The sequence below is a fragment of the Aliirhizobium sp. YIM B11859 genome (genome assembly GCF_057163345.1).
Genome location: NZ_JBXHAY010000001.1, coordinates 1,081,991 through 1,138,000 on the forward strand (window position 1 = coordinate 1,081,991; position 56,010 = coordinate 1,138,000).

General features: G+C 60.5%; 54 protein-coding genes and 1 tRNA gene (2 of these 55 only partly in view). 39 read left to right on the forward strand and 16 right to left on the reverse strand.

Annotated elements, in window-relative coordinates:
- The 11 genes from AC2GXZ_RS05010 to AC2GXZ_RS05060 all read left to right on the forward strand — a co-directional run.
- Positions 1 to 1,522 carry the 3' portion of an SPOR domain-containing protein gene (locus AC2GXZ_RS05010; protein ID WP_483758003.1) on the forward strand. 1,451 nt of this gene lie to the left of the window's left edge, so only the last 1,522 of its 2,973 coding nucleotides appear in the window; the start codon falls outside the window, past its left edge; it ends in the stop codon at positions 1,520 to 1,522.
- Positions 1,523 to 1,599: 77 nt separating this feature from the next.
- Positions 1,600 to 2,616, forward strand: a complete 1,017-nt coding sequence (gene nagZ / locus AC2GXZ_RS05015) for a beta-N-acetylhexosaminidase (RefSeq protein ID WP_483758004.1) — start codon at positions 1,600 to 1,602, stop codon at positions 2,614 to 2,616.
- A 57-nt stretch (positions 2,617 to 2,673) separates the two neighbouring features.
- Positions 2,674 to 3,486, forward strand: coding sequence for a segregation and condensation protein A (locus AC2GXZ_RS05020; protein ID WP_483758271.1), 813 nt, complete (start codon positions 2,674 to 2,676; stop codon positions 3,484 to 3,486).
- A gap of 65 nt (positions 3,487 to 3,551) precedes the next feature.
- The gene (scpB, locus tag AC2GXZ_RS05025) at positions 3,552 to 4,211 is read left to right on the forward strand and encodes an SMC-Scp complex subunit ScpB (RefSeq protein WP_483758272.1); all 660 of its coding nucleotides are present in this window, start codon (positions 3,552 to 3,554) and stop codon (positions 4,209 to 4,211) included.
- A gap of 154 nt (positions 4,212 to 4,365) precedes the next feature.
- A complete protein-coding gene (locus AC2GXZ_RS05030) occupies positions 4,366 to 4,578 on the forward strand; it encodes a twin-arginine translocase TatA/TatE family subunit (RefSeq protein ID WP_483758005.1) in 213 nt (70 codons plus the stop codon).
- A 33-nt stretch (positions 4,579 to 4,611) separates the two neighbouring features.
- Entirely contained in the window at positions 4,612 to 5,400 is a 789-nt protein-coding gene (tatB, locus tag AC2GXZ_RS05035) for a Sec-independent protein translocase protein TatB (RefSeq protein WP_483758006.1), read from the forward strand.
- On the forward strand, positions 5,397 to 6,227 hold the full coding sequence (gene tatC / locus AC2GXZ_RS05040) for a twin-arginine translocase subunit TatC (RefSeq protein WP_483758007.1): 831 nt from the start codon (positions 5,397 to 5,399) through the stop codon (positions 6,225 to 6,227). Before tatB ends, tatC begins: the two co-directional genes overlap by 4 nt.
- A 50-nt stretch (positions 6,228 to 6,277) precedes the next feature.
- Positions 6,278 to 7,558, forward strand: a complete 1,281-nt coding sequence (serS, locus tag AC2GXZ_RS05045; RefSeq protein ID WP_483758008.1) for a serine--tRNA ligase — start codon at positions 6,278 to 6,280, stop codon at positions 7,556 to 7,558.
- A 14-nt stretch (positions 7,559 to 7,572) separates the two neighbouring features.
- Complete coding sequence (gene surE, locus AC2GXZ_RS05050; RefSeq protein ID WP_483758009.1) at positions 7,573 to 8,343, forward strand: 5'/3'-nucleotidase SurE; 771 nt, start codon at positions 7,573 to 7,575, stop codon at positions 8,341 to 8,343.
- Positions 8,340 to 8,993, forward strand: coding sequence for a protein-L-isoaspartate(D-aspartate) O-methyltransferase (locus AC2GXZ_RS05055; RefSeq protein ID WP_483758010.1), 654 nt, complete (start codon positions 8,340 to 8,342; stop codon positions 8,991 to 8,993). Before surE ends, AC2GXZ_RS05055 begins: the two co-directional genes overlap by 4 nt.
- A 124-nt stretch (positions 8,994 to 9,117) precedes the next feature.
- Complete coding sequence (locus AC2GXZ_RS05060; protein ID WP_483758011.1) at positions 9,118 to 10,683, forward strand: peptidoglycan DD-metalloendopeptidase family protein; 1,566 nt, start codon at positions 9,118 to 9,120, stop codon at positions 10,681 to 10,683.
- A gap of 75 nt (positions 10,684 to 10,758) precedes the next feature.
- Here AC2GXZ_RS05060 and AC2GXZ_RS05065 read toward each other — a convergent pair whose 3' ends face one another.
- Positions 10,759 to 11,631 (reverse strand): ATP-binding protein, encoded by an 873-nt coding sequence (locus tag AC2GXZ_RS05065; RefSeq protein WP_483758012.1) that lies wholly within the window; start codon positions 11,629 to 11,631, stop codon positions 10,759 to 10,761.
- Between the two features lie 187 nt (positions 11,632 to 11,818).
- Here AC2GXZ_RS05065 and yajC point away from each other — a divergent pair, with 187 nt between their 5' ends.
- The 4 genes from yajC to AC2GXZ_RS05085 all read left to right on the forward strand — a co-directional run bounded on the left by yajC (position 11,819) and on the right by AC2GXZ_RS05085 (position 14,134).
- Positions 11,819 to 12,172, forward strand: coding sequence for a preprotein translocase subunit YajC (yajC, locus tag AC2GXZ_RS05070; RefSeq protein WP_483758013.1), 354 nt, complete (start codon positions 11,819 to 11,821; stop codon positions 12,170 to 12,172).
- Between the two features lie 113 nt (positions 12,173 to 12,285).
- Complete coding sequence (locus AC2GXZ_RS05075; RefSeq protein WP_483758014.1) at positions 12,286 to 12,672, forward strand: Mth938-like domain-containing protein; 387 nt, start codon at positions 12,286 to 12,288, stop codon at positions 12,670 to 12,672.
- Between the two features lies 1 nt (position 12,673).
- The gene (locus AC2GXZ_RS05080; protein WP_483758015.1) at positions 12,674 to 13,528 is read left to right on the forward strand and encodes a phytoene/squalene synthase family protein; all 855 of its coding nucleotides are present in this window, start codon (positions 12,674 to 12,676) and stop codon (positions 13,526 to 13,528) included.
- Positions 13,529 to 13,606: 78 nt separating this feature from the next.
- On the forward strand, positions 13,607 to 14,134 hold the full coding sequence (locus AC2GXZ_RS05085; protein WP_483758016.1) for a hypothetical protein: 528 nt from the start codon (positions 13,607 to 13,609) through the stop codon (positions 14,132 to 14,134).
- Here AC2GXZ_RS05085 and trmFO read toward each other — a convergent pair.
- The 4 genes from trmFO to AC2GXZ_RS05105 all read right to left on the reverse strand — a co-directional run bounded on the left by trmFO (position 14,112) and on the right by AC2GXZ_RS05105 (position 16,860).
- Positions 14,112 to 15,521 (reverse strand): methylenetetrahydrofolate--tRNA-(uracil(54)-C(5))-methyltransferase (FADH(2)-oxidizing) TrmFO, encoded by a 1,410-nt coding sequence (trmFO, locus tag AC2GXZ_RS05090; RefSeq protein WP_483758017.1) that lies wholly within the window; start codon positions 15,519 to 15,521, stop codon positions 14,112 to 14,114. The two genes, AC2GXZ_RS05085 and trmFO, sit on opposite strands and share 23 nt — an antisense overlap.
- A gap of 232 nt (positions 15,522 to 15,753) precedes the next feature.
- Positions 15,754 to 15,897 (reverse strand): DUF1127 domain-containing protein, encoded by a 144-nt coding sequence (locus AC2GXZ_RS05095; RefSeq protein ID WP_119940433.1) that lies wholly within the window; start codon positions 15,895 to 15,897, stop codon positions 15,754 to 15,756.
- A gap of 253 nt (positions 15,898 to 16,150) precedes the next feature.
- A complete protein-coding gene (locus AC2GXZ_RS05100) occupies positions 16,151 to 16,297 on the reverse strand; it encodes a DUF1127 domain-containing protein (protein WP_483758018.1) in 147 nt (48 codons plus the stop codon).
- Positions 16,298 to 16,674: 377 nt separating this feature from the next.
- The gene (locus AC2GXZ_RS05105; protein WP_483758019.1) at positions 16,675 to 16,860 is read right to left on the reverse strand and encodes a hypothetical protein; all 186 of its coding nucleotides are present in this window, start codon (positions 16,858 to 16,860) and stop codon (positions 16,675 to 16,677) included.
- A gap of 96 nt (positions 16,861 to 16,956) precedes the next feature.
- Between AC2GXZ_RS05105 and AC2GXZ_RS05110 the strand changes: the two genes are divergently transcribed.
- Together AC2GXZ_RS05110 and tig are read left to right on the forward strand one after the other, a co-directional pair.
- Positions 16,957 to 17,041, forward strand: a tRNA-Leu gene (locus tag AC2GXZ_RS05110).
- Positions 17,042 to 17,196: 155 nt separating this feature from the next.
- Positions 17,197 to 18,678, forward strand: coding sequence for a trigger factor (gene tig / locus AC2GXZ_RS05115; RefSeq protein ID WP_483758020.1), 1,482 nt, complete (start codon positions 17,197 to 17,199; stop codon positions 18,676 to 18,678).
- A gap of 597 nt (positions 18,679 to 19,275) precedes the next feature.
- Here tig and AC2GXZ_RS05120 read toward each other — a convergent pair.
- Positions 19,276 to 20,580, reverse strand: a complete 1,305-nt coding sequence (locus tag AC2GXZ_RS05120) for an MFS transporter (RefSeq protein ID WP_483758021.1) — start codon at positions 20,578 to 20,580, stop codon at positions 19,276 to 19,278.
- Positions 20,581 to 20,963: 383 nt separating this feature from the next.
- Between AC2GXZ_RS05120 and AC2GXZ_RS05125 the strand changes: the two genes are divergently transcribed.
- The 7 genes from AC2GXZ_RS05125 to recN all read left to right on the forward strand — a co-directional run bounded on the left by AC2GXZ_RS05125 (position 20,964) and on the right by recN (position 30,014).
- A complete protein-coding gene (locus AC2GXZ_RS05125) occupies positions 20,964 to 21,890 on the forward strand; it encodes a D-alanine--D-alanine ligase (RefSeq protein ID WP_483758273.1) in 927 nt (308 codons plus the stop codon).
- Complete coding sequence (locus tag AC2GXZ_RS05130) at positions 21,890 to 22,810, forward strand: cell division protein FtsQ/DivIB (protein ID WP_483758274.1); 921 nt, start codon at positions 21,890 to 21,892, stop codon at positions 22,808 to 22,810. Before AC2GXZ_RS05125 ends, AC2GXZ_RS05130 begins: the two co-directional genes overlap by 1 nt.
- Positions 22,807 to 24,138 carry a cell division protein FtsA gene (gene ftsA, locus AC2GXZ_RS05135; protein ID WP_483758022.1) on the forward strand — a complete coding sequence of 444 codons (1,332 nt, stop codon included), beginning with the start codon at positions 22,807 to 22,809 and terminating at the stop codon, positions 24,136 to 24,138. The genes AC2GXZ_RS05130 and ftsA overlap by 4 nt, the downstream gene beginning before the upstream one ends.
- An 88-nt stretch (positions 24,139 to 24,226) precedes the next feature.
- A complete protein-coding gene (gene ftsZ / locus AC2GXZ_RS05140) occupies positions 24,227 to 25,966 on the forward strand; it encodes a cell division protein FtsZ (protein ID WP_483758023.1) in 1,740 nt (579 codons plus the stop codon).
- Positions 25,967 to 26,292: 326 nt separating this feature from the next.
- Positions 26,293 to 27,252: a UDP-3-O-acyl-N-acetylglucosamine deacetylase gene (gene lpxC, locus AC2GXZ_RS05145; RefSeq protein WP_483758024.1), complete on the forward strand. Its 960-nt coding sequence runs from the start codon at positions 26,293 to 26,295 to the stop codon at positions 27,250 to 27,252.
- A 193-nt stretch (positions 27,253 to 27,445) separates the two neighbouring features.
- Entirely contained in the window at positions 27,446 to 28,312 is an 867-nt protein-coding gene (locus tag AC2GXZ_RS05150) for an outer membrane protein assembly factor BamD (RefSeq protein WP_483758025.1), read from the forward strand.
- Positions 28,313 to 28,340: 28 nt separating this feature from the next.
- Positions 28,341 to 30,014: a DNA repair protein RecN gene (recN, locus tag AC2GXZ_RS05155; RefSeq protein ID WP_483758026.1), complete on the forward strand. Its 1,674-nt coding sequence runs from the start codon at positions 28,341 to 28,343 to the stop codon at positions 30,012 to 30,014.
- Between the two features lie 13 nt (positions 30,015 to 30,027).
- Here recN and AC2GXZ_RS05160 read toward each other — a convergent pair whose 3' ends face one another.
- Positions 30,028 to 30,597, reverse strand: coding sequence for a cytochrome b (locus tag AC2GXZ_RS05160; protein ID WP_483758027.1), 570 nt, complete (start codon positions 30,595 to 30,597; stop codon positions 30,028 to 30,030).
- A gap of 193 nt (positions 30,598 to 30,790) precedes the next feature.
- Here AC2GXZ_RS05160 and ligA point away from each other — a divergent pair, with 193 nt between their 5' ends.
- Positions 30,791 to 32,953, forward strand: coding sequence for an NAD-dependent DNA ligase LigA (gene ligA / locus AC2GXZ_RS05165; RefSeq protein WP_483758028.1), 2,163 nt, complete (start codon positions 30,791 to 30,793; stop codon positions 32,951 to 32,953).
- Positions 32,954 to 33,063: 110 nt separating this feature from the next.
- Entirely contained in the window at positions 33,064 to 33,522 is a 459-nt protein-coding gene (locus tag AC2GXZ_RS05170; RefSeq protein WP_483758029.1) for a nuclear transport factor 2 family protein, read from the forward strand.
- A 77-nt stretch (positions 33,523 to 33,599) separates the two neighbouring features.
- Here the strand turns inward: AC2GXZ_RS05170 and AC2GXZ_RS05175 are convergent, their stop codons facing one another.
- Positions 33,600 to 34,151 carry a GNAT family N-acetyltransferase gene (locus tag AC2GXZ_RS05175; protein WP_483758030.1) on the reverse strand — a complete coding sequence of 184 codons (552 nt, stop codon included), beginning with the start codon at positions 34,149 to 34,151 and terminating at the stop codon, positions 33,600 to 33,602.
- Positions 34,152 to 34,425: 274 nt separating this feature from the next.
- On the opposite strand from AC2GXZ_RS05175, the gene AC2GXZ_RS05180 reads away from it, so the two are divergent.
- Positions 34,426 to 35,025 (forward strand): 3'-5' exonuclease, encoded by a 600-nt coding sequence (locus AC2GXZ_RS05180; protein ID WP_483758031.1) that lies wholly within the window; start codon positions 34,426 to 34,428, stop codon positions 35,023 to 35,025.
- Positions 35,026 to 35,111: 86 nt separating this feature from the next.
- On the forward strand, positions 35,112 to 35,618 hold the full coding sequence (locus tag AC2GXZ_RS05185; RefSeq protein WP_483758032.1) for a CreA family protein: 507 nt from the start codon (positions 35,112 to 35,114) through the stop codon (positions 35,616 to 35,618).
- A 79-nt stretch (positions 35,619 to 35,697) separates the two neighbouring features.
- Here the strand turns inward: AC2GXZ_RS05185 and AC2GXZ_RS05190 are convergent, their stop codons facing one another.
- Positions 35,698 to 36,165 carry a chemotaxis protein CheW gene (locus tag AC2GXZ_RS05190; RefSeq protein ID WP_145636504.1) on the reverse strand — a complete coding sequence of 156 codons (468 nt, stop codon included), beginning with the start codon at positions 36,163 to 36,165 and terminating at the stop codon, positions 35,698 to 35,700.
- 189 nt (positions 36,166 to 36,354) lie between these two features.
- Between AC2GXZ_RS05190 and AC2GXZ_RS05195 the strand changes: the two genes are divergently transcribed.
- The 3 genes from AC2GXZ_RS05195 to AC2GXZ_RS05205 all read left to right on the forward strand — a co-directional run bounded on the left by AC2GXZ_RS05195 (position 36,355) and on the right by AC2GXZ_RS05205 (position 38,165).
- Positions 36,355 to 36,513, forward strand: a complete 159-nt coding sequence (locus AC2GXZ_RS05195) for a hypothetical protein (RefSeq protein ID WP_483758033.1) — start codon at positions 36,355 to 36,357, stop codon at positions 36,511 to 36,513.
- A 94-nt stretch (positions 36,514 to 36,607) separates the two neighbouring features.
- Positions 36,608 to 37,207 carry an SCO family protein gene (locus AC2GXZ_RS05200; protein WP_483758034.1) on the forward strand — a complete coding sequence of 200 codons (600 nt, stop codon included), beginning with the start codon at positions 36,608 to 36,610 and terminating at the stop codon, positions 37,205 to 37,207.
- Positions 37,208 to 37,286: 79 nt separating this feature from the next.
- Positions 37,287 to 38,165, forward strand: a complete 879-nt coding sequence (locus AC2GXZ_RS05205) for a 50S ribosomal protein L11 methyltransferase (protein WP_483758035.1) — start codon at positions 37,287 to 37,289, stop codon at positions 38,163 to 38,165.
- Between the two features lie 187 nt (positions 38,166 to 38,352).
- On the opposite strand, the gene AC2GXZ_RS05210 is transcribed toward AC2GXZ_RS05205, so the two are convergent.
- On the reverse strand, positions 38,353 to 38,526 hold the full coding sequence (locus tag AC2GXZ_RS05210) for a hypothetical protein (protein WP_483758036.1): 174 nt from the start codon (positions 38,524 to 38,526) through the stop codon (positions 38,353 to 38,355).
- 242 nt (positions 38,527 to 38,768) lie between these two features.
- Between AC2GXZ_RS05210 and AC2GXZ_RS05215 the strand changes: the two genes are divergently transcribed.
- Positions 38,769 to 40,604, forward strand: a complete 1,836-nt coding sequence (locus AC2GXZ_RS05215) for an aminopeptidase P family protein (RefSeq protein ID WP_483758037.1) — start codon at positions 38,769 to 38,771, stop codon at positions 40,602 to 40,604.
- Between the two features lie 6 nt (positions 40,605 to 40,610).
- Here the strand turns inward: AC2GXZ_RS05215 and AC2GXZ_RS05220 are convergent, their stop codons facing one another.
- From AC2GXZ_RS05220 to pncA, 3 genes are all read right to left on the reverse strand, one after another.
- Entirely contained in the window at positions 40,611 to 40,946 is a 336-nt protein-coding gene (locus tag AC2GXZ_RS05220; protein ID WP_483758038.1) for an AzlD family protein, read from the reverse strand.
- A 1-nt stretch (position 40,947) separates the two neighbouring features.
- Positions 40,948 to 41,679: an AzlC family ABC transporter permease gene (locus tag AC2GXZ_RS05225; RefSeq protein WP_483758039.1), complete on the reverse strand. Its 732-nt coding sequence runs from the start codon at positions 41,677 to 41,679 to the stop codon at positions 40,948 to 40,950.
- 187 nt (positions 41,680 to 41,866) lie between these two features.
- Positions 41,867 to 42,493 carry a bifunctional nicotinamidase/pyrazinamidase gene (gene pncA, locus AC2GXZ_RS05230; protein WP_483758040.1) on the reverse strand — a complete coding sequence of 209 codons (627 nt, stop codon included), beginning with the start codon at positions 42,491 to 42,493 and terminating at the stop codon, positions 41,867 to 41,869.
- Between the two features lie 169 nt (positions 42,494 to 42,662).
- On the opposite strand from pncA, the gene AC2GXZ_RS05235 reads away from it, so the two are divergent.
- The 4 genes from AC2GXZ_RS05235 (at position 42,663) to AC2GXZ_RS05250 (ending at position 47,410) form a co-directional block, all read left to right on the forward strand.
- Positions 42,663 to 44,144 carry a hypothetical protein gene (locus AC2GXZ_RS05235; RefSeq protein ID WP_483758041.1) on the forward strand — a complete coding sequence of 494 codons (1,482 nt, stop codon included), beginning with the start codon at positions 42,663 to 42,665 and terminating at the stop codon, positions 44,142 to 44,144.
- 231 nt (positions 44,145 to 44,375) lie between these two features.
- Positions 44,376 to 45,599 (forward strand): YeeE/YedE family protein, encoded by a 1,224-nt coding sequence (locus AC2GXZ_RS05240; RefSeq protein WP_483758042.1) that lies wholly within the window; start codon positions 44,376 to 44,378, stop codon positions 45,597 to 45,599.
- A gap of 231 nt (positions 45,600 to 45,830) precedes the next feature.
- A complete protein-coding gene (locus AC2GXZ_RS05245) occupies positions 45,831 to 46,016 on the forward strand; it encodes a hypothetical protein (protein WP_483758043.1) in 186 nt (61 codons plus the stop codon).
- Positions 46,016 to 47,410, forward strand: coding sequence for a DUF2778 domain-containing protein (locus AC2GXZ_RS05250; protein ID WP_483758044.1), 1,395 nt, complete (start codon positions 46,016 to 46,018; stop codon positions 47,408 to 47,410). The genes AC2GXZ_RS05245 and AC2GXZ_RS05250 overlap by 1 nt, the downstream gene beginning before the upstream one ends.
- A gap of 47 nt (positions 47,411 to 47,457) precedes the next feature.
- Here the strand turns inward: AC2GXZ_RS05250 and AC2GXZ_RS05255 are convergent, their stop codons facing one another.
- Positions 47,458 to 48,603: an amidohydrolase gene (locus tag AC2GXZ_RS05255; protein ID WP_483758045.1), complete on the reverse strand. Its 1,146-nt coding sequence runs from the start codon at positions 48,601 to 48,603 to the stop codon at positions 47,458 to 47,460.
- 154 nt (positions 48,604 to 48,757) lie between these two features.
- On the opposite strand from AC2GXZ_RS05255, the gene AC2GXZ_RS05260 reads away from it, so the two are divergent.
- Positions 48,758 to 49,648, forward strand: a complete 891-nt coding sequence (locus AC2GXZ_RS05260; protein WP_483758046.1) for an alpha/beta hydrolase — start codon at positions 48,758 to 48,760, stop codon at positions 49,646 to 49,648.
- A gap of 54 nt (positions 49,649 to 49,702) precedes the next feature.
- Here the strand turns inward: AC2GXZ_RS05260 and AC2GXZ_RS05265 are convergent, their stop codons facing one another.
- Complete coding sequence (locus tag AC2GXZ_RS05265) at positions 49,703 to 51,148, reverse strand: pyridoxal phosphate-dependent decarboxylase family protein (protein ID WP_483758275.1); 1,446 nt, start codon at positions 51,146 to 51,148, stop codon at positions 49,703 to 49,705.
- A 191-nt stretch (positions 51,149 to 51,339) separates the two neighbouring features.
- Positions 51,340 to 53,892 (reverse strand): ATP-dependent helicase, encoded by a 2,553-nt coding sequence (locus AC2GXZ_RS05270; RefSeq protein WP_483758047.1) that lies wholly within the window; start codon positions 53,890 to 53,892, stop codon positions 51,340 to 51,342.
- A 308-nt stretch (positions 53,893 to 54,200) separates the two neighbouring features.
- Between AC2GXZ_RS05270 and AC2GXZ_RS05275 the strand changes: the two genes are divergently transcribed.
- Together AC2GXZ_RS05275 and AC2GXZ_RS05280 are read left to right on the forward strand one after the other, a co-directional pair.
- Positions 54,201 to 55,388, forward strand: coding sequence for an efflux RND transporter periplasmic adaptor subunit (locus AC2GXZ_RS05275; RefSeq protein WP_483758048.1), 1,188 nt, complete (start codon positions 54,201 to 54,203; stop codon positions 55,386 to 55,388).
- Positions 55,385 to 56,010, forward strand: partial view of an efflux RND transporter permease subunit gene (locus AC2GXZ_RS05280; protein WP_483758049.1) — the 5' portion only. It continues 2,569 nt past the right edge of the window; only the first 626 of its 3,195 coding nucleotides appear in the window; it begins with the start codon at positions 55,385 to 55,387; its stop codon lies beyond the right edge, outside the window. Before AC2GXZ_RS05275 ends, AC2GXZ_RS05280 begins: the two co-directional genes overlap by 4 nt.

Consider the following 56,010-nt stretch of genomic DNA (forward strand, 5'->3'; position numbering starts at 1 on the left):
TGAAACCGCCGCGGATCTCGATGACGACGTTCCATTCGATCCGGCGCTGATTGCGGAACCGGAAGAGCAGCCGGAAGTGATTGCCGAACTCGATGTCCCCGTGCTGACGGTCGAGGACAGGCCGGAGCCGGTCTATCGCAACGATTTCGATCTCGACATCGACGCGGAGCTTGCCTCACTGCTGGAGGCACCGGAAGCCGTTGCGCCCCAGCGCGCCGCTGCAGAAACGCAGCCGGCGGCAGCTGCAAAGCCAGCCGCAAGCCAGCCGCAGTCGGTCTATGCCGACCTCGATGATTTCGAACGGGCTCTGGAAGAAGATTTCCGCCGTAGCCTGACGGCGCCGATTGCTGCCGATGATCGTTATTCTGCCTCTGAAGAGATCGAGCAGAATGTCGATTATGATCAGGGCCGCTCCTCGTCCAGACGTTGGATCGCTCCGCTTGCGGCCGTTGGTGTTCTGGCGATCTGCGGAGCCGGCGCCTATGCCTGGTTCGGCAGTTCTGCAGGCAATATCAGTGGAAACGGAGAGCCGGTGGTGATTGCCGCCGACAGTGAACCGGTCAAGGTCGCGCCGGCCAATCCGGGCGGCAAGACCGTGCCGAACCAGGACAAGGCGGTTTATGATCGCGTTGCCGGTGCGGCAACCGAGGCTCCCAAGCAGCAGCAGCTTATTTCGAGCAGCGAAGAGCCGGTCGATGTCGTCCAGAAGACGCTGATGCCCGATACGCTTCCGCTTGAAGGCGAAGACGACAGCCAGGTTGCCGATACCGGCGAGGCGGATGATCCGCGTCTGTTGCCGCAGGATCAGCAGCAGGCCGTGACGGTGATGCCGCGCAAGGTCAAGACGATGATCGTTCGTGCCGACGGAACGCTGGTCGAGCAGGAAGTCGACGCCGGGCAGGCCGAAAAGGTCGCTTCGGCTGCCGCCAAGTCCGACCTGCCTGTTCAAGCCGCGTCTGGCCAGACTGCGGCGGCATTCCCGACCGCGGCGGCTCCCGCTGCCCATCCGGCGGGTGTCGTTCCGGTTTCCGCGCCTGTGGCGAATACGGCAGGTGACGCCTCCGCAATGCCGGCGACGGCCCAGGCTCCCGCCGCGATCGAACAGCTGGCAGATACTGCGCCTGCTGCAACCGTCCGCGCGCCGGTTCCGGTCACCCGTCCTTCGCAGCAGCCCGTCAATGTCGTTGCCAGCGTCAGCGGGCAGGGCAATGTGCGTGCGCCTGCTGCAGCGGCCGCTCCGGCTGCTGCCCAGAACACGCAGGTCGCTTCGCTCGGCGAAGGCGGTTACGTGATCCAGATCGCCTCCCTGCCATCCCAGGCGGATGCGCAGAAGTCCTACCAGAACCTGTCGACCAAATTCGGCAGCGTGATCGGCGGACGCGGCGTGGACATCAAGGCTGCCGAAGTCGCTGGCAAGGGAACCTTCTACCGCGTCCGTATCCCGGCCGGCAGCAAGGAGCAGGCCGTGGCGATGTGCGAAAAATACCGCGTCGCCGGCGGCAGCTGCCTCGTGGCACGCTGATCGTATTTTTCAGCCGAGACATACGGGGCGCGTTGCGCCCCGTTTTTCGTTCAGTTTCTCACTTTGGATAACTCGACATGACGGTATCGAAGGCCATGATCCTCGGCGCGAGCGGCGCGGCGCTGACGCAAGACGAGATTTCGCTGTATCGCGACGAGCGGCCCTGGGGTTTTATCCTCTTTGCCCGCAACTGCCTGGAGTTGGAGCAGATCAGCGACCTGACTGCAGCCATGCGGGATACTGTCGGCAGGCCCGACGCACCTGTTTTCATCGATCAGGAGGGCGGCCGTGTGCAGCGTATCCGGCCACCGATGATCGAGCGTTATCCGTCTGCAGCGGTACTTGGCGAAATTTACAGGCATGACCGGCAGAAGGGCTTGCGCGCCGCCTGGCTGATGTCGCGCCTGCATGCCTTTGATCTCCTCAGGCTCGGCGTCACCGTCGATTGCCTTCCGGTTCTCGATGTGCCGGTCGAAGGGGCAAGCAACGTCATCGGCGACCGTGCCTATGGTTTCGATCCGCACGTTGTTGCAGAGATGGGCAAGGCGGCGGCCGAAGGCCTGAAAGCCGGTGGCATGCTGCCGGTGATGAAGCATATGCCGGGCCATGGTCGAGGCATGGCCGATTCCCATCTCGAACTGCCGGTCGTCACAGCCTCCCGGGCCGAGCTCGAGGCTCACGACTTCCTGCCCTTCGTGGCGATGAAGGACGAGTTGATGGCGATGAGTGCGCATATCGTCTTTACCGCCTATGACGATGCCGATCCGGCGACGATCTCGCCCATCGTCATCGACGAGGTGATCCGTGGTCATATCGGTTTCGACGGGCTGCTGATCTCCGACGACACATCGATGAACGCACTCAAGGGCACGATCGGCGAACGGGCCGCACGAATCATGGGGGGCGGTTGCGATATTGTCTTGCATTGCAACGGGCTGATGGACGAAATGAAGGCGGTGACGAAGGAAGTCGTGGTGCTTGAAGGCAAGTCGCTTGCCCGTGCATCGGCGGTGGAGCGCGGTTTTGCTGCAGCGGACGGTTCTGCCGAACAGGCGTTGCGTGCAGAGTTCCGGCAATTAACGGCCGTCGCCTGACGGTAAATGGGAAGGGTAAACGGGTTGGCGGTGAATACGGGGCAGGGCGCCATTCCGATGGACAAGCTCTGGCAGGACGTGTCCGAGCGTGCTGTCGACGACCCGGCGCTTGTCATCGATGTGGCCGGTTTCGAAGGTCCGCTCGATCTGCTGCTGCATCTGGCGCGCAGCCAGAAGGTCGATCTGTCGCGGATTTCGGTTCTGGCGCTTGCCGAACAGTATCTGCTCTTCGTCGACAGTGCCCGGCGCGTCCGCATCGAGCTTGCCGCAGATTATCTGGTGATGGCGGCATGGCTTGCCTATCTGAAGTCACGCCTGCTCATTCCGCAGCAGATCAAGGTTGATGACGGCCCAAGCGGCGAGGAGATGGCCGCAACGCTAGCCTTCCGCCTGCGTCGCCTCGAGGCAATGCGGGAAGCGGCAAGCCAGCTCGTCAACCGCGACCGGCTGGGGCGTGATGTTTTTGCCCGCGGTGCCCCGGAACATATCCCGCACCGGGTGCAATCTGCCTATGACGCCAGCCTCTATGATCTTCTGTCTGCCTATGCCAACCTCAGGCAACGTACGGCGATCACGCAGGTGACGATCGAAAGGCGCAAGGTCTGGTCGCTGGTTGATGCCCGCGAGCTTCTGACACGGATGCTGGGCGAGATCGCCGACTGGACCGCATTGCAAACCTATCTTCTTCCCTATTTGCCACCCGAAGACCGGGTGACGGCGACTGCCAGCGCGTTTGCCGCGTCGCTGGAGCTGGTGCGCGAAGGCAAGCTGGATATCCGTCAGGATGGCGCATTCCAGCCGATCTATCTGCGCGCCGGAACGCGCCCGAGGCCGGGATCCGAAATGCCGGCCGGCGGAGATCAGGAATGACCGTTGTCGCCGATGACGTAGAAGCCGAGGTTCCGGTGGCCGAAAAGTCGGGCGAGGGGGCCGCGATGCCGTTTTCCGACCTTGAGGCGGAGCGGATCGCGGAGGCGCTGGTGTTTGCCTCGGCGGAGCCTGTGACCGAGAGCTTTCTCGCCGACCGGTTGCCGCAGGGAACCGATATCGGTGCGCTGATGTTACGGCTGTCGCAGACTTATGCGAACCGCGGGGTCAATCTGGTGCGCACCGCCGACCGTTGGGCTTTCCGGACTGCCGCCGACCTCTCCTTCGTCATCCGCAAGGATGATAACGAGGTCAAGAAGCTCTCCCGTGCTGCCCTCGAAGTTCTGGCGATCATCGCCTATCACCAGCCGGTCACGCGGGCGGAGATCGAGGAAATCCGTGGCGTGCAGACATCCAAGGGAACGCTCGACGTCCTGATGGAAGCGGGCTGGGTGCGTTTCCGTGGTCGTCGGCGGTCTCCCGGCCGGCCGGTGACGCTTGGCACGACGCCCGATTTCCTCGATCATTTCGGCATCGAGGAATTGCGCGACCTGCCGGGCCTCGAAGAGCTCAAGGGCGCCGGCCTGCTCAGCGGGCGTATCCCGCCCGGCTTCCACATTCCGATACCAGGCCTCGGCGACGACGTGGCGGAAGACGAAGATCCGATCACCCAGCTTGATCTCGAGGAACTCGGCCTGCTCAGCCCAAGTGGCGGTGACGAAGAATAGCACCCTTCATACGCTCCGGGGCGACTTACCCGTGAGCGAAAGGTCACTCGTGTTAACGACGGCGTGATTACTACTGCATCATTCAATATTGGTGTTTGAAAAAGCATCACAAAGAGCTTACATCGTTACCGAAATTCGAATTGGAGTTGGACTAATGGGTTCTTTCAGTGTGTGGCATTGGCTGATCGTTCTGGCGATCGTGCTCGTCTTGTTCGGACGTGGCAAGATTCCTGAACTGATGGGCGACGTCGCAAAGGGCATCAAGAGCTTCAAAAAAGGCATGTCCGACGACGACGCACAGGAAGCAAATACAGCCAAGACCGTCGACCACAAGGCGGAAGAGGTCAAGGAAACCACCCGCTCTTAATGATCGGGCAGGCGGTTTCAGGAGCCTCGTTGCATGTTTGATATCGGCTGGACCGAACTGCTCGTCATTGCGGTCGTTCTCATCGTCGTGGTCGGTCCCAAGGACCTGCCGCCGATGATACGCGCATTCGGCAAGATGACGGCTAATTTCCGTAAGATGGCCGGTGACTTCCGGGCACAATTTGATGAAGCGCTGAAAGAAGCCGACATGGATGACGTCCGCAAGACGATATCCGACGCGCAGAAGCTTAATCCGACAAATGCGCTCCGCGATGCGATCAATCCGCTTCGTCAGATGGGGCAGGATATCAAGGCCGACCTGCAAAAGGCGACCCAGGTTCCGGGCTCGGTCGAGGGTAATGCCTCCGAGCTGAGTGCGACCGATGTCGAGGCGCTGAAGGCCGTGGAAGGTGTCGAGCCCGTTTCGGCTGCTCCCGAAGTGTCGGCGAGCGTGGAACCGGCTGCCGGCAAGCCTGCAGCTGTCGCGGCAAGCCCGGCGACGGCGTCTGCTGCGGGCACTGTGTCATCCGTGACACCCGCCCCGGCGGTCATCCAGACGGAAGCCGCACCGAAAAAAGCCCGCGCTCCGCGCAAGGCAGCGACCAAGGTCGTCGATGCTGCCCAGCCGGCGGCCAAAACTGCCAAACCTGCTTCTGCGCCGAAGGCCTCCGTTGCCGCAGCGTCCGCCAAACCGAAGCGCGGTCCGGCTGCACCGAAGAAAGTGGTCGAGACAGCATCTGCACTTCCTGACGTGCCGGTTGCCAAAACGGCCACTCGCAAGCGCGCCGTAAAAAAGACAGACACGCCGAAGGATGAAGCATGAGCGGAGACTACCAGGACAAGCCGCAGCCGCTCATCGAACATTTGATGGAACTGCGCACCCGCCTGATCTGGTCGATCGGTGCGTTTTTCATCGCCTTCGTGGTGTGCTTCTTCTTCGCCAAGCAACTCTTCAACCTGCTCGTGATCCCTTATAAGTGGGCGGTGATCTGGGCCGGTCTGGACGTTGCCAAATCCGAGCTGATCTATACGGCGCCACAGGAATTCTTCTTCACCCAGGTGAAGGTGGCGATGTTCGGCGCGCTGGTAATCGCTTTCCCGGTGATCGCCTCGCAGATCTACAAATTCGTCGCTCCCGGCCTCTACAAGAACGAGCGCTCGGCCTTCCTGCCGTTCCTGATCGCGTCACCGATCCTGTTCCTTCTGGGCGGCGCTCTGGTCTATTTCTTCTTCACGCCGATGGTGATGTGGTTCTTCCTGGCCATGCAGCAGGCGCCGACCGAAGGTGAAGTCGGCATTTCGCTTCTGCCGCGCGTGTCGGAATATCTGAGCCTGATCATGACGCTGGTGCTGTCCTTCGGTCTGGTCTTCCAGCTGCCGGTGATCACCACGCTGCTTGCACGCGTCGGATTGCTGACAAGCGACTGGCTGAGGGAAAAGCGCAAATACGCGATCGTTCTCGCTTTCGTCGCCGCAGCCGTGCTGACGCCGCCGGACCCGATGTCCCAGATCGGCCTTGCGCTGCCAACCATCCTTCTCTACGAGATTTCCATCTATGCCGCGCGACTCGTCGAGCGCAAACGCGCCGAGGAGACTGTCGATGAGCAGGCCTCGTCGGATGTTGCCGAGACTGAGACGGACAAGACCTGAGGTCTCCCGTCGGTCAAGCGCGCGGCTGTTCGCGTTGAAGGCTAGGGACGATGCTCGATATCAAATGGATCCGTGAAAACGAACAGGCTCTCGACGAGGCGCTTAAGAAGCGCAGCGCCGAGCCCATGGCGGCGGTGCTGGTTGCGATGGACGATCGCCGCCGCAGCGTGATCCAGAAACTTCAGGACATGCAGTCCCGCCGCAACGCCGCTTCGAAGGAAATCGGTGCGGCGATGGGGCAGAAGAACCTCGAACTGGCGGAAAAGCTCAAGGCCGAAGTTGCCCTGATCAAGGAAACCATGCCGGCCGCGGAGCAGGAGGAACGCGATGCTATCGCCGCCCTCGACGACGCCTTGTCGCGCATTCCCAACATCCCGTTTGACGATGTGCCGGTGGGCAAGGACGAACACGACAATGTGGTTGCCCGGGTTGTCGGCGAAAAGCCGCGGTGGAACCATCCGGCCAAGGAGCATTTCGATATCGGCGAAGCGCTCGGCTACATGGATTTCGATCGCGCCTCGAAGATTTCCGGTTCGCGCTTCACCATCCTGACCAGCCAATTGGCGAGACTCGAGCGCGCGCTCGGCCAGTTCATGCTGGACACGCATACGATGGAACATGGCTATACGGAGGTTTCTTCGCCGCTGATGACGAAGGCCGAGGCGATGTTTGGCACCGGCCAGTTGCCGAAATTCGAGGAAGATCTGTTCAAGACGACCGACGGTCGTTACCTCATTCCGACTGCGGAAGTGACGCTCACCAACCTCGTTTCCGCCGAAATCCTCGAACAGGAAAAACTGCCTTTGCGCTTTACCGCATTGACGCCTTCCTTCCGTTCGGAAGCGGGATCGGCCGGCCGTGACACGCGCGGCATGCTGCGCCAGCACCAATTCTGGAAATGTGAACTGGTGTCGATCACCGATGCGGAAAGCTCGGTTGCCGAGCACGAGCGCATGACGGAATGTGCCGAGAACGTGCTGAAGCGCCTCGGGCTGCATTTCCGCACGATGACGCTTTGCACTGGCGATATGGGGTTCGGTGCACGCAAGACCTACGATATCGAAGTCTGGCTTCCGGGGCAGGACACCTATCGCGAAATTTCGTCCTGCTCTGTCTGCGGCGATTTTCAGGGGCGCCGGATGAATGCCCGCTACCGCGTCAAGGATGAGAAGGCATTGCGTTTCGTCCACACGCTGAATGGTTCGGGTACGGCCGTCGGCCGCTGCCTGATCGCGGTTCTGGAAAATTACCTCAACGAAGACGGTTCCGTCACAATTCCGGATGTCCTTTTGCCCTACATGGGTGGCCTGACGAAAATCGAAAAGGCTTGAAGGACTTAATCGGCATGCGCATTCTGCTTACCAATGACGACGGTATCCACGCAGAGGGCCTTGCGGTTCTGGAACGGATCGCAAGAACGCTCTCCGACGATGTCTGGATCGTCGCGCCGGAGACGGACCAGAGCGGGCTTGCTCATTCGCTGACGCTGTCGGAGCCGCTCAGGCTGCGCAAGATCGACGACAAGCGTTACGCGCTGCGCGGGACGCCGACGGATTGCGTCATCATGGCAATCAGCGAGATCATGGACCGCAAGCCGGACCTCGTTCTGTCCGGCGTCAACGACGGCGCCAATATGGCTGACGACGTCACCTATTCCGGCACGGTCGCCGGGGCGATCGAAGGAACGCTGCAAGGGGTGCGGTCGATAGCGGTCAGCCAGGCCGCCCGCAAGGAAGATGGCCGTTTCACTCCGTGGGATGTGGCCGAAACCTTCGCACCGGCGCTTCTGCGCAAGCTGATCGAGGTGGATCTTCCGGCCGGCACTTTCCTCAATGTCAACTTCCCGCACTGCGCCAAGGAGGATGTTCAAGGCACCGAGGTGACATGCCAGGGCAAGCTCGATTTCGGCCTGATGATTGATGCGCGCGAGGATGGCCGGGGCCGGCCCTATTACTGGCTCAAGTTTTCCGAACGCAAAGGCAATTTCCGTGAGGGAACCGATATCCAGGCGCTCAAGGAGAACAGGATTTCCGTGACGCCGCTGAAATTGGACCTGACCGACTATTCGGTTCAGGATCGTCTTGCTGCCGCATTGGATACTGGAGTGGCCGGTTGAAATCGGGAATGGTCGAGAAGGAAGGTTTTGCCGCTCTGGTGCTACGCCTGCGAGCCGAGGGGATTTCCGATCTCGATCTGCTGACCGCCGTCGAACAGACACCGCGCTCGCAATTCGTTCCCGCTCCCCTGACTGACGAGGCCTATTCCAGCCGTACGATCCCGATCGATTGCGGTGCCTTCATGGAAGGCGCCGATGTCGCGGTGCGTCTGCTGCACAGGCTTCAGGTCAAGCCGGGCCATCGCGTGCTTGAAATCGGCACGGGCAGCGGGTTCACGGCCGCCGTCATGGGCCGGATCGCCGAACGGGTGATGACCGTCGAGCGTTACCGGACGCTTGCCACGGCTGCCAGCGGGCGCATGGATGCGCTCGGCCTGCGCAATGTCGTCATCCGTCACGCCGATGGCAGCAACGGATTGCCGGGCGAGGGCACGTTCGACCGTATTCTGGCAACCGCCGCGTTTACTGCGTTGCCGCGGTTTTATGCCGATCAACTCACCCATGGCGGATCGATGATTGCGCCACTTCTGACCGATGATGAGACATGCCTGATGGTGCGCCTGACCAAGACGGGAAGCCGTTTCGAGCGCGAAGATCTGTTCCCCGTACCGTTTCTTCCGCTCATTCCGCATGTCGCGGCCGCTCTCTGAGCCTCTTGAGCATGGTTAGCAATTTGACAAAAAACTGATATTTGGGGTGTCGCCTTAACTGACCGGTAAGACTAACAGGCTTTAATGACTCTCATGATGGTTGCGTCATGAGTAGGTCGAGTTAATGCGTCATAAGAGTACATCCAAGTTCGGTAAATCCGTTGTCAAATTCGCAGCGGCCGCCTTGCTGGCCAGTGCCGCAACGGGTTGCAGCTCTGATGCGAACCGTTTTTCCGGTCTCTTCAATGAGACCGATACAATGACCACTGCCTCCATCCCGCAGCGTCAGGGCGGTGGTGCTTACGGTCAGGCGCCCGTGCCGCGCGGTGATCTGGCGTCGGGCCAGGCCTTGCCGCCTCAGCCTGCCTACGGATCGAATAACGTTGCTTCGGCACAATCCTATCCGTCCGGTGGATATACGTCTCCGGCGCGGGCAGCATCTGCTCCAATGAGCGTTCAGCGCTCCGAACTGTCTGCCCCAGGCAGCCTCCCCCCAGTTTCCGGTTCGGCAGGCATTGAGCCGCAGAACCGCCAGCAGGCGATGGCTCAGCCGTTCCCGTCGCAACAGTCGAACATGCGCCCGCTGGCGCCGGCTGCAACCCGCTCTGCCGACAATCTGACGACCGGTACGGTCAAGCCTATGTCCGGTTGGTCGACGACGAATGCGCCGCATGTGACGCTGAAGCCCGGCGAGACCGCAAAGACACTCGCCAACCGTTACGGCGTTCCGGAAAAGGAAATCCTGCGGGCAAACGGCGGCTCGCTTGCAGCCGGTCAGGCCGTGGTCATTCCGACCTTCGGCCCGGCCCGCAACTCGGCCAAGACGGCGACTGCCGATATCGATTTGCAGAACCGCGCACCTGAGCCGGCAAACCAACCGGAGCAGAAGCTGGCCGTATTGCCGTCTGCGTCGCGCGACAAGTCCCTTGCGGAGCCCGCAAAGGTCACTCCTCCCGGCGGCAAGCCGCTGGATGGCACGTATACGGTGAAGTCCGGCGACACGCTGACGAAGATTGCCCGTGACACGGGCACCTCGGTCGATGCGCTGAAGGCTGCAAACGGCCTGAATGACGGCTCCGTCCGTATCGGCCAGAGACTGAAAGTGGCAAACGGTACGACGGATCCGGTTCGCACCGCATCGGTTCCACAAAAGCCTGCAGAACAGATGCCGGCAGCGCCGAAAGCTGCACCGCAGGCTGTCGCCAAGGCAGAACCTGCTGTTGCACCGGCCAAGCCTGTCGCGGCTGAAACCGCATCGCTCAGTGATGTCGAGAAAAAGTCCGACAACGGCTCGACCGCGCCGCGGTCAACAGGCATCGACAAATATCGCTGGCCGGTCAACGGTGCGGTGATCGCCGGTTACGGTGCCAACCTCAATGGCAGCCGCAATGACGGTATCGACATCTCGGTTCCGGAAGGCACGCCGATCAAGGCTGCCGAAAACGGTGTCGTCATCTATGCCGGCAACGGTCTGAAGCAGCTCGGCAACACGGTTCTGGTGCGCCACGACGACGGCAAGGTCACTGTCTACGGTCATGCGGGGGCGATCGACGTCACACGCGGCCAGAAGGTCACACGCGGCCAGACGCTCGCCTCTTCGGGCATGAGCGGCGACGCGCAGCGCCCGCAGGTTCACTTCGAAGTGCGCAAGGACGCGACTCCGGTGAACCCGATCACATTCCTTGAATAATGTAGTGCGTTTCAAGGGAACGACGAAAAAGCCCGGTAGTGCCGGGCTTTTTTGCATTCGTGAGGTCGATTGAAATCAGATGCGGCCGAGTGGCTTGCGCATCCGGCCGGCAAGATCCTGGATATATTGCCAGGCGACACGGCCGGAGCGGCCGCCGCGGGTGGTTGCCCATTCCAGAGCCTCCGCATGCAGGGTCTTCTGATCGAGGCCGAGATCGAAATGGCCGGCATAACCGTCGATCATCGCCAGATAGTCGTCCTGGCTGCATTTGTGGAAACCGAGCCACAGGCCGAAACGGTCGGATAGGGAGACCTTTTCCTCGACGGCTTCGGACGGGTTGATCGCGGTCGACTGTTCGTTTTCCATCATGTGGCGGGGCAGAAGGTGCCGTCTGTTGGAGGTCGCATAAAAGAGCACGTTATCCGGCCGGCCCTCTATGCCGCCGTCGAGCGCTGCCTTCAGCGACTTGTAGGCGGTATCGTCATGATCGAAGGAAAGGTCGTCGCAGAAGACGATAACCCTCTGGCCGGAGGCCTTGAGAATATCGAGAAGCCCGGGCAGGGAGGCGATATCCTCGCGATGGACTTCGACCAGTTTCAGCGGCACCCCGGAAGAATTGCGGACGTCTTCGTGGATTGCCTTGACCAGAGACGACTTGCCCATGCCACGTGCGCCCCACAGGAGGACGTTGTTGGCCGGATATCCTTCCGCAAACCGCAGGGTGTTCTCGTGGAGGATATCGCGGACGTGATCTACACCGCGGATCAGCGTCAGGGCGACACGGTTCGGCCGCGACACCGGCTGCAGCCGCAGGTTGGTCGGAACCCAGACAAAACAGTCGGCGGCGTTCCAGTCGTTGGCTGCCGGAGCGGGTCCTGCCAGCCGTTCCAGCGCATCGGCGAGGCGCCTTATCTCGGTCAGCACCTGTGCGTTGAAATCGTCGCTCATCGGGCGTTTTTTCCTTCATCGGCGTTACTTATGGCCGCGGTAACACGCAAGTCATCGTGCTTAAAGGCTTTCTGCCGTGGATTCGGTACGGCCAAGTGCCGCTTTCTGTTGCAATCCGACCCATCGCAACTATATTCCGGCGGCTTGAACGGGGGCGGGGAGTCTCCGATAGTTTTAGGAGTTCTCGATGTTTATTACCGATGCATTCGCCCAGGCGAGTGGTGCAGCTGCCCCTTCCAGCACGGATTCGATCCTGCAGATGGTCATGCTGTTCGCACCCCTGATGGTGGTGTGGTATTTCTTCCTCATCCGTCCGCAGCGCGCCCAGGCCAAGAAGCGCCAGGAAACGCTGAACGCAGTGCGTCGCGGTGACCAGGTGGTTCTCGGTGGCGGCCTGATGGGCAAGGTGAGCAAGGTCATCGACGACAACGAACTCGAAATCGAGATCGCCGAAGGCGTCAAGGTCCGCGCCATGCGCTCCTATATCGTCGAAGTGAAGGTCAAGGGCGAGCCGGTCAAGACCGAAACGGCCACCAAGTAACCAGCATATCGTACCGGCTCGTTATCGGGCCGGTGACCCGATTGCCCGGATCGTAACTGTCTGATCGACAGGACCGTGTCCGGGCAAAATCATTCTTGAGGAAGGCAATTGCCATGGCGAGAGGTATCGAGATCAGGGAAGCGCATTTTCCCGGCCGCGCACCGATCGACGCTTATGGCAATGGCGGATTCCGGTTCGCTGACATGTCGCATCGCGGCTCGCTGCTGTGCATGCCCTCCGGTATTCACGGCTGGAAGATGGAGGAGGGTGATCCTCTGACCGTCGAGGCCTTCGAGCGCGTGCTGGGCGAGGCGTCCGGTATCGAGTTTCTGCTGGTCGGCACAGGGACCGGGTTCCAACCCCTGCCGGCCGAGCTCAAGGCAGCGCTGAGAGCCAAGGGCATTTCGTCTGATCCGATGAGCACCGGCGCTGCAGTGCGCACCTTCAACATCATGCTGATGGAAGACCGCGCGGTGGCCGCGGCGCTTATTGCGGTCTGATATGACACCCGCGATCGCCGACATCGGCATGCTCTGCCTTTCCACGTTGCGCGATACGGATCGTGATCGTTATCTCGCCGTCCTCCTGTCGCCCGAGGAGAAACGCGGCGCTCTTGCTGCCCTTTATGCCTTCAATGCCGAAATCGGTCGCGTCCGGGACGTGGTGCGCGAGGCACTGCCCGGTGAAATCCGTCTGCAATGGTGGCGGGATCTTCTCGAGGGAAGTGCTGCGGGCGATAGCGTCGGCAATCCTGTTGCGGCGGCGCTGATGGATGCGGTCGAACAATACCGCCTGCCGCGGCAGACGCTGGTGGCGATGACCGAGGCGCGGATATTCGATCTCTATGACGATCCCTTGCCGGACCGGAACGCGGTTGAAGGTTATGCGGGTGAAACGGCTTCGGCGCTTATCCAGCTGGCAAGCCTCATTCTCTCGCATGAGGACGCGATACACTCGACTGAAGCGGCAGGCCATGCAGGCGTGGCCCAGTCGATCGCCGGCTTCCTCATGCTGTTGCCGATCCACACGCGCAGGCGGCAGCTCTATCTGCCCCTCGACATTCTTTCGGCGACCGGTCTTGATCGCGACGGCTTTCTTGCCGGTGAAGACAAGCTCCGCATCTCGGCGGCGATCGAGGCGTTTGCGGGGCTTGGGCTCGAGCATCTGGAAAAAGCGCAAAGAGCCGGACCAATCCCGACATCCGTATTTCCGGCCTTTCTTCCGGCTAGCCTCAGCAGGGCGGTGTTGGTCGGTGCGCGGCGAATGGGCGCTTCCGCGCTTGAGGGTGGACTGCAGCAGGCGCAATGGCGCCGGCAGATCATAATGATGAAGGCCGCCTTTCTGCGCCGCCTCTGATGCCAGATAACACTCGCGCAAGCCTCGCAGGCTAGGCATGATGCAACCCGCGGCCCGCTATACCGAAGGAGAATCGGTTTGAGCTCGTCTATCGCATGGATCGTTATCGTCGGCTTGATTCTCGGACTGGTGTTCTACATCAGGCGCATCGCCCGCAAAGGTGCCGAGCAGGATCGCCACGATGTCGGGGCGGCAATTCTCGAATTCGGCCGCGCCTTTCCGGAGGAAGCGATCCGCAGCCTTCACATCACGGCCGACGGCAATGCGTTCTTCGTGCGCCTGCATGACAGCAAGACCGGTTTCATGCGCAGCCGCAGCAATCATTATGCCTGCCATCTGATCCGGCCGGGCCGCGTGCGTCTGGTGCCGCGATCGGACTCGAAAGGGTTTACCGCCGAGTTTCTGGATGCGCCCGCCCATAGCGGCGAGTTCATCTTCGCAAGCGAACGGGAAGCCGCGGAAGTCTCGCTGTGGCTTCTCGACAATTACGTCAGCGTCGCCGACCACGAGCAGGAGAGTGCCGGCAATGAAGACGGCGGGCCGGCAACCAACCCGGAAATGGCGGTTGCCGACGGCGATGCCGCTACTCCTGACCGAGCCAAGTAGCGCAATCCTTCAACGCGCGCGCCGACATCAATTGCCGCTTCATGATCGTCTTGTCCTTGCCGCGGAAACGCTTGACGCCTTCCGGCTTTACGATCGAACCGGGTTCCAGTTCGGGGAACAGGCCGAAATTGATGTTCATCGGCTGGAACGAGCGCTTGCCCGGTTCCTCGTCATGAACGAGGTGACCGCCGGTAATATGGCCGAGCAGTGAGCCGAAGGCGGTGGTCGCCGGAGGCGGGACCAGTTGCTCGCCCTTGCGCTCGGCGGCGGCAAAACGCCCTGCCAGAAGTCCGATCGCCGCACTTTCCACATAACCCTCGCAGCCGGTGATCTGACCGGCAAATCTCAGGCCCGGGCGGTTTTTCAGGGTCAGTGTCCTGTCGAGCAGGATCGGTGACTGGATATAGGTATTGCGGTGCAGGCCGCCGAGACGGGCAAATTCGGCATTTTGCAGGCCCGGAATCATCCGGAAGATCTCCGCCTGGGCGCCGTATTTCAGCTTTGTCTGGAAACCCACCATATTATAGAGCGTGCCGAGTGCGTTATCCTGGCGAAGCTGGACGACTGCATAGGCCTTGACTGTCGGATTGTGGGAGTTGGTGAGGCCCATCGGTTTCATCGGGCCGTGGCGCAGCGTCTCGCGGCCACGTTCAGCCATGACCTCGATCGGCAGGCAGCCGTCGAAATAGGGCGTGCCTTCCCATTCCTTGAAGCCCACCGCGTCGCCGGCGATCAGCGCATCGAGAAATGCGTTGTATTGCGCCTCGTCCATCGGGCAGTTGATATAATCCTTGCCCGTGCCGCCCGGACCGACCTTGTCGTAGCGGGACTGGTACCAGCAGATATCCATGTCGATCGAATCTCGATGGATGATCGGTGCGATCGCGTCGAAAAAGGCGAGCTGATCTTCTCCGGTCTGCGACTGGATGGAGGCGGCAAGGGCTGGCGAAGTGAGCGGGCCCGTCGCGACGATCGCGAGATCCCATTCCTCGGGCGGCAGGCCTTCTATCTCCTCGCGCACTACCGATATCAGCGGATGGCTCGCAATCGCAGCGGTCACGGCATCCGAAAAAGCGTCGCGGTCGACTGCCAACGCGCCACCGGCCGGAACCTGGTGTTTGTCGGCACACGCGATGATGAGCGAGCCGGCAAGGCGCATCTCGGCATGAATGACGCCGACGGCATTGGCCGTCGCGTCGTCCGAGCGGAACGAGTTGGAGCAGACGAGCTCGGCAAGTCCGTCTGTCTTGTGGGCATCGGTGCCGCGAACGCCGCGCATTTCATGCAGGATGACCGGAATGCCAGCCTTTGCGATCTGCCAGGCTGCTTCCGAGCCGGCAAGGCCACCGCCGATGATGTGAATGGGGGAATAGGATATGTCTGTCATGGGGCGCGTCATTATCACGGCCTGCAGCAGACAGGAATCAAAAAGGCACCTGAAAAGGTGCCTTTGATCATCCTTGGGTGTTCGGTCCCGGCATCAACGCGAAAATCATGTCGATCTTCGACAGCTCGATGCCGTCTTCAAGACTTGCCGCTTGAGCAGCAGGTCAAATCGACCACGCTGCCTTCAGGTCTTCATTCCATCAGGCAGGCTTAAACCTGCCATCCGTCGGGGATTAACGGAAGGAACGGGCCGCGATGTTGCGGATGTCGTAACGGGTCAGGCCGATGTCCGACAGGGCCTGGTTGGACAGGTTGCCAAGCTCGTTCATCGTGCGGCGGTAGCTGACCCAGTTCTTTGCGATACGGATCGGGTTCATGGTGTTTTCCTCAGGTCGTCTTTTCCGGCGCTCGTTATCGGCTCCGGCGATGACGTTGTTATACGCACGAATAATAATAATGTGGAGTGCAAAAAATGTGCGACTGCCATGCATTTGTGCAGTGCGTTGCCCGTTTTCGAGGCTAGGGCTGAAAAATAAGCAGCTGAGGGGTTGTCGGCCAAGGTCTTGACCGCAAACGAAAAACGCCTCCCGAAGGAGGCGTTTTCAATCGACTGTCGATGTCGAAGAAGAATTAGAAGCCGACGGCAGTCCGGGCGACGCGGCGGATGTCCGAGCGGCCGATGCCGAGGTCACCAAGTTCGCGATCGGTCATGCGGCCGAGTTCGGTGATGGTTTCGCGGTACTTGCGCCAGTCGCTGAATTTCTTTGCGATGCTCATTGTGGGTGTCCTTTGCCTTGTGGGCGTCAATTCCGCCCTCTTCATCTGCTAATCGTTTTAAATGAGGACCTGCACAAAAAACAGCGCATGTTTTGTATGTCACCTATGCGTCCTGCGCATTGCACGACAGCGGTCGGATCGGGCGCAGGTTTTCGAGGGCTGAAACGAACGACGCCCACCGGGGGAGGAGGTCCGGTGAGCGTCATATGGATGACCGGCGATCGGGAGGAGGAGTACCGCCAGTCTGCACGGGTTCACGCTTGGGAGAAGGAGTGCGTGACCCGAATTCCGTTTTCGGATGAGCCTATGTTAAGCATTTCATCCGAAGCGCCGGAAAGTTTTTTCCTTCCGCAGCGCGTTTCGTTGTTGAGGTGAAACTACAGAATTTCAGGGGTATTTTGCACTGCAAACGTCGAATGGATGTCATGCTCTTCGCGCATGGCTTGGATTTCGAGCGTGTCGTGCTGCCGCCAGCCCCGCTTTGCTCTTTGCTCATGACAATCAGCAACTGCCGCAATCACTTTGAAGATGTGCGGGATCGGTGGGATTCTTCCGTCGTGCAATCGTCATTTTTCCTTTGCGTGCAGGAAAACGGGTGATATAGAGACGCGCGCTCCGGAAGGCCTCTGGCGACGAGGTATTTCGACGCGGTTTGGGGCGCGGGTATGGTGAAATTGGTAGACACGCCAGATTTAGGTTCTGGTGCCGCAAGGCGTGGGAGTTCAAGTCTCTCTACCCGCACCAGCACCGCCAAGGTGTGGTCTTGAGCCGAAGTTAGGCGAACGACCGGCGCCTTAATGCCGCGGCTGGTCTCTTTGAAGTTCCGGCGATGTGTTCACTGATCAACGGCTCTTACTGCCGGATATTGGGCACCGCCGCCACGATATGAAGGTTTGAAAATGCAGGTTACCGAAACGCTCGCTGAAGGGCTGAAGCGCGAAATCAAGGTCGTTATCCCCAAGAAGGATATGGAGGCCGAGCTTAACGTCCGTCTCGCCGACGCGAAGGACAAGGTCCGCATCAACGGCTTCCGTCCGGGCAAGGTGCCGATGGCGCATCTGAAGAAGATGTATGGCAAGTCGATGATGGCTGATCTCGTCAACGAGATCGTCCGCGACCGCCCGGGCAAGATTCTTTCCGAGCGCGGCGAGAAGTCGGCTACCCAGCCGTCGATCGCGATGACCGAGGATGAAGCCGAAGCTGAAAAGATCCTCAGCGCCCAGGCTGACCTCGAGTTCACGCTGACCTACGAAGTTATCCCGCCGATCGAGCTGAAGCCGACCGACAAGATCGCGGTTACCCGCGAAGTGGTCGAAATCGCCGACGAGGAAGTTACCGAGCAGATCCTCAAGATCGCTGAAAGCGCTCGCACTTACGAAACCAAGAAGGGCAAGGCCGCCAATGGCGACCGCGTCACGATGAACTACCTCGGCAAGGTCGACGGCGTTGCCTTCGATGGCGGCGCTGCCGAAGACGCAGAGCTGGTTCTCGGTTCGGGCCAGTTCATTCCGGGCTTCGAAGACCAGCTGGTCGGCGTCAAGGCCGGCGATGAGAAGGTCATCACCGTGACTTTCCCGGCTGAATATCCTGCTGCGAACCTCGCCGGCAAGGACGCCACCTTCGACATCACCGTCAAGGACGTGGCGGCTGCAGGTGAAGTCGAGATCAACGACGAACTCGCCTCCAAGCTCGGCCTCGAATCGGTCGATCGCCTGAAGGAAATCGTCCGCGGCCAGATCGAAAGCCAGTACGGCAACCTGACGCGCCAGAAGGTCAAGCGTCAGATTCTCGATCAGCTTGACGAAATGTACCAGTTCGACGCGCCGCAGGGCCTGGTCGATGCCGAGTTCGACAACATCTGGCGCCAGATCAACACCGATCTTGCCCAGTCCGGCAAGACCTTCGAAGACGAAGACACGACCGAGGAAGAAGCTCGCGCCGAATACCGCAAGCTTGCCGAACGTCGTGTTCGTCTGGGCCTGGTTCTCTCGGAAATCGGCGAAAAGGCCGGTGTCGAAGTCACCGAAGAAGAACTGCAGCGCGCGCTTTACGCACAGCTTCAGCAGTTCCCGGGTCAGCAGAAGGAAATCCTCGATTTCTTCCGCAACACGCCTGGTGCTTCCAACTCGCTGCGCGCACCGATCTTTGAAGAGAAGGTCATCGACAAGCTGCTGACCGAAGTGAACGTCACCGACAAGACGGTTACCAAGGAAGAGCTGATGGCTGACGACGAAGCCGAAGGCGACGACAAGCCGGCCAAGAAGAAGGCTGCGCCGAAGAAGGCCAAGGCTGAAGCCGAAGGTGCTGAAGGCGACGAAGCCGCAGCTCCGAAGAAGAAGGCTGCACCGAAGAAGAAGGCCGCTGAAGACAGCGCCGAGTAATCTTCGCAAAGAGAAAAGCGAGCCCGGTTTATCGCCAGGCCCGCATTGATCAGGAGGCCGGAGCATCATTGATGCTCCGGCCTTTTTGCTGTCGGGGTTGGTTGCGACGCTACGTGGATCATGCGCAGGCGCGCGTATGCTGCAAGGCGGCCATGGTGGTGGCTGGGGAGACATGCTGTGCCCAGAGGCGAGGTTACCCGGGGGCCCATGAGCGGAATCCAACGTGCCGCGCCAAGGCCCTGCGGAAGGCCCCTTCTTTTCACCGCTGATGAGATCGGCGGAAGGAGTGCTGGCTTTATGCAAGAAGGGCTTTACGCAATCCCCACCGTATGTTGCCAAAACGCCGTCTTGCCATCCGGCGATGCTGAAAGCTTTGAACTTGGCTGTATGTCGGCGAAAGCCTCAATCATGCCGGAGATTGATCGACATTCGCCAGCGGCTTGAAACGCTGTGTGCGAAAACAAAAAAAGGCCATCCACGAGGATGGCCTTTGTGTTTGTCATGCCGCAGCGTTGATGCCTGTATCGGGCGCCTGCCTTCGGTATGACGAGGCCACGGCGTTCAACAGAAACGCCGTGGCCTTGATTGGGTTTCGGATCAGACCTCGTCCTTGCCCGAAAGCAGGATGCAGGCGAGGGTGATCAGTGCTGCAATGCCGAGATAATAACCGACATAGGTCATGCCGTAGGTGGACTGCAGGTAGGTGGCGATGTAGGGCGCCAGCGAGGCGCCGAAAATGCCAGCCAGGTTGAAGGTGATCGACGAGCCGGTATAGCGGACCGAGGTCGGGAAGGGGGCGGCAAGTGCCGTACCGATCAGGCCGTAGGTCATGCCCATCAGGATCATCGCGCCGATGATGAAGACGATGATGCCGCCTTCGCCATTCGTCATCAGCGACGGCAGGGCGAAGGAAAACAGGCCGATCAGCACCGTCGTCAGTGTCAGCATCTGGCGGCGTCCGTAACGGTCACCGAGCTTGCCGATGACCGGGATCGCCAGACCGAAGATGACCGAGCCGAGGATCTGGATTTCCAGAGCGTCGAGGAAGGGCAGCTTCAGGACCTTGATGTTGTAGGACAGAAGATAAGCGGTGCCGATATAGAAGAGCACGAAGGTCGCCAGCGCCACGAAGGTGCCGAGGAACAGGCTGCGCTTGTGTTTGCGGAAGAGTTCCGCAACCGGCACTTCGACGCGCTCATGCTTGTCGATCGCCTTCTGGAAGGCGGGCGTTTCGGTGATCGACAGACGAACCCACAGGCCGATGACGATCAGGATCGTCGAGGCGAGGAACGGGACGCGCCAGCCCCAGCTCAGCAGTGCTTCCTGCGAGATGAAGTGCAGGAGGATCCAGAACACGCCGGAAGACAAAAACAGGCCGACGGGCGCGCCAAGCTGCGGGAACATGCCATACCAGGTACGCTTGCCGGGAGGTGCATTTTCCGTCGCAAGCAGAACTGCGCCACCCCATTCGCCGCCTAGGCCGAAACCCTGGCCGAAACGGCACAAAGCCAGCAGAAGCGGCGCCAGGACGCCGATCGTCTCATAGGACGGCAGAAGGCCGATCACGACGGTCGAAATACCCATCGTGAGCAGGGCAGCCACGAGCGTGGTCTTGCGGCCGACGCGATCACCGAAGTGACCAAAAACGACGGCGCCGAGCGGGCGGGCGAAAAAGGCGATCGAGAATGTGGCAAAGGACGCCAGAAGGGCCGTCGTCGGGTCGTTGTTCGGGAAGAACAGAGCCGGGAAAACGAGCACCGCAGCGGTGGCGTACACATAAAAATCGAAGAACTCGATCGTCGTGCCGACCAGGCTGGCCGTCAGGACGCGTGCAGGCGAATTCGTTGCAACAGGCGCTAACGGCTCAGCTGACGGCGAGGCGGAGGGCATCGCGTTAGTCATACTGATTCCAGTTCATATAAGATGGTTGTTGTGGCTCCTGGAAGAGCTCGCATGGCCAGTATCGTAATTTTATGGCAACGGAAAGCCTTTGTTCCGCAATAAATGCAAAAAAAATCGCTGCGAAAGAGAATCATAAGCTGCCGGCGCAACGGTAGATCCGTGTGTCTATCGAGGCGGGGCGCCGCGGCCTAAAGTTCCGCGTTAACCATTTGTGTATGAATTTTATCGTTTGTTTTCAGTGTCTTGCTGCTCATCGTTAAGCAAAGTAAACGATTTGTTAACCATTTTGCTGCACCAATGCATGACAGATCGGCGAGAATCGTGGGGCGTGGATGCCCGGATGTCTCCGAATTTCGAAATTGGTGTTTCTCAAGGAGTGGTTGATGGTTGGCAAGCACGTGGCTGTTTTAATGGGAGGTTTTTCCTCCGAGCGGCCTGTCAGCCTGTCCTCCGGCAATGCCTGCGCGGACGCGCTGGAGGGTGAAGGCTTTCGCGTCACCCGAGTCGATGTCGGCCGTGATGTGGCTGCGGTGCTGTCGGATCTGCGGCCTGACGTGGCGTTCAATGCCCTCCATGGTCCTTTCGGCGAGGATGGCACTATTCAGGGTGTCCTCGAATATCTTGAAATTCCCTATACGCATTCGGGCGTGCTTGCCTCGGCTCTGGCCATGGACAAGAGCCAGGCCAAACATGTCGCCAAGGCTGCCGGCATTCCGGTTGCCGATGCGCTGGTGATGAACCGCAAGGATTTTACCTCCGTGCACCCGATGCCTGCGCCCTATGTGGTGAAGCCGGTTCGTGAAGGTTCGTCTTTCGGTGTCGTCATCGTTCGCGAAGATCAATCTCATCCGCCGCAGATCATGACGTCGCCTGAATGGCGTTATGGCGACGCGGTCATGGTCGAGCGTTACGTTCATGGCCGTGAACTGACCTGTGGGGTCATGAATGGCGAGCCCCTAGGAGTGACGGAAGTCGTGACGGCCGGGCCTGGTTTTTATGATTATGATGCGAAATATGCCGAAGGTGGTTCGCATCATGTCATTCCGGCACAAATTTCACCGAATATTTACCAAAAAATACAAGCATGGTCGGTCAAGGCACATGAGGCGATTGGTTGCCGCGGCGTGAGTCGGTCGGACTTCCGCTTCGATGATCGTTTCTCCGACGAGGGTGAAGTCATCTGGCTCGAGGTCAATACCCAACCGGGCATGACTCCGACGTCTCTGGTGCCTGAAATGGCTGCTCACGCTGGATATTCCTTTGGTGAGCTTGTTCGCTGGATGGTGGAGGACGCTTCGTGTCTACGGTGATGGGCAAAAAGGCAGGTGGATCGCACCGTCGTGCCGCTCCCAGCGTTGCTGGGGCAGACGACCGTCGCGTCTTGCCGCGTCCGCTGCGTCGTGCCGTACGCTTCGCGGTCAGCCTTGCGACCGGCCGTATCGATATTCCCCGGCACACCGGCACTCTCTCTACTTTCGCGTTTTTTGCAGCCGTCGGGCTTTACGGCATGTCGCTCGGTGGCCACGGCCACAATGTTGCCCAGACGACAACTGCAGCTGTCGGCTTTGCCATCGAGGATGTCCGCGTTTCCGGCAACGACCAGACGTCGGAAATCGACATCCTGCAGCTTCTGGGACTGGATGGCACGACGTCGCTGGTAGCGCTTGATATCGATTCTGCGCGCCGCAAGCTCTCCGAGCTTCCCTGGGTCGAATATGCCGAAGTGCGCAAGGTCTATCCGCGCACGATCGAGGTGATGCTGAAGGAGCGCAAGGCATTCGGCATCTGGCAGCATGGTTCGGATCTGTCGCTGATCGAAAAGAACGGTTCGGTCATCGCACCGCTCAAGGACAACAAGTTTGCGTCTCTGCCGCTGTTTGTCGGTCGCGACGCGGAAATCGCTGCCGCATCCTTCGCCAAGGAGATGGACAAGTGGCCGGAACTGCAGAGCCGGGTGAGGGCGTATGTTCGGGTGTCCAGCCGACGCTGGGATCTCCATCTCGACAACGGCATCGTTCTGAAGCTGCCGGAAGATAACATCGCCGCTGCCCTGGCGCTGCTCGTGCGTCTTGAAAAGGATCAGGGCGTGCTGGAGCGCGATATCGCGGCGGTCGACCTGCGTCTGCGGGATCGCACCACCATTCAATTGACTTCGGCCGCTGTGGAGCGGCGCCAGCAGGCGCTCGATGCACGCACAAAGGCCCTCAAGAAAGCTGGGGAGCAGTCGTGAGTGTCTTCGGTTCCTCTCAATTCGGTTTGCCACGCATGAAGCCATTGTCATCCAAACGTAGCCACGTCGTATCGGTCCTGGACATCGGGTCGACCAAGGTCGTGTGCATGATCGCACGGCTGACCCCGCGTCAGGAAAGCCAGATCCTGCCGGGTCGCACTCATCATGTCGAAATCATCGGCATCGGCCACCAGCGCTCGCGCGGCGTGAAGTCCGGCGTGATCGCCGATCTTGATGCGGCCGAAAGCGTCGTACGGCTGGCCGTTGACGCCGCTGAGCGCATGGCTGGACTGACCGTCGACAGCCTGATCGTCAACGTATCTGCCGGCCGGCTGGCGAGCGACGTCTACACCGCGACCATCGATCTCGGCGGCCAGGAAGTCGAAACCGGTGACCTGCGCAAGGTGCTTGCCGCGGCAAGCCAGCAGTCGCAGCGTCATGACCGCGCCATCCTGCATTCGCTGCCGACGGGCTTCTCGCTCGACGGCGAGCGCGGCATCCGCGATCCGCTGTCCATGTATGGTGACGAACTTGGCGTCGACATGCATTTCGTGACGGCTGAACGGGTTACGCTGAAGAACCTGGAGCTCTGCGTTAACCGCGCGCATCTTTCCGTCGAAGGCATGGTCGCAACGCCTTATGCCAGCGGTCTGGCGGCTCTGGTCGATGACGAAGTCGAACTCGGATGTGCTGCGATCGACATGGGTGGCGGCACGACGACGATCTCGGTCTTCTGCGAGGGCAAGCTGGTTCACACCGATGCCATCGGTCTTGGTGGCCATCATGTCACGACAGATCTGGCGCGAGGACTATCGACTCGGATAGAAGATGCCGAGCGCATGAAAGTTGTTCATGGTTCGGCACTCGCCAATGGAGGCGATGAACGTGACGTGATCTCCGTACCGCCAATCGGCGAGGATGATCGCGACCAGCCGACCCAGGTGCCGCGCTCGCTTGTCACCCGTATTGTCAATGCTCGTATCGAGGAAACGCTGGAGCTGATCCGTGACCGGATCCAGCGATCCGGTTTCAGCCCGATCGTCGGCAAGCGTGTGGTGCTGACAGGTGGTGCGAGCCAGCTGACGGGTCTGCCGGAAACGGCGCGCCGGATTCTCGCCCGCAATGTTCGGATCGGCCGCCCGATGGGCGTTTCGGGTCTGCCGGCCGCTGCAAAGGGTCCGGCTTTCTCGACTGCCGTCGGCCTGATCATCTACCCGCAGGTGGCGGATATGGAAACACATGCCTCGCAGGGCGGCCTGATCGCCTCGTTCGGCAATGGAAACGGTCGCCTGGCCCGCATGGGGCAGTGGCTGAAAGAAAGTTTTTGATCGGGGAGACAGCCCTCCCTCATCAAAGTGAATTGGACAAGAATTGGTCAGCTCGGCGACGCGGCCAAAAGCAGAAGGAAAAGGTACAATGACTATCAAGCTGAAAAGCCCTGATATCACCGAGCTGAAGCCTCGGATCACCGTGTTCGGCGTGGGCGGCGGCGGCGGCAACGCCGTCAACAACATGATCACTGCCGGGCTCGAAGGCGTCGATTTCGTCGTTGCTAACACCGATGCCCAGGCGCTGACCATGACCAAGGCCGAGCGCATCATCCAGATGGGTGTGCAGGTTACCGAAGGTCTCGGTGCGGGCTCGCAGCCTGAAGTCGGACGTGCTGCTGCCGAAGAGTGCATCGACGAGATCATCGATCACCTCAACGGTACGCATATGTGCTTCGTCACCGCCGGCATGGGCGGCGGCACCGGCACCGGTGCTGCTCCGGTCGTCGCACAGGCCGCCCGCAACAAGGGCATCCTGACCGTCGGCGTCGTCACCAAGCCGTTCCACTTCGAAGGCGGACGCCGCATGCGTCTGGCCGAACAGGGCATCCAGGAACTGCAGAAGTCGGTCGATACACTGATCGTCATTCCGAACCAGAACCTGTTCCGCATCGCCAACGACAAGACCACCTTTGCCGACGCATTCGCAATGGCCGACCAGGTTCTCTATTCGGGCGTTGCCTGCATCACCGACCTGATGGTCAAGGAAGGCCTGATCAACCTCGACTTCGCCGACGTCCGTTCGGTGATGCGCGAGATGGGCCGCGCCATGATGGGTACCGGTGAGGCTTCCGGTTCGGGCCGTGCATTGCAGGCTGCAGAAGCTGCAATCGCCAACCCGCTGCTCGACGAAACCTCGATGAAGGGTGCCCAGGGCCTGCTGATCTCGATCACCGGCGGTCGCGACCTGACGCTGTTCGAAGTCGACGAAGCTGCGACCCGCATTCGCGAAGAAGTCGATCCGGATGCCAACATCATCCTTGGCGCAACCTTCGACGAAGCGCTCGAAGGCCTGATCCGTGTCTCCGTCGTGGCAACCGGTATCGATCGTGCCCATGGTGAGGTCGATCTGCGTGCGGCCGAGATGCGCGCTGCGCAGAAGCCGATTATCCGTCCTTCAGCGGCCGTTGCTCCGGCTCCGGCCGCATCTCAGCCTGCGATGATGCAGGCACCCCAGGCACATAAGGTTGCCGACCCCATCGCCGAGACGATCCGCCAGGCAGAAGCCGAAATGGAACAGGTCCTTGCCATCCCGATGCAGGCCGCACCGGCTCCGCAGCCGATTGCCCAGCCGCAGGAAGAGTTCCGTCCGCAGAGCCGCATCTTCGCTGCTCCTCCGGCCGAAATGCCTGCTCCGCAGATGATGCGTCCGGCTCAGCCGGCGCCGCAGCCTGCTCCGGTTTATCAGCCCGCTCCGGCTCCGGTGATGAGCCAGCCTGCTCCGCGCATGGCGCAGCCGGTGCAGCGCGAGCCGATCATGGAACCGATCCGCATGCCGAAGGTCGAAGACTTTCCGCCGGTGGTGAAGGCCGAGATGGATCATCGCGCCCAGCCTGCGCAGCACATGCAGGAAGAGCGCGGTCCGATGGGCCTGCTGAAGCGAATCACCAATTCGCTTGGTCGCCGTGATGAAGAAGAGCATGTTCAGTCGGACATGACGGGGTCCGCGCCTGCTCCGCAGCAGCAGCGCCGGCCGCTTTCGCCGGAAGCCAGCCTTTATGCACCGCGTCGCGGCAACCTCGACGACCACGGTCGTTCGGTTCCGCAGTCGCATCAGGAAGACGACCAGCTCGAAATTCCGGCCTTCCTGCGCCGCCAGTCGAACTGAGTTAACGGCTGATAACAAAGTTGAAAAGGCCCGGGTGATCTCACCCGGGCCTTTCAGCGTCGATCGTTTACTGGCGTCCGAATAATTCGTTTTTTATTTCAATGGCTTGGGTCAACGGAATGGTGGCTCTCGGTGTTCCCGATCCAGCTTTCCGCGCCTGTCAGGGAACCGTAACAATGCGAAACGAACAGTGATTTGGAAAGAGCCAAGAGCATGCGTATTTAGGACACTGAACGATGTTGGAACATTGAGTGTAAATCGTTTCGACAACACAGGAATACGGACCCGCGGATGGCGGGTACGAGGAATTGAGAAGGCGTTAAGTAATGACAATTGGATTGCTCGGATTTCAGGCAACGATTGCTGCTCCGGTTACGTTGAGCGGCATCGGTGTTCATTCTGGGGCGCCGGTGATGATCACCTTCCAGCCGGCGGAAGCCGGTACGGGCATCATGTTCAGCCGTAATCTGGATGACGGCAATACCGTCGAATACCGCGCGGTTTCCTCGCAGGTCGGGCCAACGGATCTCTGCACCGTGCTTGGCATGTCGCCTGGCAAGTGGGTGGCAACCATCGAACACGTGATGGCGGCGCTTTACGCGCTTGGCATCGATAACGTGATTGTCGAAGTCGACGGCGCCGAAATGCCGATCATGGACGGCAGTTCCTATCCTTTCATCGAAGCGATCGAACAGGTCGGTATCGTCAATCTCGGTATCAAGCGTCGCTACATTCGCGTCGTGAAGCCGGTGCGAATCGATTCGGGCGCTTCCTGGTCGGAGTTTCGCCCTTATGACGGTACCCGCTTCGAGGTCGAGATCGATTTTTCCTCGCCGCTGATCGGCCGGCAGAGCTGGAAGGGCGATCTGACTGCTGCGTCCTTCAAGGCAGAGCTTTCGCGTGCCCGCACCTTCGGTTTCATGCGTGACGTCGAGCGGCTCTGGGCTGCCGGTTATGCGCTCGGTTCGTCGCTGGAAAATTCTGTCGTCATTTCAGATGACGATACGGTCGTGAATATCGAAGGCCTGCGCTACGCGAAGGACGAGTTCGTCCGTCACAAGACGCTGGACGCGGTGGGCGATCTGGCTTTGGCCGGCGCCCAGTTCATCGGCTGCTACCGTTCCTATCGTGGTGGCCACAAGATGAATGCCAACGCGCTGAAGGCGCTTCTGAGCGATCCGACGGCCTATGAAGTTGTCGAAGCTCCGTCTTCGGTCGGCACCCGCGTGCGTGCCGGCGAGTTCGTGCCGGTCAGCATGACCGAGTGCGCCCCCTGGTTTGCCTGAATGCCGTAACCTCCGTCAGACTGGCCGCTCCCGAAAAGGAGCGGCCTTTTTCTTTTGATAAAAGGCACTTGCGCCAAGGCTCGCCACAAAAATGCATTAATGCCAACCCATTGCGTTGCCCTGACCATGCTTTTATGGCTAGTACGCCGCTGGGCACGAGTGGTTTCACGCGGGGACGATCAGGGACTGTCGGATGGCTGATGAAAAGTTTGTAAACGTGCGTAGCTTGACGAGGGTAAGCCTCCTGGCGATTGCGCTCATCGGAACCGGTGTCGGTTTGGCTGCATGCCAGTCCGACAAGGACATCGACATAACGAAGCTCGGCTTTGAGGCCGAATCGCCGGAGGCGCTCTACAATCAGGGCCTCGCCAACATGAAGGCAGGCAATATGGTCGAGGCGAGCCGCAAGTTCGACGCCATCGACAAGCAGAACCCGTTCAGCGAATGGGGCCGCAAGGCGCTCGTCATGAGCACGTTCGTCAAGCAGCGTATGGGCCGTAATGACGATGCGATCGCCAGCGGTAACCGTTATCTCAGCCAGTACCCGAAGTCGCAGGATACGGCCTATGTGCAGTATCTGGTGGGCCTTTCCTATTCCAAGCAGATCGCCGACGTGACGCAGGATCAGAAGCCGGCGCTGCGCACGATCGATGCGATGAGCAAGGTCGTCAACGATTATCCGAACTCGGAATATGTCGAGGATGCGCAGGCAAAGATCCGATTCGCCCGCGACCAGCTGGCCGGCAAGGAAATGCAGATCGGCCGCTATTATCTTGAACGCAAGGAATACCTTGCCGCCATTCAGCGCTTCCGCGCCGTGGTCGAGCAATATTCGAATACCAATCAGGTCGAAGAAGCTCTGGCCCGCCTGACCGAGACCTATTTTGCAATGGGTATCGTCCCGGAGGCGCAGACAGCTGCTGCGGTGCTCGGACGCAACTATCCTGACAGCCAGTGGTATGACGATTCCTACAAGCTGCTGCAGAAGGGTGGCGTAGAGCCGCGCGAAAACAAGGGATCGTGGATTTCACGCGCCGGGGCGAAGCTTATCGGCGCCTGAGGCGTCCCAAGCTCATTGACGAGGCCACATGCTGATCCAGTTGTCGATCCGCGATATCGTTCTGATCGAGCGGCTGGATCTCGGCTTCGAGGCCGGCCTCTCCGTGCTGACGGGCGAGACCGGGGCCGGCAAGTCTATCCTGCTCGACAGCCTTTCGCTGGCCCTTGGCGGGCGCGGTGACGGTGGCCTTGTCCGTCATGGCGAAGACAAGGGCCAGGTGACGGCCGTCTTCGACGTGCCCGGACATCACACGGCACGAAAGCTGCTCAAGGAAAACGGCATCGATGACGACGGCGACCTGATCTTCCGGCGGATCCAATCGGCGGACGGGCGCACACGCGCCTCGATCAACGACCAGCCCGTCAGCGTGCAGCTGATGCGTCAGGTGGGGCAGGTTCTGGTCGAAATCCATGGCCAGCATGACGACCGTGCACTGATCGACACCAATGCCCATCGTACACTGCTCGATGCCTTTGCCGGGCTTGCCGACGAGGTGAGCCAGGTGAGCGGGCTTTACCGTTCATGGCGGGATGCCGAACGGGCGTTCAAGGCGCATCGCGCCAAGGTCGAGGCTGCGGCCCGCGAGGCCGATTATATCCGCGCCTCCGTCGAGGAACTCGAAGCGCTTTCTCCGCGTGACGGGGAAGAGGACGAACTCGCCGAACAGCGCTCGAAGATGCAGAAGTCGGAGCGGATTGCCGGCGATATTTCCGAGGCGTCGGAATTTCTCAACGGCAATAGCTCTCCTGTGCCGCTGATTGCCTCGATGGTGCGACGGCTGGAGCGCAAGAGCCACGAGGCGCCGGGTCTTCTGGAGGAGACTGTGGAGCTGCTGGACCAGGCGCTGAACCATCTTTCCAATGCGCAGATGGAAGTCGAGACGGCGCTCAGGCGCACCGAATTCGATCCGCGTGAACTGGAACGAGTCGAGGAACGCCTTTTTGCGCTCAGGGCCGCCGCCCGGAAATATTCGGTCGCTGTCGTCGCCCTGCCGGCGCTTGCCGAAAAGATGGCGGGGGATCTTGCCGATCTCGATGCCGGCGAGGAAAAGCTCGGCGAACTCGAAAAGATTGCAGCTTCAGCCAAGGATGCGTTCGACCATGCCGCTGCCGCTCTTTCGGCAAAGCGCAAAGTGGGCGCCGAATCGCTTGCTGCTGCCGTCATGGCGGAATTGCCGGCTCTCAAGCTGGAACGTGCGCGTTTCATGATCGAGGTGAGCGCCGATCCCGACGGTGCGGCAGCCGAGGGCATTGATACGGTCGAGTTCCATGTCCAGACCAATCCGGGGACGCGCCCAGGCCCGATCATGAAGGTGGCTTCGGGTGGCGAGCTTTCGCGTTTCCTGCTGGCGCTGAAGGTGGCGCTTGCCGATCGCGGTTCCGCACCGACGCTGGTCTTCGATGAAATCGATACAGGTGTGGGCGGTGCCGTGGCGGATGCGATCGGTCAGCGGTTGAAACGGCTGTCCTCGACGGTCCAGGTCCTGTCGGTCACCCATGCGCCGCAAGTGGCTGCGCGGGCTGCGACGCATCTTCTGATCTCCAAGGGCCCGGCTGCAGACGGCTCGGATAAAATCGCGACGCGAGTCGCGACGATGCAGCCGGAACACAGGGCGGAAGAGATCGCCCGAATGCTGTCCGGTGCATCGGTGACGGATGAGGCAAGGGCCGCCGCTGCCGCACTTCTGGCCGGCAACGGCTGACGCTGTCGTCCTACTACTGCACGGCCTGAAGTCTGCGGACCTTTCCCGCCATACGGCTCAGCACGTCATCCTTCCAGACAAAGCGGTGGATCAGGACCATGGCGATATGGCCTCCGATCATGGTGAGCAGCGCCCAGGCGAATAGGCCATGAAGGAGGTTGGCCGGTGCAACCATCCATTCGACGCGCTCGGCACCCTGCGGCATGATTTCTACGCCGAACAGTGTCAGGCCCCATTCCGAGCCGATGGCTCTCAGGAGAGCGATGGCAGGTATGGTCAGCATCAGCAGATAGAGAAGGGCATGGCCCGCCCGCGCGACGAAACCAAGCGGTCCCCGTTCGTTGGAAGGCCTCTCCTTGAGGTTATAAAATCCCCAAAGAGCGCGCAGCGGCGCCAGCAGCAGGATCGCGACGCCAAGTTCTCCATGGGTGCCGTTGAGCAGGTCGGTGAGAGCGGAGCGGCCGAACAGCCGGTTGATAACGATCCCCGAGAACTGCCAGCAGATAATGAAGGCCATTGCCCAATGGAAGATCCGGCTGACTAGACCATAGCGTAGCCCGTCATCTGTCCAGCGATGTGTCATGCGCTCTGCCTTCACTTCAATTCCATCAATCAAACATGAATATTTCCAGCAGGTATTACGATGCTGCCCCGCATTGCGTCCAGTCGTTGGCGGCACACATCCACGATGTCGGTTCAACATGTTCGTGAGCCATGCCGCTTCTTCCAATCCGCGGCGATTGCACTAGAACAGCGGTGAAGATGGAGATTCCCGCATGGCCGCCGATCAGACACCGATAAACACCCTGAACGAGCAGACCGCTGCCACTGAGCTGGAACGGCTGGCGCAGGCGCTTGCCCATCACGACGCGCTCTATCACGGCCAGGATGCACCGGAAATCTCGGATGCCGATTACGATGCGCTGAAGCGCCGCAACACGGCGATCGAGGAGCTGTTCCCCCAATTGATCCGCGCCGATAGTCCGTCGATCAAGGTCGGTGCGGCACCGCTGCCGACATTTGCGCAGATCACCCATTCTCGACCGATGCTGTCGCTCGACAACACGTTTTCCGACGAGGACGTCCGCGACTTTGTCGCGTCCGTCTATCGTTTCCTCGGCCAACTGCCGGATGATTCGATTGCCATTACCGCCGAACCGAAGATCGATGGCCTGTCCATGTCAATCCGCTACGAGGGCGGCATTCTGGTCAATGCGGCGACCCGCGGAGACGGCACGACGGGCGAGAATGTCACCGCCAATGTGAAGACGATCAAGGAGATCCCCAACCGGCTGCCGAAAGGTGTTCCTCCGGTCGTCGAGGTGCGCGGCGAGGTCTATATGGCCAAAAGCGATTTCCTGGCACTGAATGCCGAGATGGAGACGCAGGGCAAGCAGCTTTACGTGAACCCGCGCAACACGGCGGCAGGGTCATTGCGGCAGCTCGACGCGAAGGTGACGGAAAGCCGGAAGCTGAAATTCTTCGCTTATGCGTGGGGTGAGATTTCCGAACCGAACGACCTGCCGAAGACGCAGTACGAGATGGTGCAGACCTTCAAGGACTGGGGTTTTCCGGTGAACCCGTTGATGAAAAGGCTGAACTCGGTCGACGACATTCTTGCCCATTACCACGAGATCGGTCTTGCTCGCCCTGATCTCGATTATGATATCGATGGTGTCGTCTACAAGGTCGACCGGCTTGATCTGCAGGCACGGCTCGGTTTCCGTTCGCGTTCGCCGCGCTGGGCAACGGCGCACAAGTTTCCTGCCGAACAGGCGTTCACCACAGTCGAGAATATCGACATCCAGGTGGGCCGCACCGGGGCTCTGACGCCGGTGGCGCGGCTGACGCCGATCACCGTCGGTGGGGTCGTCGTCACCAATGCGACGCTGCATAATGCCGACTATATCGAGGGCATCGGCAATTCCGGCGAACGTATCCGCGAAGAGGACCACGATATCCGCATCGGCGATACAGTCATCGTGCAGCGGGCAGGGGATGTGATCCCGCAGGTGCTCGACGTCGTGATGGAAAAACGCCAGTCCGATGCGAAGAAATATGAATTCCCGACCAAATGCCCGGTTTGCGACAGCCATGCGGTGCGTGAAAAGAATGAAAAGACCGGCAAGCTCGATTCGGTGACGCGCTGCACAGGCGGTTTCGTCTGCCGGGCCCAGGCAACAGAACATCTGAAACATTTCGTCTCCCGCAACGCCTATGACATCGAGGGACTGGGCACCAAACAGGTAGATTTCTTCTTCGAGGCTGAGGATCCGGCGCTGCAGATCCGTACCGCGCCCGATATCTTCACGCTGAAAAAGCGGCAGGAGGCTTCGCCGCTGATGAAGCTCGAAAACATCGAAGGCTTCGGCAAGGTCAGCGTCAAGAAGCTGTTCGATGCCATCGATGAGCGGCGTTCGATTGCGCTCAACCGGTTCATCTATGCGCTTGGAATTCGCCATGTCGGCGAGACGACGGCAAAGCTGCTCGCTCGCCACTACGGCAGCTATGAGGCCTTCGACAAGGCCATGAAGGATGCTTCGTCACTCTCCGGTGACGCTTGGCAGGACCTGAACAATATCGAGGGGATCGGCGAGATCGTCGCCCGCGCCATCGTCGAGTTCTTCAAGGAACCGCGCAATCTCGATGTCATCGGGCGGTTGCTTGAGGAGGTGACACCGCAGGTCGCCGAACAGGTCGCGGCCTCCGACAGCCCGGTCGCGGGCAAGACGGTGGTGTTTACCGGATCGCTGGAAAGGTTCACCCGCGACGAAGCGAAGGCGAGGGCGGAAAGCCTTGGTGCCAAGGTTGCCGGTTCGGTGTCGAAAAAGACGGATTACGTCGTTGCCGGTCCCGGTGCCGGTTCCAAGCTCGACAAGGCGCGGGAACTCGGTGTCGAGGTGATGACCGAAGACGAGTGGCTTACCTTTATCGGCTGATAACATGCTGCCTCATCGGGGCTGGTAAAGCGAAGTTCATTTTCCAGCGACAGCGGAATTTGCATTTCTGGCAGGCAACCGTTCGTCATCAAACCAGCAGGAAAATACCGATGAGACATGTGCGTTTTGCAGTCGTTGCCGCCTTGGCGATGGCAGTGGCTGGACCGAGCCTTGCCCAGCAGCGGGCAGGGCAGTCGGTTCAGCAGCGCAACAAGGAAATCGTGCTCGATTTCTACGAGAAGGCACTGAACCAGAAGGATTTTGCTGCAGCCTCCGCCTATCTCGGCGCCTATACGCAGCATAATCCCAACGCTGCGGACGGACCGGAAGGATTGAAGGGGTTTCTTTCCTTCCTCAAGGAGAAATACCCGCAGTCGCATAGTGAGATCAAACAGGTGTTCACCGATGGCGATTACGTGATCCTGCATGTGTTTGCCGTGCGCGAGCCCGGCACGCGCGGCAATGCCATCGTCGACATCTTCCGCCTGAAGGACGGCAAGATCGAGGAACATTGGGATGCGGTCCAGCCGATCCCGGAAAAATCCGCCAACAACAATACGATGTTCTGAGATGGCTTTCCGCCACCGCCGCTCTCGATAATAAGGGAGCGCGGCGGTGGATCTAAAGGGCGGTGGTCACTCCGGTGTTACCCCACGGCCATGATGGTAAGACGTGCCATCGAAAAGGCATCGACATAACGACCGCCGCGGAAGGCGAAATCTTTGAGGACGCCCTCCGTGACGAAGCCGTTTTTTTCATAAAGCCGGATGGCCGGCTCATTGTCGGTAAACACGGTCAATTCCACGCGGCGCAGCCCCAGCCAGTTGTCGGCCACGTCGAGTGCCGCCTTCATCAGCGCCGATCCAACGCCACGTCCGGCGAAATCGTCATGCACGCCCATGCCGAGCGTGGCAACGTGTCGGCGCCGGCCAAGCATCGGGCCGAGGAATATGCTGCCGACGATCCGGCCGTCGAATTCGGCGACGATCTCCTTGCCACCCGGACCGAGCGTTTCCAGCCTTTGCCGCGTCTCGGCCACGGTTTGGAAAGGCAGGCGTAGCGTTCCATGGCGGCAGCCTGGCAGATTGACCAGTGCGGTCAGCGCTTCTGCATCATCCGGGCTGGCGGCACGGATTGTCAGCCTTTCCAATTTTTCGCCTCGGGGAGGATTTTCCTCGGGATCTTGCTGGATGTTCATCTTCGCTCTCTTCGGTTTTGCCGAGGCAGAGCGGTCCAATCCCGACCCTGCCGTATTGCGGCAGGGTGGTGGACGGATGATCGACTAACGCGCCAAACCCGCCACACGCCCTGCAAGGCGAATGGTCATGGTCCGATGGGTAAGGGCGACAACGTTGATCATGGAGACATTGGGCCATGAAGCAGTGTGAGGGTCAAGCTGCTGCATATGGCGGTTTTGCCGAATCACCCGGCCGGGCGTAAGAGCATTGGCGAATAACATCCGGGACCTTGCCTTGAAGACCATCGCCATCGATTTCGAAACCGCCAACGAGCAACGCGGTAGCGCCTGTTCGGTCGGACTTGCCTGGATCGAGGACGGCCATGTCGTGCGGGTCGAGGAGCGGCTGATCAGACCGAAGGATATGCGGTTTTCTTCATTCAATATAGGCATTCACGGAATTCGCCCCGAGCATGTCGAGGATGCCGGAGAATTTCCCGAGGTGATGGACGAGTTCGCCGACGATTTTGCCGGCGCGACGATGATCGCCCACAATGCCGCCTTCGATTTTTCCGTCTGGCGCGCCTGTCTCGACCAGTACCGGCAGAGCTATCCTGAACTTTCCTATGTCTGCAGCGTCAAGATGGCCCAAAGGGTATGGCCGCAGCTGATCTCGCACAAGCTCAATATCCTGGCGCAGCATCTGGGCTTGAGCTTCCTGCACCACAATGCCGCCGAGGATGCCGCCATCTGCGCGCAAGCTTCGATCGCCATTGCAAGGGAGTTGCGGGTGGCCGATATCAGCGACGTGCCGCGGGCGATCGGCATGCGCGCCGGACGGCTTTATGCCGGTGGCTACGATGCCTGCACCATGCGCAAGCTGCAGGCCGTATAAACGTCAAGATCGGACATCGTTCGCCTTGCAAGCCGCCTGCCGGGCCTTATCTCTGTCACGGATCGTTGACCGGAGATTTTGCCCCCATGACCAGCCTGCCTCGCCGCCTTATCCCATTTGCTCTTGCCGCGTCCGTCGCAGGTGTTGCGGCCTACCCTGCCTTGGCGGAGGTTGTCGGCGAGGTCGGTGTGGATTGGATCGGCAACGACATCATCGTCGAGGCGGTGCCGGACCCTGAAGTGAAGGGCGTGACCTGCCATGTGACCTATTTCGACCGCAGCATGATCGATCGGTTGAAGAATGGAAAATGGTTCGAGGACCCGTCCAACAATTCCATCGCCTGCCGCCAGACCGGACCGATCGAGATCGGCGACATCGATCTTGGCAAGGGCGGTGAAGAGGTGTTTCGGCAGGGCCGCTCGCTGATCTGGAAGGATCTCCTGGTCAAGCGCATCTATGACAAGACCAATGATACGCTGATCTATCTCGCCCATTCGCGGCAGGTCGTCGATGGCTCGGCAAAGATGGCGATCTCTACCGTGCCGCTTTACGGCCAGCAGGTGACATGGACGAAGGGAAAGCCGGCGCCGTGATTGCACGCCTGCAGACGCAGAAAAGCGGGGCTCATATGCGAACCCCGCTTTTGCAGACGGTAATGCCGTTTGGCTGAAATCAGGCGGCTTCGCGCGACAATTCGTCGGCGATGACGGTGTCGAGATTGAGGAAGCAGACCATGGTCTTTTCCAGCGCCACGATGCCACGGCAGAAGTCGCGCTGGGCTTCCGGAATGATTTCCGGTGCCGGCTGCAGGTCTTCGCTCTTGATGGTCATCATGTCGGAAACCTGCTCGACCAGAAGGCCAACCAGCTTGCCGGCGATATCGGTAACGATGATGGCGGAACGCTCGGACGGTTCTGTCATCTTCATGCCGAGGCGGCAGGCCATGTCGATGACCGGGATCACTGCGCCACGCAGGTTGATGAGGCCGAGAACGTAAGGCGGCGTATGCGGCATCGGCGTCACCGGAGCCCAACCGCGGATTTCGCGGATGGCCATGATGTCGATGCAGAATTCCTGGTCGCCCAGGTGGAACGAGACGATCTCGAGATAGGCCCCCGACTGCTTTATCGCATTGCTCATATCAGAACTCTTCCGGTTGGCTGAGAGGCCCAGGACACAGGGGCTTCAGGAATCATGTTGAAATGATCTTTGCCCTGCAGAAGTGAAAAACAGGTGAATCACAAAAAACAGTCGCCACAAGTCGCCTTGCTGCGACGTAAAGCGTGCGCCCAACTGTTCAGCCGGCGGCTATTCCGCTAGTATTCAGCCATGCAGACCATTCGAAACCCATCACCACGTCTACCGGCAACGATCGTGCTTGGTCTGTCAGCACTCGTGCTGCTGATGGTCGGGTTTGCCGGCTGGCTCAAATATGGCTCCGACATTCTGCTGGCCGCGGGCGAGACCGCACTGTCCTGGTGCTTCTGAACATCCATTCTCTTTCCACGCCATGGTGAATTGCGCCGATCGTGCAACGGCGGTATCGATGCAGCGCTGTTTGTCGGGTGAATGCGAGATTTGAATGAAAAGCCTTAGGATTGTGCTCTGGGTTGCAGCGGTCGCCCTTGCCGGCGTGCTTGTGTGGCTGACGCTGGAAGTGACGCGGCAGAAGCAGGATCTGGCCGAAGGGCCGTTCGGTGTGCCGTTCAAGCTCGTCGCCCAGGACGGACAGCCGATCACGGAGCAGGCGTTCCGCAACAAGCCGACGGCGCTTTTCTTCGGGTTCACCAATTGCCCGGAAGTCTGCCCGACGACGCTTTTCGAGTTGAACGGCTGGATGCACAAGGTCGATCCGGACGGCACGAAGCTCAACGGCTATATTGTCAGTGTCGATCCGGAACGGGATACGCCGGAGATCCTTGGCCAGTACGTCTCCAATGCCAGCGACCGCATCAAGGGGATTTCCGGTCCGCCGGCCGATGTGCTGGCCATGGTCAAGGGCTTCAGGGTCTATGCCAAGAAGGTGCCGGTCAATGCGGCGGATCCGAATGGCGACTACACGATGGATCACACGGCATCGGTCTTCCTGCTTGATCATGGCGGGCGTTTTGCCGGCACGATCGCTTATGGCGAAGATGCTGAAACGGCAGAAAAGAAGCTCGCCAACCTGATCAAGGGGTGATCTCGCCAAGCTTATTGGTTGAACGGTGACGGGCTTCTGTGGCAATGCTCCGCGCAATCATCAGCAAAGAGAGAAGACCGTGAGCGAGATCCGCCTCTACGTGACAGTGAACGAGCAGACGGCGCCCGACGTCCTCGATATCCTTTCGGATGTTTTCGGCGAGGAGGATATTGCCATCGCCACCACCGAGGTGGACGAGAAACGCAATATCTGGGAAGCATCGGTCTATATCATGGCCGACGAGGAAGAGGTCATTCGCGAACGGGTATCCGCAGCGCTGGCCGGGCCTTTTCCCGCGCTTGCGATCGAGCGCGAGGTGATCCCCGATGTAGACTGGATCGCCAAGTCGCTCGAGGGCCTCAAGCCGGTCCGCGCAGGCCGTTTCATCGTGCATGGCTCGCATGACCGCGACAAGATCCGCGAAAACGATATCGCCATCGAAATCGATGCGGGACAGGCTTTCGGCACCGGGCATCACGGCACGACGGCCGGCTGCCTCGAGGTGATCGACAAGGTCCTGCGGGCGCGTACCGTCCGCAACGCGCTTGATCTTGGAACCGGCAGCGGCGTCCTGGCGATCGCCGTTCGCAAGGTCAAGAAGATCCCGGTCCTGGCGACCGATATCGATCCGGTGGCGGTGACTGTCGCGCGGGAGAATGTGCGCCGCAACGGTATCGCGACCGGCATCCGGGTCGAGACCGCTGTCGGCTTTCACTCGCCTGCTTTCCGCGAGGAAGGACCATTCGATCTGATCATCGCCAACATCCTTGCCAAGCCGCTGATGAAGATGGCACCCGAGCTCGGCAATCATCTGACGGCCGGCGGTTCCGTCATTCTGTCAGGGATTCTTGCCGAACAGCGTTGGAAGGTGATTGCCGCCTACAAGGGGGCGGGCATGCGGCATCTTTCGACGATCTGGAGAAATGGCTGGGTGACCATGCATTTCACCAACCGGTGATGCGAAATTCAGGAATGCATTTAGCGCATGGCAGGGTGTATTTTCTCCGCTTGCCACAGGAAAAAGGCGGCGCTTAGAGCGCCGCCTTTTCAGGCTTTTCGGCCTGGAAACCCGCGAGCACGAGGGAGGATCTGCTCAAGCGGGTGTTTCTGCGTGAGGCGACCGAATGTCGTCGCCGCAATCATGATCAGAAAATGTAGGGCGTCGCGCCCTTGCGGCGGAGTTCTTCGCGGCTGGTGCCAAGGCCCTTCAAGGTCTGCTCGTCCAGGCTCAGCAGCGCGCCGTTGACGTAACGGGAAACCTGCTTCTCGCGAGCCGCAACCATACGGTTGATTGCGTTGCGGAATACTGAATTGGCCATGGACTTGATCCTTCGGGTTATTGCTTCGTCGCTCGGTATGGCTTGAATATAGAACTTCCTTAAATGCACAGTGAGTAGGCTTCGATCATTGGTGCTATGCATCTCGCGCATGAGTTGAATTGATCGGTGGCGAAAAATTTTGCATCGGCCGGAATATAAACCTTCAGTGCTGGGCTGGTGGCACCTCTGCCCAATCGCCTAACATCGGCCCCTATCGGAATCAGATCAGCGGACCGCCTTTCATGTTTCAGTCGTTCGACAACAAATCCTCTCCCCAATTTGGTCGCGAGCGCGTTGCCATGCTGCGTGGTCGCTTTGCCGATCTTGGCATAGATGGCTTTCTGGTGCCGCGTGCCGACGAATATCAGGGAGAATATGTTCCCGCATCTGCCGAGCGGCTGTCGTGGCTGACCGGCTTTACCGGGTCTGCCGGCATGGTGCTGGTGACGCAGAGCCAGGCAGTTGTGTTCGTTGATGGTCGTTACGTGACACAGCTTGCCGAGCAGGTCGATGGCCAGGTGTTCACCGCCGGAGACCTGGTTGGGGAACCGCCGCATCTGTGGCTCGGCAAACATGGAGCTCAGGGGTTTCGCCTCGGTATCGACCCGTGGCTGCATGGCGGCGCGGAGGTAAGACGGCTTGAAAAGGCGCTTGCCGAGATTGGCGGCAGCCTCGTTCTGCTTTCCGAAAATCCGCTCGATTCAGCTTGGACCGATCGTCCGGCCGAACCGCTTGGCGCTGTTGCGGTCCAACAGGACGCCTATGCGGGAAAGCCTGCGGCCGAAAAGATCGCCGGGATCGCCGGAGAGCTGAAGGCAAAGAAGATTGCCGCGGTGTTGATTGCCGATCCGTCGTCGGTTGCGTGGATCTTCAATATCCGCGGTGCCGACGTGCCGCATACGCCGCATCCACTGTCGCGGGCGCTGATCAGCGCTGACGGCAGGGCAGAACTTTTCATTGACGGGCGCAAGCTTGGTGCGGAGGTGCGCGCTCACCTGCAGGCGCTTGCCGCGTTGCAGGAGCCTGCGTCGCTGACAGAGCGTCTGGGATATTACGCCGCCGATGGCGGGCGGATTCTTGCCGATCCGGAACTGACGGCACTTGCGCTAACGCAGGCCATTCGCGATGCCGGCGGCGAGGTCGTCGAGGGGACGGACCCGGCCCGTCTGCCACGTGCGATCAAGAATGCCGTCGAACTTCGCGGATCCGCCGATGCGCATCTGCAGGACGGTGCTGCGATGGTCGAGTTTCTTTATTGGCTCGACCAGGCCAAACCCGGTTCGCTGACCGAGATCCAGACGGTTGAGGCGCTCGAGGCCGCCCGCGCGCGCGTCGGTCAGAACATGCAGAACCCATTGCGGGATGTATCGTTCGAGACAATCTCCGGCGCGGGCCCACATGGCGCGGTCATCCATTACCGGGTGACGAGCCAGAGCGACCGCGTGCTTGAGGAAGGCGATCTGTTCCTGATCGATTCCGGTGCGCAATATATCAACGGTACAACCGACATTACCCGCACGGTGGCGATCGGAGAGGTGGCGGAGGACCGCAAGCGGTTCTTCACGCTGGTCCTGAAGGGCATGATCGGGATCAGCACGGCGAAGTTTCCCAAGGGGACGCGCGGCTGCGACCTCGATCCGCTGGCCCGTATCGCGCTCTGGAAGGCCGGTGCCGACTTTGCCCATGGCACGGGGCATGGGGTCGGCTCCTATCTATCTGTGCATGAGGGGCCGCAGCGCATTTCGCGCCTGGCGACGCAGGAATTGCTGCCCGGCATGATCCTTTCCAACGAGCCGGGCTATTATCGGCCCGACGAATTCGGCATTCGCATCGAGAACCTGATTTTCGTGCGCGAGGCGGACGAGATCGAGGGCGGCGATATGCCGATGCGTTCGTTCGAAACGCTGACCTTCTGCCCGATAGATCGTCGTCTGGTCGTCCCGTCGCTGCTGACGGTCGAGGAACTGGATTGGCTGAATGCCTATCATGCGGCAGTGCGCGGCAAGATCATGCCGCTTCTGACAGAGGCGGCCATCCAGTCCTGGCTTGAAGCTGCGACGGCGCCGATCGCTGTCTAGATCGGTTTAGAGACCTAGCCCGAGACCGTGCCGGGCCGCCATCACCGCGGCCCAGCCGACCACGAGTATGGTCAGGCCCGGAAAGCGCAGGGCGACGAGAAAAGCCACGACCATGGCGATCTTGATATCCCACCCGCCGTTGACGAAGGGCGGAGCGACCAGCGTCGTCAGAACCGCAGCCGGGACGGCGTTGAGTGCCGATTCCAGCCGGGGCGGGATGCGCTTCATGCTCGCCATCAGCACATAACCGCCGATCCGCGTCATGTAAGTGGCAATGCCGGCGGCAATGATCAGGAAGAGCGTATGGCTGTCGATGGCCAACAGGCTTGGTTCTGGCTGCATCTCACATTGCCTCCTTTTCGAGGACGGAGACGTCCGGTTCCGGGTCCCGTATCGCCGGTGGCGGCAAGATTGCGGCAACGAGGATGCCGAGTGCGGCGCCCAGGCTGATATGCCAGGGTGACCCTACCAGATGATAGGCGATGACCGACCCGACCGCACCGGCAAGCATGACCGGCAAGAAATTGTGGCGAGAGCGGAAGCCCATCACAAGCCCGAGGAAATAGATCGGCAGCAGCACATCTATGCCAAGCGCTTTCGGATCGCCGATCAGCTTGCCGAAAAAGGCGCCGATGACTGTGTTGAGCACCCAGCCGACCCAGACGACTGCGCCCATCGCAAAATACCAGCGGAAGGTCACCGGCTCGCCGGCCTCGTCGCGCTTGACGGTTTCGGCGAATTGCGGATCGACGAGCAGGAAAAAGGCAAGCCAGCGGCGAAGCGGTGGAAAGCGACCGAGCACCGTTGCCAGTGCTGCCGAATATAGGATGTGGCGGAAATTGACGGCCAGTACCGACAGGACGATGATCCAGGCGGCGACGTGATGGCCGAAAAGTTCGATGCCGACCAACTGGCTGGCACCGCCATAAACGAGCGCGCTCATCAATGTGGCCTCAGCCAAGCTGAAGCCGTTATCAACGGCGATCGCGCCGAAAAGGATACCGAAGGGAGCGGAAGACAGGGCGACGATAAAACCCTTCTTCATGCCATCGACGATCTGTTGCCTGATTTCCATGTCGCTCTTCCGTCGCGCTTGCCTGACGAGGCAACGTTCAAGCGACCGCGACAAAAGCGGTGCATTACGGCGGAAGCCTCCCTGGTCCGCGCCTTTAGTCGCAAGCGGGGCGGCAGGCAAACGAATTGCATTGATTGGAATGATCGATTTTGATGAACGTTAAACCGCGGGAGCCGGTCTGCGCTTATCAGTCGGCAAGGATTTCCGTGCTGGTGACGACGCCGACGCCACGCGCCTGCATTTGCAAGATGGCGTCCGCGACGCCTTTCGGGTCAATCCCGCGGCTGGCGTCGGAGATGAAGCGGACAGCAATTTCGGGGAGCATGTCGCGGGCATCAAGCGCGGAGAACCTGACGCAATAATCGGTGGCGAGACCACAGACGTCGAGTTCGGTCACCTGCTGGGCCTTCAGATATCCGGCAAGCCCGGTCAGGGCCGCCTGATCGTTGTCGCGAAAGGCCGAGTAGCTGTCGACCGCAGGGTTCTCGCCCTTTTGCTGCACATAATCGATCTCGCCCGTTTCGAGGTCGGGATGGAACTCGGCATCATTGGTGCCCTGAACACAATGATCCGGCCACATCACCTGCGGTTGGCCTGAAAGCTCGCCCATGTCGAACGGTGCCTTGCCCGGATGCTGGGATGCAAAACTTCCATGGTTGGCCGGATGCCAGTCCTGCGAGGCGACAATGACGTCATATCCGCCATCGCGAATCAGCCTGTTGGCGATGGCCACGACCGAATCGCCGTCAGGAACGGGGAGGTTTCCTCCGGGGCAAAAACCGACCTGAATGTCGACCAAAAGCAGCGCCTTCATAAACTTCTCCCGCGGTTTTGACAGCAGAATGCCAAGAGGGGACGCTTCAATCAAGGAAATTATCAAGCCGATTCAGTGTCATCGCTGAAACAATAATGCGTATCTAAATTAGAAAGAGCTTATTAAGCATGTTGCGAAATGATTGGTTATCCGAATTGGAGGGGTCACCATGAAGCGCCTTGTCATTCCAGCAATTGCAATACCAGCCTCACTCCTTGCGGGGCTTTACAGTACGACCGCGCAGGCGCAGACCGCGCCGCTCGTCAACGTCTGCTCCGGCCTCAGCGTCGATCTCCCGGTGCTGCAGCCGATCGGAACGGGGCTGGGTGCACTGCTCAATCCGCTTTCATCGCTGATCGACCTCAACCTTACCGACGCCCTAAGCGGCAAGAATATCGGCCTCAATGTGCTGGATACCAACGGGCAGGCGGTCAACAGCGCCGATTGCGGACTGGCTACGGATCAAATCGACATCGACGACGCCAAAGGCATCTCGATGGGCGGCGGCAGCCTGACCGGTCTGGGCGGTGCCAACAATGCGGCATCCGTGGCGGGCGAAGTCAACTCGATCGCCATCGGCAATGGCGCAACGACAAGCGCATCCGCCACCAACTCGATAGCGCTTGGCCTTCGCGGCTCGGTGACGGCGGCGAACGGTGTCGCGCTCGGTGCGGATACGGAGGTGAGTGCCACCGGGGGCGTCGCTCTCGGTTCCGGCTCTGTCGCAGCGCGGTCCGGCATGGCTGGTGCTACCGAACTCTTCTCAGGGACGGCGGTCTCATCGACAGCCGGTGCGGTATCTGTCGGTGCAGCGGGCAGCGAACGGCAGATTACCAATGTTGCCGGCGGCACCGCCGCGACTGACGCGGTCAACGTCCGTCAGCTTAGCGCGGTGCGGAGCGAGATTTCGACCGGGCTCAACGAGGTGGCGATCTCGCTTGGCGGCGGATCTACATATAACAGCAATACCAACGTCTTCACCGGGCCGAGCTATACGCTGCGCGGCAATACCTATACCGATGTCAACACGGCGCTGCAGGCGATCAACTCCTTCATCGGCGGGGCCGGCACCAATGGCGCGCTGGCCGCCAACAACACCAGCGGCCTGGCCAACGCGGTGGCGACCGGTGGCGATGCGACCGCGATCGGTTACGGTTCGCGGGCAAGCTATTCCAACAGCACGGCCATCGGCCGTGGGGCTGCCACGACGCGGGCGGGCCAGATCATGATCGGCACGACGACCAATACCTACACAATGCCGGGTGTCACCTCGACAGCGAGCCGGGCAGCACAGAGCGGCCCGACCCAGGTTCTGACCACGGATGCTGCCGGTAACATTGCTTCGGCAAACCTTGACGTGAACCGGATCACTTCCGACATCACCAACCTGCGTGGAGATGTGTCCGACCTTCGCAAGGAAACGCGAAAGGGCATTGCGGCGGCGATGTCGATGACGGCGGCGCCGAAGCCTTCGGCTCCTGGAAAGACATCATGGTCCACCAATATCGCCGGTTACCGCGGCGAGATGGCGACGAGCTTTGCGGTCGCCCACATGTTCGACAGCAACTACCCGGTCATCTTCGATGCCTCGGTCGGTTATTCGCCGGGTGGCTCGGCCGGTGTACGCGTCGGTCTTTCGGGCGAATTCTAGTCGTCGCAGAAACGTCATTCACGGCCCCCTGACCGATCTGGTCCCCCCGCCGATCGGCCCGTTCCACTCCGCGCTCCCCCGCGGGGTGGAATGCTTTTGGCGCATGCCGCATTTCGCCGAAGCGGTGCAATCCGGAAATCTATTCTCAAATTCGCGAATGCAATTGAAAATCGTTACCTCGTCGCCGGACCGGAACACTCCTAGTTAAGACGGCAACAAGGAGCCAATCCAATGTCGCTTTCCTCTTCGCTTCGCTCCAGCGCGCCTACGGTCCCGCCGCTTGGAACGCCCGGTCTTTTTTCTCTCGCAGTGCTGGTTCTGGGCACTTTAGCCCTCGGCGCAATCTACGGCCCGGCACATGGTGCACTTTTCCTGATCGGCGGCGCGCTCGGTATTTCTCTCTACCACGCCGCCTTTGGCTTTACGTCGGCGTGGCGCGTGTTCATCTCGGAGGGCAGGGGCCGGGGCCTGCGGGTGCAGATGATCCTGCTCGCGCTCGCCGTCATCCTGTTCTTCCCGGCGCTCTCCAGCGGCACGCTGTTCGGACATGAAGTGCGCGGCAATATCTCGCCGGCCGGCGTCGGCGTCATCGCCGGAGCATTCATGTTCGGCATCGGCATGCAGCTTGGCGGAGGCTGCGCCTCTGGTACGTTGTTCACCGCCGGCGGCGGCAATGCGCGCATGTTCGTGACGCTGTTCTTCTTCATTGTCGGTTCCGTGCTCGGCACCGTGAATTTCGACTGGTGGGTCAGCCTGCCGTCGCTGCCGCCGACAGCTTTGTTCCAGAGTTTCGGTCTGGTCGGCGGCATCGCGCTTTCGCTTGCCATTTTCGCAGCCATTGCCGCCATTACCGTCGTTGTCGAGAAAAAGCGCAACGGCGCGCTTGAACAGGCGCCGCCTTCACCGCGTCATGGGCTGGCCCGTTATCTGCGCGGGCCCTGGCCGCTGGTATTCGGTGCGGTTGCGCTGGTCGTTCTCAATTATGCGACGCTTGCGATCGCCGGCCGGCCCTGGGGAATTACCTCTGCCTTCGCGCTGTGGGGTGCCAAATGGGCACAGATGATCGGCATCGATCCGACCGCATGGGCCTATTGGCAGCAGCCGGGCAATGCCAAGGCGCTGCAGCAGAACGTCTTTGCGGATGTCACTTCGGTGATGGATTTCGGTATTATCGCCGGCGCGATGCTGGCGGCAGCGCTTGCCGGAAAATTTGCCCCGAGCCTCGACATTCCCTGGCGATCCGTTCTGGCCGCCGCCGTCGGCGGACTGCTGCTCGGTTATGGTGCGCGAATCGCCTATGGCTGCAATATCGGGGCTTATTTCTCCGGAATAGCCTCGGGCAGCCTGCATGGATATCTCTGGGCCGTCGCTGCCTTCGCCGGCAATATCATCGGCGTTAAGCTGAGGCCGTGGTTTTTTAACGAACGTCGGGTGATCCGCGGAACGGATGGCTGACGGAAAAAATATCAAGCGGGGGCTGGCGATGATCTCGCCAGCCTTCCTTTTGTCCGCCGCTTTGGCGCGTCTCACAGTGCCGCATGCCGTGCAAAAATCTCGGCCTTGCCTTGAATTGCCGGCCTTTTGTCGCTAAACAGCAACAGTCGTCGACTTGACCTGCCTTAATCTTCGAGGCCAGAAACACAGCCTCGCCGCATTTCGGCTAAACTTCCGACGGCATGCGCTTTTATGAGCGCCATCGAAATTGATCGGGGCGGCGTAAAGATATTGGTTACCATAATCGTTCATTCTCTGAACCATTCGAAGAACGGTGCGGAGCGGGTGAAATCCGTTTCAAGCGACCGTTCGGATCTGGCAGGCAAGGCGCTTGATGTCGCCCTTGCCGTGATGAGTAACGGTTCGGGTAACGAGTGATGGTGCGTAAGATCGAAACCTCCACAAAACGGAACAAGGTCTCGAAGCGACCGGCGAAGCGTAAGCACGGGCGCTCCATTTTTGCCAACATGGCGATCGGCATCGGGTTGACGGCATCGGCGCTGATCGGCGCATCGGTTGTCACCATGGCGACCGCCGTGAAGCCGGTAAAGGATGTCCGGTTCCAGACTGCGCTTCTTGCGCCTGTTGCCGGCGGCGATCACCTGACGCGGGACCGCAGCGAACGAGCGCTGGAGATTTCCAAGTTCTCGAGATTGAGAGGGCAGGCGTCCATCGATCCGAAGAGTGGCCGCCTCGCTGGTGCCGAGACCGCGGCGCTCGCAGCGCTGCGTCCCGAGACATCGACCGTGTCCCAGGCGCTTCACCACGCCATGGCGAAGGCCGCCCGCAATGACGACAGTGAGCGGCAGTTTGCAGCGCTTGCCAGCCATCGTCCGACCGAAGCCTCGATCCGCTCCGTGCTCGGTGAAGCAATGGCCGGGCTGGTGGTCGTTGCACCGCGTGGCGACGAGGCAATGCCCGACCTGATCCAGGACGCGCAGAATGTTGCCTCGGTCAACGACCTGAAGCACATGAAGCCGGTCGAAATGGCCTCTGTCGAAACGTCGGACGCTGATGACGGCGCCGACGACAGCCAGGCGCCTGAAATTACGCAGAACATCGTTGCACTCGCGGCGCCGACGGAAAGCTATGCCTTGCCGAAGGCTGGCCCGTTGCCGGTCCTGCGTCCGGCTGCAGGCTTGCGCGCCGATGACGACAAGCCGCCGATCCGCGGCAATGCACTGGCGGCGATCGCCTCTGTCGCACCGCAGAAGCCTGCCAAGGACGACGACAAGCCGACCGTGCTTGCCTTTGCCAAGCCGGACAATCCAATGCGGGCGGAGCCTGAAAGCCCGTCTCAGCCCTCGCCGAAATGGCCGGGTATCGGTACCAAGGTCGCGATCTACGACATTACCAACGGTGTCGTGCATCTTCCAAACGGCACCACGCTCGAAGCGCATTCCGGCATCGGCAACATGCGCGACAATCCGAAATTCACTCATGTGCAGATGCGTGGCCCGACGCCGCCTGGGACCTACAAGCTGTCGATGCGCGAATCGCTGTTCCACGGCGTTGCCGCCATTCGCCTGACGCCGGTCGACGGCAAACCGCCTCAGGGCCGTACCGGGCTCCTCGCACACAGCTTCCTGCTTCGGGTCCGTGGCGATTCTCACGGCTGCGTGGCGTTTGCCGAATATCCCCGCTTCCTCAAGGCCTTCCAGCAGGGCGAGATCACCCACATGATCATCGTCAACAAATGGGACGGCAAGCGCCCCGGTTCGGGGTCCGGCGGCGGCTTCATGGCCAAGCTGTTCGGCAATAACGACGCCTGAACCTGATGAGGAGCCCTTGAGGCTCCTCTTTCTTTTCGAGATCTCGTTCAGCCGAGCGTATTGCGGACGGCGCGCAGGAAGATCCTGGCGCCGATCGGGATCAGGTCATCCGGGAAATCATAATTGGGATTGTGCGGCGCCGGGTGATTTTCACCGGCACCGAGAAACAGCATTGCCGACTTGGAGACAGAGCCGAACCGGCCGAAATCCTCGGATGCGCGAAATCCCTCTCCCGGTTCATGGCTGATGCCTTCCGCATCCATTGCCGCCCGCAGGATCGAGGTTGCGTCGGGGTCATTAACGCAATGGCCGAATACTTCCTGATAGCCGATCTCAACCGTCAACCCGTTTGCTTCGGCGGCTTCGCTTGCCATCGCCTCTGCCTTGGCCACCAAGGCCGCCATCTGGTCGTCGGTCGAGGTGCGCAGGGTTGCCCAGATTTCGGCATAACCGGGAGCGACACCGACGGTCGGTTCACCCATCACCGCATGGGTGACGGTCGTGCGCACGAGATCACCAGTCGAAACGGTGCCGCTGGCCAGGGCATTGAGGGCCGGCATCAGTTGCGCCACGGCGCCTGCCGGAGAGGTGCCGGTCTCGGGATAGGCTGCATGGGCCGTCTTGCCGGTAAGGGCGATCCTGATGCCGCGGGAGGCGCAGTTGGCCGGCCCCTCCTTCAGCCAGACATGGCCGAAAGGCACGCCGGGCATGTTGTGAAGTGACAGGCTGTAGTCGGGTGTCAGCGCGGCAAATTTCTCGTCGGCCAGGACCGCTTCGGCGCCGGCTCCGTTTTCTTCCGCCGGCTGGAACAGCAGGATGGCGCGGCCGGTCTTCGGTCGGTCGCGGCCGAGTGCGCGTCCAACGGCTGCAAGTGTCGCCATATGTCCGTCATGGCCGCACATATGGCTCTTTCCCGGTATTTTGGACTTGTAATCCGGCACGCCCAGTTCCTCGATCGGCAGGGCGTCAAGTTCGGCGCGGATCATCACCGAGGGACCGGCCTTACCACTATCGTAGATCATCGCCACGCCCGTGCCGCCGAGGCCTTCGACGATCACGTCCGGGCCGGTATCCTTCAGAAATCGTACGACTTCTTTCGCTGTCTCGATTTCCTCGCCAGAAACCTCCGGCATGGTGTGAAGGCGCCGGCGCCATTCGGTGAGTTCGACGATGTCGTGATTGGTAAGGGACATGCAGTTGCTCCGTGGGATCGGCTTTGTCATTCAGACGTAGAGGAGAGGTTTGAAGCGAGCAATGCGACGTGACAATTCAGCGGCCTGAAATTTTCCTGCAACAAATGCGGCCCAGATGCTGTTTCTTCGATATTCTCGTGAAAGCGAACAAATCATGTCAGGCATTGGCGATATCCTCTCCCTGTCGATCCGTCTGGTCGGGACGGCTGCAGTGATCCTTACGGCAGCGATGGTGCAGCCGAGCGCGGCGCAATCCGATCGTGGACAGGGTGGAACAGGATCTGTTGCCGGCATCAGGATCGAACGGGATATCGCTTATGGCCCCGAACCGGCGCAGCGGATGGATGTCTATATGCCGGCCAAAACCGGAAAGGCTCCGATCATCGTGATGGTGCATGGTGGCGCCTGGGCCTTCGGCTCGAAATCGGCCCATGGCGTGGTCGACAACAAGGTGGCGCACTGGCTGCCCGAAGGGGTCATCTTCGTGTCGGTGGAGACACGCCTCGCGCCGCAGGCCGATCCGTTGCAGCAGGCAAGCGACGTCGCTGCCGGTTTGGCAAAGGTGCAGCGCGATGCCGCGATCTGGGGTGGAGATGCGTCGAAGATCGTGTTGATGGGGCATTCTGCCGGTGCGCATCTTGTGGCGCTGGTATCGGCCGATCACACCATTGCCCGAAAGGCTGGTCTAAAACCATGGGCCGGGACGATAGCGCTGGATAGCGCGGCCTATGACGTCACCAACATCATGGAGCAGCCCAATCATCCAAGGTTGTATGACCGTGCGTTCGGCAGCGATCCACGTTTCTGGACCGCCGTCTCGCCGGCCCGGCAATTAAAGGGAGGGATGCCGCCGATGCTGCTGGTCTGCTCCAGCCTTCGCAGCGTCTCCTGCCCGCAAGCAGAGGCATTTGCAGTCAAGGCAGGGACAAATGTCGAGGTGCTGCCCGTGCCGCTGCGACATGGGCAGATCAACAGCCAGCTCGGCGCCGATAACGATTATACGCGAAGGGTAGACCGGTTTTTGCAGTCGCTCGGCATGCCGTAACGGTTTCAGAGGGTCTCCAGAACCATTGCTCCCGAGCCGAGCCCCGGTGCCGGACTACTCCGGTCGACGATCCACCGCGCGTTCCAGGGCGTCGATGAGGATATCCATGTCGGCCTCGGTGGTACGATGGTTTACCAGCGCGCAGCGAATGACGAGTTCGCTGTCGATCGTCGTCCATGACGGCGCGACTAAACCTTCCTCCTGCAGATCCAGGACGATTTCCCGCACATAGGCCGAGTTCTTGCCGACAATGCCGAAGCAGACGATGTTGAGTGCGACCGGTGCTTTCAGCGCAAAAAGCGGATGGGTGGCGATGCGGCTTTCCAGATAGCGGGCGACGGCGCAACTGTTGGCAATTGCTGCGCCGATCTTCTGCGTGCCAAGGGTCGAAAGCGTCATCCAGGTTTTCAATGCGCGAAAACCTCGGGAGAGATCCGGGCCGAGATCGCAGGGCCACGTATCGCCGGCGGCAAGGCCGCGATCGGAACGCTGCAGATAGGCGGCGGGCTGGGCGAAGGTGCGCTTTTGAACCGCCTGGTCGCGTACGAGAAGGAAACCGGCATCGTAGGGGACCTGGCCCCATTTGTGGAAATCAAGCGCAATCGAGTGCGACTGCTCGATGCCCGAAAAGCGCGGCCGTAATTCCTCCGACATCACGGCAAGCGCGCCGATCGCACCATCGACATGGAACCAGAGTTTTTCCGCAGCGGCGATTTCGGCGATCTCGGAAAGCGGATCTATGGCACCCGTATTGACCGTGCCGGCAGTGCCGACGACGAGGAAGGGCAGGTTGCCTTCCGCGCGGTCGGCGTCGATCATCAGCTTCAGCTGTGGGATCATCATGCGGCCGTCGGCATCAACGGCGACCATGCGCAGATTGGACGACCCTATGCCGGAAAGCTGCATGGCCTGGGCGATGCAGCCATGAGCCTCTGCCGAAGTGTAGGCGACAAGCTGGCGGTCTGCGGCGCGAAGGCCGTCGACGCGGCTTTCGACACCGATGGCCTGCGTCTTGGCGATGGTAACGGCGAGGAAATTCGCCATCGACGAGCCGGTGACGAACAGGCCGCTTGCGGTTTCCGCATCGTAACCCAGCATCTCGCTCATCCAGCGGGCGACCTGTTTTTCGACATCGATGCCGACATGATCGCGGCCACCGCAATTCATGTTGAGCCCGGCTGCCACCATTTCCGCCACCATGCCGACCGGCGTGCCGCCGCCATGCACCCAGCCCATGAAACGTGGATGCAGATTGCCCGTCGCATAGGGCATGATGTGGTCGCGGACATCGGAGAGAACGTCGCCGAGATCACGCGGCGCTTCGGGCAAGGACTGGCGGAAATGCCTCCGGTTCTCATCCGGCTGCGGCCGCCAGAGCGGGTTTTCGCGGACGGAGGCGATATGGGAGATGACGTCGTCAAGCATCGCGTGGGCGTCTTCGCGGAAGGCGACCCAGTCGGCGGGGTCGAGATGTGCCGTGCGGCGATCCGTGGCGGCCATTTCGGTCGGCTTGAGCGGCTGCGGACAGTTGGCCTTGGCCATGGGGAGCTCCGAGAATTGGGAGGACTGCCGTGACCGGGTAAACTTCGGTCATCGACGATCATTGTCTCGTTTCTCGACCTGCCTGCTTGCGCGGGGCTGGTGGAAAGCTATCGGTCCAACAAGTCAGGCCGAAAGCCTTAGCTGCGCTTTTACCCCGCCTTCTCGACGAACCCGTCCAGCACGCGTTTCTGTCCCGCCCGGTCGAACTCGATCGTCAGCTTGTTGCCCTCGACGCCGGTGACGTTGCCGTTGCCGAACTTGATGTGGAAGACACGGTCGCCGACGGCAAATTTCGACGGCGTGTCGGCTACCGACTTTGCCACCAGTTCACCGTCGATCGTGCGGCCGCGCGGGCCGCTTTCTCCGTAACCGATGCGTTCCACCGCGTGGCCGGAGCGGCTGCCCCAGTTGTCACGCGTCGCGTCGGTCTTGTTGGCCTGGGCGCGTTTCCAGCCGGGGGTCGAATAGGAATTGGCAAAGGGTTCGGCCTTGTCGAAGCGCGACTGGCCATAACCACCGCGTCCACCATAACCGCCATAATTCGACGAATCCGATGCTGCGACATCGACATGGCTTGGCGGCAGTTCTTCGAGGAAGCGGGATGGCATGGTCGACTGCCACAGGCCGTGGATGCGGCGGTTGGAGACGAACCAGATGTGGCAGCGGTGTTTTGCGCGAGTGATGCCGACATAGGCGAGGCGGCGTTCTTCCTCGAGACCCGAGCGGCCGCCCTCGTCCAGCGCGCGCTGGTGCGGGAACAGGCCTTCCTCCCAGCCGGGTAAGAAGACGGTATCGAATTCCAGCCCCTTGGCCGAATGCAGCGTCATGATCGAGACGGCATCCATGTTCTCGTTCTGCTCCGCATCCATGACCAGCGAGACATGTTCGAGGAAGCCGCGCATCGACTCGAAGGCCTCCATCGAGCGGATCAGTTCCTTGAGGTTGTCGAGCCTTCCGGGGGCTTCCGCCGACTTGTCGTTCTTCCACATGTCCGTATAGCCGGCCTCTTCGAGGATCTGTTCGGCCAATTCGGTATGGGGAATCGATTCAAGGCGTTCCTGCCAGTTCCTGAAGTTCTGCGTGACATCGAACAGAGCCTTCCGGGCCTTCGGCTTCAATTCGTCGGTTTCGACGATATCGGTTGCCGCCTGCAGCATGGGGATGTCGCGGGCACGGGCATAGTCATGCAGGTAACGCACTGTCGTGTCGCCAAGGCCGCGCTTCGGCGTGTTGATGATCCGCTCGAAGGCCAGATCGTCGGCCGACTGGCAGACCAGGCGGAAATAGGCCATGGCATCGCGGATCTCGAGCCGCTCGTAAAAGCGTGGACCGCCGATGACGCGGTAGTTGAGGCCGAGCGTGACGAAACGGTCTTCGAATTCGCGCATCTGGAACGAGGCGCGCACAAGGATCGCCATGTCGTTCAGCGCGTGTTTCCTGCCATCATTACCGCCGCGCTGCAGCCTCTCGATCTCCTCGCCGACGGCGCGGGCTTCCTCTTCGCTGTCCCAGGCGGCGTGAACGATGACCTTTTCATCATCGGGATCGACGCGGTCGGTGAACAAGGTCTTGCCGAGGCGACCTTCGTTATGGGCGATCAGATGGCCGGCGGCGCCGAGAATATGCTCGGTGGAGCGATAGTTGCGCTCCAGCTTGATCACCTTGGCGCCGGGGAAATCCTTTTCGAAGCGCAGGATGTTGTCCACCTCGGCACCACGCCAGCCATAGATCGACTGGTCGTCGTCGCCGACGCAGCAGACATTCTGCGGCACGCCCTTGGGGCGCTGGGCCAGCAGGCGCAGCCACATATACTGTGCCGTATTGGTATCCTGATACTCGTCGACCAGGATGTAGCGGAACCTCTGGTGATATTCCTTGAGCAGATCCGGCGTCTTGCGAAAAAGCGCGATCGGATGCAGCAGGAGATCGCCGAAGTCGCAGGCATTCAGCGTGCGCAGCCGTGCCTGATAGGCGGCATAAAGTTCGCGGCCCTTGCCGTTGGCAAATGCGCGGGCGTCGCCTTCTGGAATATCCTGCGGCAGAAGCGCCTTGTTCTTCCAACCGTCGATCATGCCGGCGAACTGTTTTGCCGGCCAGCGCTTGTCGTCCAGACCTTCGGCCTGGATCAACTGCTTGATCAGGCGGATGACGTCGTCCGTGTCGAGAATGGTGAAGTCGGAGCGCAGGCCGACCAGTTCCGCATGGCGACGCAGGATCTTGACGCCGATCGAGTGGAAGGTGCCGAGCCATGGCATGCCTTCGACGGCACCGCCGACGAGAACGCCGATGCGCTCCTTCATCTCGCGGGCCGCCTTGTTGGTAAAGGTGACGGCGAGGATCTGGCTGGGGTAAGCCCGGTTGGTTTCGAGAATATGGGCGATGCGGGTGGTCAGCACACGGGTCTTGCCAGTGCCCGCGCCGGCGAGGACCAGAACCGCACCGTCGAGTGTTTCCACCGCCTCGCGCTGTTCCGGATTGAGGCCCGACAGATAATCGGGGGCAGGGCGTGCTCCGTCGCGCGCGGCCATTGCACGGGCGGCAATGCCCAGGCCCGTCTGCGGTGCATTTCGGGGGGCATCCTGGGCCCTGTCCGGTGCGCCCACCGATGCTCGCTGCGGGCGGTCGCCAGCCGGCTGCTGCTTGCGAGGCGCGTGTTCCGGTTCTTCATCGAAGAACGGAATATCGTCGAAACTGTTATTCATGCGGCCAATGTAGTGATTCGAGGCCGAAAGGCCAGATCATGTTCACTTTTCATTCCAGTTATTGCCGCTCATTTTCTTCATTCGTGGTGGTTGCCGGGCTTCGCCGGGCTGCGTGGCGTTGCCCCGATGACGGCTTCCCCAGGTGCAATCCGTGTCTTTCTTTTGTTTGGCTATGCGCTGACACAAGTGTGAAATCCCGTGATGGTAGAATTTCCGGATCACCGATGCCGGCATTGCCAGTTATTGATAAAACAGGGATATTGTCGGTTGTCGGCTCCTGAGTGACTTTTAATACCTGCGAGGTCTGCATGCGGATTTGGAACCAGCTTATTCTGTCGGTCGCGGTGTTGCTCGGGGGGCTCTGTCTCTGGGTCTACATGTCGGCCGATGCTGGCCGCACGCTGATATCCATGGGAATGCCACAGGGTGTCGTTTCGGCGATCAATCCGAAAGCGATCGAACCGGTTTCGGCAACGGTCGCCGGCAGCGAAGGACACAATGCCGGTTCAGGTGGCTCCCGCCAGAACGCAAACCCGGATGCACAAGCAGTACTGGTCGCCACAAGGCCGGTCGGCACCGGCGTCGTCAACGACCGTCTGTCTGCGATCGGTGACGGGGAGGCTATCCAATCGGTGATCGTCATGCCGCAGGCAACCGGCACGATCAACGAGATCCTGGTGAAGTCAGGCGATCAGGTCAAAAAAGGCCAGGTGCTTGCGCAGCTCGATGATGACGAACAGATCATCCTGCGCGATCAGGCCAGGGTTCTCTTGCGCAGCGCACGGGAGAAATCGGATAGCTACCAGAACTTGAAGAGCTTCTCGCGGCTCGATGTTCTCGATGCCCAGATTGCTTTCGAGACAGCGCAGCTTGCGGTGACCAATGCCGAGCTGGCGTTGAAGCGCCGCTCTGTCGTGGCGCCGATCGACGGGATCGTCGGCATCGTCGCCATCAATATCGGCGACAATGTCACGACCTCCAGCAACGTGGTGACGATCGACAATCGCTCGGAGCTGCTCGTCGATTTCTGGGCGCCGGAACGCTTTGCCGTACAGGTGAAGACGGATATGCCGGTCGAGGCGATCCTGGTTTCTCGTCCGGGCAGCAGTTTCGAGGGCTCGGTCTATGCCGTCGACAATCGCGTCGATCCGGCCAGCCGGACGATCCGGATTCGTGCAAAAATTCCAAATGGCGAAGATCAATTGCGGGCCGGCATGTCGTTCGGCGTGACGATGCGGTTTCCCGGCGAGACCTATCCGGCCGTCGATCCGCTCGCCGTCCAGTGGGATGCGCAGGGCGCTTTCGTCTGGCGTATCGCCGATCATAAATCCGTGAAGGTTCGCGCCCGGATCATCCAGCGCAATCCGGATGCCATCCTTGTTTCCGCCGACCTGAAGGAGGGCGATGCCATCGCGACCGAAGGACTGCAGCGGGTGCGGGAGAACGGGGCCGTTCGGATTGCCGGGGAAAAATCGCCGGAGGTAGCCAGCCGATGAGCGCTGATCACACCGGAAATTCGCCGCCGCAGGAGACAAACTCCACCCAGCCTGGATCCGGAGCCGGCAAGCAGGGCTTTACCGCGCTGTTCGTTCGTCGCCCGGTCCTTGCGGCGGTACTCAACACGCTGCTCGTCGTCGCCGGCCTTGCGGCGCTTGTCGGTGTCGAGGTGCGCGAATTGCCGGATGTCGATCAGCCGGTGATCACCATCCGCACGACCTATGACGGTGCCTCGGCCCAGACGATGGACCAGGAGGTGACGGATGTCATCGAAGGCGCGGTCGCGCGTGTCGCCGGCCTGAAGGCGGTTTCTTCGGAATCGCAGTTCGGCCAGAGCCGCGTGACACTGGAATTCAACGATACGGCCGATCTGGCGGTCGCGGCCAATGACGTGCGCGATGCGCTCGGGCGGGTCACCGGGCTGTTGCCCGATGATGTGGATGAACCCCGCATCATCAAGGCCGATAGCGACAGCCAACCGATCATGCGTCTTGCCGTCACCTCCTCGACCCTGTCGATGGAAGACCTTACGCTGCTGGTCGACAACGAGGTGTCCGACCGGCTGGCGGCTGTTGACGGCGTGGCGGATGTGGAGCTCTACGGCGACCAGGAAAAAGTTTT

Bases quoted from the DNA above. Each gene is read 5' to 3' on its own strand.
- AC2GXZ_RS05200 (WP_483758034.1), top strand. From the start codon at position 36,608: ATGAAAAGCCTTAGGATTGTGCTCTGGGTTGCAGCGGTCGCCCTTGCC.
- AC2GXZ_RS05185 (WP_483758032.1), top strand. From the start codon at position 35,112: ATGACCAGCCTGCCTCGCCGCCTTATCCCATTTGCTCTTGCCGCGTCC.
- surE (WP_483758009.1), top strand. From the start codon at position 7,573: ATGCGCATTCTGCTTACCAATGACGACGGTATCCACGCAGAGGGCCTT.
- trmFO (WP_483758017.1), bottom strand. From the start codon at position 15,521: ATGACAGACATATCCTATTCCCCCATTCACATCATCGGCGGTGGCCTT.
- tatC (WP_483758007.1), top strand. From the start codon at position 5,397: ATGAGCGGAGACTACCAGGACAAGCCGCAGCCGCTCATCGAACATTTG.
- AC2GXZ_RS05215 (WP_483758037.1), top strand. From the start codon at position 38,769: ATGTTTCAGTCGTTCGACAACAAATCCTCTCCCCAATTTGGTCGCGAG.
- yajC (WP_483758013.1), top strand. From the start codon at position 11,819: ATGTTTATTACCGATGCATTCGCCCAGGCGAGTGGTGCAGCTGCCCCT.
- nagZ (WP_483758004.1), top strand. From the start codon at position 1,600: ATGACGGTATCGAAGGCCATGATCCTCGGCGCGAGCGGCGCGGCGCTG.
- AC2GXZ_RS05095 (WP_119940433.1), bottom strand. From the start codon at position 15,897: ATGAACCCGATCCGTATCGCAAAGAACTGGGTCAGCTACCGCCGCACG.
- scpB (WP_483758272.1), top strand. From the start codon at position 3,552: ATGCCGTTTTCCGACCTTGAGGCGGAGCGGATCGCGGAGGCGCTGGTG.
- AC2GXZ_RS05240 (WP_483758042.1), top strand. From the start codon at position 44,376: ATGTCGCTTTCCTCTTCGCTTCGCTCCAGCGCGCCTACGGTCCCGCCG.
- AC2GXZ_RS05125 (WP_483758273.1), top strand. From the start codon at position 20,964: ATGGTTGGCAAGCACGTGGCTGTTTTAATGGGAGGTTTTTCCTCCGAG.
- serS (WP_483758008.1), top strand. From the start codon at position 6,278: ATGCTCGATATCAAATGGATCCGTGAAAACGAACAGGCTCTCGACGAG.
- AC2GXZ_RS05150 (WP_483758025.1), top strand. From the start codon at position 27,446: ATGGCTGATGAAAAGTTTGTAAACGTGCGTAGCTTGACGAGGGTAAGC.
- AC2GXZ_RS05245 (WP_483758043.1), top strand. From the start codon at position 45,831: ATGAGCGCCATCGAAATTGATCGGGGCGGCGTAAAGATATTGGTTACC.
- lpxC (WP_483758024.1), top strand. From the start codon at position 26,293: ATGACAATTGGATTGCTCGGATTTCAGGCAACGATTGCTGCTCCGGTT.
- AC2GXZ_RS05210 (WP_483758036.1), bottom strand. From the start codon at position 38,526: ATGGCCAATTCAGTATTCCGCAACGCAATCAACCGTATGGTTGCGGCT.
- AC2GXZ_RS05235 (WP_483758041.1), top strand. From the start codon at position 42,663: ATGAAGCGCCTTGTCATTCCAGCAATTGCAATACCAGCCTCACTCCTT.
- AC2GXZ_RS05255 (WP_483758045.1), bottom strand. From the start codon at position 48,603: ATGTCCCTTACCAATCACGACATCGTCGAACTCACCGAATGGCGCCGG.
- AC2GXZ_RS05220 (WP_483758038.1), bottom strand. From the start codon at position 40,946: ATGCAGCCAGAACCAAGCCTGTTGGCCATCGACAGCCATACGCTCTTC.
- AC2GXZ_RS05270 (WP_483758047.1), bottom strand. From the start codon at position 53,892: ATGAATAACAGTTTCGACGATATTCCGTTCTTCGATGAAGAACCGGAA.
- AC2GXZ_RS05195 (WP_483758033.1), top strand. From the start codon at position 36,355: ATGCAGACCATTCGAAACCCATCACCACGTCTACCGGCAACGATCGTG.
- AC2GXZ_RS05250 (WP_483758044.1), top strand. From the start codon at position 46,016: ATGGTGCGTAAGATCGAAACCTCCACAAAACGGAACAAGGTCTCGAAG.
- AC2GXZ_RS05030 (WP_483758005.1), top strand. From the start codon at position 4,366: ATGGGTTCTTTCAGTGTGTGGCATTGGCTGATCGTTCTGGCGATCGTG.
- recN (WP_483758026.1), top strand. From the start codon at position 28,341: ATGCTGATCCAGTTGTCGATCCGCGATATCGTTCTGATCGAGCGGCTG.
- AC2GXZ_RS05130 (WP_483758274.1), top strand. From the start codon at position 21,890: ATGGGCAAAAAGGCAGGTGGATCGCACCGTCGTGCCGCTCCCAGCGTT.
- AC2GXZ_RS05080 (WP_483758015.1), top strand. From the start codon at position 12,674: ATGACACCCGCGATCGCCGACATCGGCATGCTCTGCCTTTCCACGTTG.
- AC2GXZ_RS05175 (WP_483758030.1), bottom strand. From the start codon at position 34,151: ATGAACATCCAGCAAGATCCCGAGGAAAATCCTCCCCGAGGCGAAAAA.
- AC2GXZ_RS05075 (WP_483758014.1), top strand. From the start codon at position 12,286: ATGGCGAGAGGTATCGAGATCAGGGAAGCGCATTTTCCCGGCCGCGCA.
- AC2GXZ_RS05020 (WP_483758271.1), top strand. From the start codon at position 2,674: ATGGACAAGCTCTGGCAGGACGTGTCCGAGCGTGCTGTCGACGACCCG.
- AC2GXZ_RS05170 (WP_483758029.1), top strand. From the start codon at position 33,064: ATGAGACATGTGCGTTTTGCAGTCGTTGCCGCCTTGGCGATGGCAGTG.
- AC2GXZ_RS05225 (WP_483758039.1), bottom strand. From the start codon at position 41,679: ATGGAAATCAGGCAACAGATCGTCGATGGCATGAAGAAGGGTTTTATC.
- ligA (WP_483758028.1), top strand. From the start codon at position 30,791: ATGGCCGCCGATCAGACACCGATAAACACCCTGAACGAGCAGACCGCT.
- AC2GXZ_RS05100 (WP_483758018.1), bottom strand. From the start codon at position 16,297: ATGAGCATCGCAAAGAAATTCAGCGACTGGCGCAAGTACCGCGAAACC.
- AC2GXZ_RS05275 (WP_483758048.1), top strand. From the start codon at position 54,201: ATGCGGATTTGGAACCAGCTTATTCTGTCGGTCGCGGTGTTGCTCGGG.
- pncA (WP_483758040.1), bottom strand. From the start codon at position 42,493: ATGAAGGCGCTGCTTTTGGTCGACATTCAGGTCGGTTTTTGCCCCGGA.
- AC2GXZ_RS05190 (WP_145636504.1), bottom strand. From the start codon at position 36,165: ATGAGCAATGCGATAAAGCAGTCGGGGGCCTATCTCGAGATCGTCTCG.
- tig (WP_483758020.1), top strand. From the start codon at position 17,197: ATGCAGGTTACCGAAACGCTCGCTGAAGGGCTGAAGCGCGAAATCAAG.
- AC2GXZ_RS05265 (WP_483758275.1), bottom strand. From the start codon at position 51,148: ATGGCCGCCACGGATCGCCGCACGGCACATCTCGACCCCGCCGACTGG.
- AC2GXZ_RS05120 (WP_483758021.1), bottom strand. From the start codon at position 20,580: ATGACTAACGCGATGCCCTCCGCCTCGCCGTCAGCTGAGCCGTTAGCG.
- tatB (WP_483758006.1), top strand. From the start codon at position 4,612: ATGTTTGATATCGGCTGGACCGAACTGCTCGTCATTGCGGTCGTTCTC.
- ftsZ (WP_483758023.1), top strand. From the start codon at position 24,227: ATGACTATCAAGCTGAAAAGCCCTGATATCACCGAGCTGAAGCCTCGG.
- AC2GXZ_RS05065 (WP_483758012.1), bottom strand. From the start codon at position 11,631: ATGAGCGACGATTTCAACGCACAGGTGCTGACCGAGATAAGGCGCCTC.
- AC2GXZ_RS05260 (WP_483758046.1), top strand. From the start codon at position 48,758: ATGTCAGGCATTGGCGATATCCTCTCCCTGTCGATCCGTCTGGTCGGG.
- AC2GXZ_RS05060 (WP_483758011.1), top strand. From the start codon at position 9,118: ATGCGTCATAAGAGTACATCCAAGTTCGGTAAATCCGTTGTCAAATTC.
- AC2GXZ_RS05160 (WP_483758027.1), bottom strand. From the start codon at position 30,597: ATGACACATCGCTGGACAGATGACGGGCTACGCTATGGTCTAGTCAGC.